Below are 56,542 nucleotides of genomic sequence, written 5' to 3'. Positions count from 1 at the left end.
CTCTCCAACAAGGCGCTGCTGGCCGTCCTCTGGGAGCTGTACCCGGGGCACCCCAACCTGCTGCCCGCCTACCTGGACGGCCCCCGCGAACTGGCCGCCCCGGGCGGCCCCGGCTACGCCGCCAAGCCGCTGCTCGGCCGCGAGGGCGCGGGCGTGCGGATCGTCGAACCGGACGGCCGGGAGACCCGCCTCGCCGAGTGGGCCGGCGATCCGGACCGCTACGGCGCCGAGGGCCACTGCTACCAGCAGCTGCACCCGCTGCCCGACTTCGACGGCAACCGCCCCGTCCTCGGCACCTGGGTGGTCGACGGCGAGGCCGCCGGCCTCGGCATCCGCGAGACCGACGACAGCCCGATCACCCACCAGGGCGCCCGCTTCCTCCCCCACCTCATCGTCTGAACCGGACCGGAAAGCCCCTCGGAACCACCCCTCGGAACACCCGTCGGAACACCCGTCGGAATGCCCACCGCCCCGGTGCTGTTTGATTGGCTCATGGCATCCCGTGCACGTGTACGCGCCCCCGAGCTGGTCGGGGCAGGCGGTTGGCTCAACACCGGCGGCAAGGAGCTCACGCTCGCCGACTTCCGGGGCAAGATCACCGTCCTGGACTTCTGGACCTTCTGCTGCATCAACTGTCTGCACGTCCTCGACGAGCTGCGCGAGCTGGAGGAGAAGCACCGCGACACCGTGGTGATCGTCGGTGTGCACTCCCCCAAGTTCGTGCACGAGGCCGACCACCAGGCGGTGATGGACGCCGTCGACCGGTACGAGGTGCACCACCCCGTGCTCGACGACCCGGCGCTCGCCACCTGGAAGCAGTACGCGGTGCGGGCCTGGCCGACGCTGGTGGTGATCGACCCCGAGGGGTACGTGGTCGCCCAGCACGCCGGTGAGGGGCACGCGCACGCGATCGCCCGGCTGGTCGAGGAGCTGGAGGCCGAGCACGCGGCGAAGGGCACGCTGCGGCGCGGCGACGGCCCGTACGTGGCGCCCGAGCCGACCGCCGGGGACCTCAAGTTCCCGGGCAAGGCGGTCCGGCTGCCGAACGGCCACTTCCTGGTGGCCGACTCCGGGCACCACTCGCTGGTCGAGCTGGAGGCGGACGGCGAGACCGTGGTCCGCCGGATCGGCGACGGCGTGCGCGGTCTGGTGGACGGCACCGCCCCCCGGTTCAGCGAGCCGCAGGGCCTGGTGCTGCTGCCGGAGGGCACCGGCGCCGGGTACGACGTGATCGTCGCCGACACCGTCAACCACGCGCTGCGCGGCGTCCGGCTCGCGGACGGCGAGGTGACCACCCTGGCCGGCACCGGCAGGCAGTGGTGGCAGGGCTCCGCGACCGAGGGCCCGGCCCGCGAGGTCGACCTGTCCTCGCCGTGGGACGTCGCCTGGTTCGACGGCCGGATCTGGATCGCGATGGCCGGCGTCCACCAGCTGTGGGCGTACGACCCGGCCGCCGGCACGGTCGGGGTCGCGGCCGGCACCACCAACGAGGGCCTGGTCGACGGCCCCGCCGCCGAGGCCTGGTTCGCCCAGCCGTCCGGCCTGGCCGTCTCGGCCGACGGGGAACGGCTCTGGGTCGCGGACTCCGAGACCTCGGCGCTCCGCTGGGTTTCACGTGAAACCAAGGAGGTGCGCAGCGCCGTCGGCACCGGCCTGTTCGACTTCGGGCACCGGGACGGCGCGGCCGACCAGGCGCTGCTCCAGCACCCGCTGGGCGTCACCGTGCTGCCGGACGGCTCGGTGGCCGTCAGCGACACCTACAACCACGCGCTGCGCCGCTTCGACCCGGCGAGCGGCGAGGTCAGCACGCTGGCCACCGATCTGCGCGAGCCCTCCGGCGCGGTGCTGGTCGACGGGGACATCGTGGTGATCGAGTCCGCCCGGCACCGGCTGACCCGGCTGCGGCTGCCCGAGGAGGCCGTCCGGGTGGACGCGGTGGCGCACCGCACCCGGCGCGCCGCCACCGAGGTCGCGCCGGGGGCGTTCCGGCTCGACGTGGTGTTCCAGGCGCCGACCGGCCAGAAGCTGGACGAGCGCTACGGCCCGTCCACCCGGCTGCTGGTCAGCGCCACCCCGCCCGAGCTGCTGGTCTCCGGCGCGGGCGCGGACTCCGCGCTCTCCCGCGAGCTGGTGCTCTCCGCCGAGGTGACCGAGGGCGTGCTGCACGTCTCGGCGATGGCGGCGTCCTGCGACGACGACCCGGCGATCGAGTACCCGGCCTGCCACGTCCACCAGCAGGACTGGGGCGTGCCGGTGCGGCTCACCGCCGACGGCGCGGGCCGGCTGCCGCTGGTGCTGGCGGGCATGGAGTAGGCCCCCGAGGACCAAGGCCTGTCCGGCCGAGACGGCGAAGGGGCCCGGCGCACGCGCCGGGCCCCTTCCGCGTCCGCGGGAGGTCAGCCCTCCAGGAACGCCTTGATCGCGCTCGCCAGCAGGTACGGGTCCTCCGCACCGCACAGCTCGCGCGCCGAGTGCATGGACAGCGCGGCGATGCCGCAGTCCACGGTCTGGATGCCGAGGCGGGCCGCGGTGATCGGGCCGATCGTCGTCCCGCAGGGCATGGCGTTGTTGGAGACGAAGGTCTGCCACGGCACGCCGGCCTTCTCGCAGGCCGCCGTGAAGACCGCCCGGCCGACGCCGTCGGTGGCGTACCGGTTGTTGACGTTGACCTTGAGGATCGGCCCGGCGTTCGGCAGCGGGTGGTGGCCCGGCTCGTGCCGCTCGCTGTAGTTCGGGTGGACGGCGTGGCCCATGTCGGAGGAGAGGCAGACGGTGCCGGCCAGCGCCCGGGCCCGGTCCTCCAGGCCGCCGCCGCGCGCGTACACGCTGCGCTCCAGGACGTTGCCGAGCAGCGGGCTCTGCGCGCCGGTGTCCGACTCGCTGCCGGTCTCCTCGTGGTCGAAGGCGGCCAGCACCGGGATGAACGGCAGCGCCGCGCCCTCGGTGTCGGCGGCGGTGGCCACGGCGGCGAGCGCGGCGGTGGCGGCGTGCACCGAGAGCAGGTTGTCCAGCCGCGGTCCGGCCAGCAGCTCGCGGTCCCGGCCCAGGTACGAGGCGGGCTGGACATCGTGGGTCATGAGGTCCCAGCCGGTCACGTCGTCCGCGTCGACCCCGGCGCGCTGGGCGACGTACTCGATCAGCGCGCCCTCGTCGACCGGCCCGAGGCCCCAGATCGGCGTGAGGTGGCGCTGCTTGTCCAGCTTCATGCCGTCGTTGACCTGGCGGTCCAGGTGGATCGCCAGCTGCGGCACGCGCAGCAGCGGCTCGTCCAGCTGGACCAGCCGGCGGCTGCCGTCGCGCAGCGTGAGCCGCCCGGAGAGGCCGAGGTCGCGGTCGAGCCAGGTGTTGAGCGGCACGCCGCCGTAGATCTCCACCGCGACCTGCCGCCAGCCCGCCGACCCGGTGTCGGGGATCGGCTTGACCCGCAGGTTGGGCGAGTCGGTATGGGTGCCGACGACGCGGAACGGTGTCTCCGGGCCCGCGCCGGCCGGCACGTACCAGGCGATCAGCGCGCCGCCGCGGACGACGTACCGGCCGCCGGCCACCCCGTCCCAGGCGTCCGTTTCCAGCACCTGCCGGAAGCCGGCTTTCTCCAGACGCTCGGCCGCGCTCGCGACCGCGTGGTAGGGCGACGGCGAGGTACCGAGGAACGCGATCAGGTCATCGGTGTGCGTCCGGTCGAAGAAAGCCTGGCGGGCGGCGGTCGACATGCTGCTCCTGGGTCGAGGGAGGGCCGAGGCCGAATGGGGGATCGGCTTCGCACCTTGAGCATATGCCCGTACACGGACATGACACTCGGAGCATCCCAACGGATGCAGAACGCAGACAGAAACGTGAACTGGCATCTGACGGAGCGCCGGATTTCGGCGGCCGCCCACCCCGAGGACCGCCCCCGGGCACACCGAAGGACCCGGTCCGGGGACCGGGCCCTTCGGTGTGAGGGTGGGGTCAGGCGGTCAGAGAGGTGTCACCTGCGGCGCGCGCCCGGGGCAGGGCGGCGGCGGGAGACGTGGCGGGCGGGAGACGGGTGGCGGCTAGAACGCCTCCTCCGCGAGCTCCATGATCTCGTTGTCGATGCCCTCGGCGATCAGGCGCTGCGAGGCGACGGTCGGCAGCACGTTCTTGGCGAAGAAGCGGGCGGCCGCGACCTTGCCCTGGTAGAACGGCACGTCCTTCTCGGAGGCGCCGGCCGCCAGCTTGGCCAGGGCCACCGCGGCCTGGCGCAGCAGCAGCCAGCCGACCACGACGTCGCCGGAGACCATCAGCAGGCGGGTGGTGTTGAGGCCCACCTTGTACATGTTCTTGACGTCCTGCTCAACCGAGGAGAGGTCGGCGAGCAGCTTGCCGACGACGGCCTCCAGGTCGCCCGCGGCCTTGGCGAGCAGCTCGCGCTCGGCGGCCAGGGCGTCGCCGCCCGCGGCGGAGCCGAGGAACTTCTGGATCTGCTCGGACAGGGCGGTGAGCGCCTGGCCGCCGTCCTTGACGATCTTGCGGAAGAAGAAGTCCTGGCCCTGGATGGCCGTGGTGCCCTCGTAGAGGGTGTCGATCTTGGCGTCCCGGATGTACTGCTCGATCGGGTACTCCTGCAGGTAGCCGGAGCCACCGAAGGTCTGCAGGGACTGCGCGAGCTGCTCGTAGGACTTCTCCGAGCCGTAGCCCTTGACGATCGGCAGGAGCAGGTCGTTCAGGCGCTCGGCGGCCTCGTCGCTCTCGCCGCGCAGCTTGGCGGCCATCATGTCGTCCTGGACGGACGCGGTGAAGAGCACCAGGGCGCGCATGCCCTCGGCGTACGCCTTCTGGGTCAGCAGCGAGCGGCGGACGTCCGGGTGGTGGGTGATGGTGACGCGCGGGGCGGTCTTGTCCAGGAACTGCGAGATGTCGGCGCCCTGCACGCGCTCCTTGGCGTACTCCAACGCGTTCAGGTAGCCGGTGGAGAGGGTGGCGATGGCCTTCGTGCCGACCATCATCCGGGCGAACTCGATGATCTTGAACATCTGGCGGATACCGTCGACCTTCTCGCCGAGCAGCCAGCCCTTGGCCGGGTGCTTGGCGCCGAAGGTCATCTCGCAGGTGTTCGAGGCCTTGAGGCCCATCTTGTGCTCGACGTTGGTGGCGTAGACGCCGTTGCGCTCGCCCAGCTCGCCGGTCTCCCAGTCGAAGTCGAACTTGGGGACGATGAACAGGCCCAGGCCCTTGGTGCCCGGCTTACCGCCCTCGGGGCGGGCCAGCACCATGTGGATGATGTTCTCGGACATGTCGTGCTCGCCCGAGGTGATGAAGCGCTTCACACCCTCGATGTGCCAGGAGCCGTCCTCCTGCTGGATCGCCTTGGTGCGGCCGGCGCCCACGTCCGAGCCGGCGTCCGGCTCGGTGAGCACCATGGTGGAGCCCCACAGGCGGTCGGTCATCCGCTTGGCGACCTCGAGCTGCTCCTCGGTGCCCTCCTCGGCGATGACGCCGGCGAAGGCCGGGCCGGAGGAGTACATCCAGACGGCCGGGTTGGAGCCGAGGACCTGCTCGGCGAAGGCCCAGATCAGCGAGTTCGGGGTGACCTGGCCGCCGATCGACTCCGGGATGCCCAGCCGCCACCACTCGGCGTCCATGTACGCCTGGTAGCTCTTCTTGAAGGTGTCCGGGATCGGCGCGGTGCTGGTCTCCGGGTCGAAGACCGGGGGGTTGCGGTCGGTGTCGGTGAACGACGCGGCGAGGTCGTTCTCGGCGAGGCGCGCGATCTCGCTCAGGATGTTCTTCGCGGTCTCGACGTCCATGTCCTCGAACGGTCCGGTGCCGTAGACCTGCTCGCGGCCGAACACCTCGAAGAGGTTGAACTCCACGTCCCGCAGGTTGGACTTGTAGTGACCCATGGCCGTTTTCTCCGGTTCGTCGCTTCCGGGAGACCGCCGCGTTCGGGCGCCCCGTACCCACCAGTAGGCCCCATGATGCTACCCAGCGGTAACTTGTTTCAAGCCCCCGCCCGTGAATCCCTTGTGGATTCCGCTATGAACGTGGTCACGTCTCTGAACGTGGTCACGTCCCACAAGCCGGGACGGCCACTCCTTGTCAGGATCGACGCCCGCACGGGAGGCCGCGCTCCCGATAGCCTGTCCGTGTGTACGGCTATGACCAGAACGCATACCCGGGCGACCCCTACCAGCAGGCGGGGCCGCAGCCGGGCATGAACGGCATGCCCGGCCCCGGCCCGTACGGCGAGCAGCCGCCGGGCGCGCAGCAGTCGCTCTACCCGGAGCCCTCCCCGCCGTCCCTGGCGGACGCCGTCCGGGCCTTCACCACCGGCTCGATGGCGGTGGAGGACTTCCAGGCCATCTTCATCACCTCCAAGGTGCACTGCCCGCGCGGCGAACGGCCGGGCTTCCTGGCCCTGCACAACACGCCGACGCCGGTGATCCCGATGTTCAGCTCGCTGAAGGAGCTGCGCCGGTACGCCGGCAAGGACTCCAAGTACTTCACCGTCACCGGCGCCGAGGTCCTCGACCTGCTGCCGACCGGCTACGGCTTCGCGCTGGACATGGAGGGCGAGCACCGGATGGTGTTCGACGCCAAGGCGGTCGAGCAGATGGTCGACTTCACCATGCGCCGGATGTACGGCTGACCGACCATGGGCCGGGGGGCCGCCCGCCCTCGATCGCCCATCCTCGGCCACCCGTCCCCATTTGGTTCAACATTCAACTTGCTTCTTGTTGAGAATTGAACTAATCTCGTGGACGTAGGCCAGAGGAACATCCCCCGAAGGAGGCCGACATGCCCGCCGTGACCGTCGACAACCCGCTGACCCTCCCGCGCGTCGCCACCCCCGACCCCGCCGTCACGAGCGCCCGGCCGGTCCTCACCGTGGTCACCGCCCCCGAGGGCTTCGAAGGCGAGGGCTTCCCGGTCCGCCGCGCCTTCGCCAAGGTCAACAGCAAGTACCTCGACCCGTTCATCATGATGGACCAGATGGGCGAGGTGGACTACGCGGCCGGCGAGCCCAAGGGGACCCCCTGGCACCCCCACCGCGGCTTCGAGACGGTGACGTACATCATCGACGGCACCTTCATCCACCAGGACTCGCACGGCGGCGGCGGCACCATCACCGACGGCGACACCCAGTGGATGACCGCCGGCTCCGGCCTCCTCCACATCGAGACCCCGCCGGAGTCGCTGGTGATGTCCGGCGGCCTCTTCCACGGCCTCCAGCTGTGGGTGAACCTGCCCGCCTCGGACAAGATGATCGCCCCCAAGTACCAGGACATCCGCGGCGGCAGCGTCAAGCTGCTCAGCACCGAGGACGGCGGCGCGCTGCTGCGCGTCATCGCCGGCGAGATGGACGGCCACCAGGGCCCCGGCACCACCCACACCCCGATCACCATGATCCACGCCTCGATCAGCCCCGGCGCCCAGCTCACCCTGCCCTGGCGCGCCGACTTCAACGCCCTCGCCTACGGCCTCGCCGGCAGCGGCTCGGCCGGCACCGAGCACCGCCCCTTCCACATGGGCCAGGCCGTCGTCTTCGGCGACGGCGACTCCATCACCCTGCGCGCCGACGAGAAGCAGGACTCCCGCACCCCCAACTTCGAGGTCGTCCTCCTCGGCGGCCTCCCGATCCGCGAGCCCGTCGCCTGGTACGGCCCGTTCGTGATGAACAGCCACCGCGAACTCCAGCAGGCCATGGCCGACTTCCAGGCCGGCCGCCTCGGCACCATCCCCGCCGACGGCCACTGAGACCCCCGGAGCCGCAACGGCGGAACGCCCGCAGGTACCACCTGCGGGCGTTCCGCCGTTCTGCTGTTCCACCGTTTCACCGCTCTGCCGTTCTGCCGTTCGGTCGCGATACGTTGGCCCTTCCGTCTTCAAGATCGGACAGGGTGGCCGCAGCGGCCTCGGAGTGGAAGGGCTGGGACAGCGACGTGGTCGAGGACCTGAGGCACTGGGTTCGCGTACCGGTGGGGCCCGAGGCGGACCGGTGGGCCACCCGCGGGCGGTGTCGACGCGTCCTGCTGGTCGTCCACAACGTGACGGCGGCGACGCGGCTGCTCGATGTGCTTCCGCTGTTCCGCGACGACCTGCGGCTCCAGGTGCTCGCGACCTGCACCGGATCCTCGCCCTTCCAGTCGGGGGTGGCGGACCTGCTGGCTTCGGTGGGAGTCCCGGTCCTGCCCTGGGAGCAGGCCCTCGCGATTCCCGTGGACCTGGCGATATCGGCGAGCTTCGGAGGCCAACTCGCTGATATCAAGGGCAAGTTGGCAGTCCTCTCGCATGGTGTCGGGTACAATAAGAAGCTGACCGCGCCGGACGCCGGACGCCGGACGCCGGACGCCGTGTTCGGGCTCGGGCCCGAGTGGATCCTCACCGCGGAGGGCGTCCCGATCGCGGACGCCATGGTCTTCTCCCACCCCGAGCAGATCGCCCGACTCGCCGAGTCCTGCCCCGAGGCCGTGCCGACCGCCGTCCTGGCCGGCGATCCCTGCTTCGACCGCATCCTCGCCGCCCGGCACCACCGCGAGCGGTACCGGCGGGCCCTGGGGGTGCGTCCCGGGCAGCGCCTCGTCCTGCTGAACTCCACCTGGAACCCGACCTCGCTCTTCGGTGACTCCGGCCCCGAGGACGTCCTCCCGTTCCTGCTGCCCCGGCTGACGTCCGAGCTTCCCGCCGACGAGTACCGCGTGGCAGCCGTCCTCCACCCGAACATCTGGCACGGCCACGGCCCCGGCCAGATCCGCCTCTGGCTGGACAGGGCCCGGCGGGCCGGGCTCGCCCTCGTCGACCCGCTCGAAGGCTGGCGCCAGGCGCTGATCGCCGCGGACGTGGTCCTGGGCGACTTCGGCTCGGTCAGCTACTACGCCGCCGCCCTCGGCACGCCCGTCCTGCTGGCCGCCGCCGGCCAGGGGGCTCTCGGCGCGGAGTCACCCGTCGCGGCGTTCGTCCGGGACGCGCCCCGCCTCGATCCGTACGGCGCGCTGCTGCCCCAGGTCGACAAGCTGCTGGCCGAGCACCGCCCGCTCAACGGGCCTGCCACGCTGACCAGTTCGGTTCCGGGACGATCCGCGGCCCTGCTGCGCGGCCTCTTCTACCGGCTGATCGGCATCACCGAACCGACCGACCCGGCGGTGCTCGACCCGCTGCCGCTGCCACCGTACGAGCCGCCGCTCCGCACCACGCCCCTGCGCGTCCTCACCCGCGCCCTCGCGGACGGCACGATCGCCGTCCAGCGCTTCGCCGAGCCCCGGTACGAACCCGACGACGCCGAAGGCGAGGGCCATCTCGCCGTGCACGAGGACACCCTCGACCCCGATGTGCTGGGGCAGGCCGACGTCATCCTCCGGTACGGCGCGGCCGACGATCCCCGGTTCGGCTCGCCGCTGGAGTGGGCGGCCGAGGTGCTCGACCGGTACCGGTCGGCCTCGCTCGCCGTCTACGTCACCGGCCCGCGCGAGTGCGAGGTGCTGCACCGCGGCGGGCTGCGGTGCAGGCTGACCTCCGACACCGCCGGAGACCCGGCCGCACACGCGTCGGCGCTGCTCGCGCGGCTGCACACCGGTCCGGCGCGCGTGGCACCGGCGACCCCGGCAGTGGCGCCCACCACGCTGACCGTCAGGACCGGCACCCAGCTCGCGCGGGTGCGCGTCACGGTTGTCCGGGAAGGCACTGGGCGCGCAGCCCGGCCAGATAGTTGAGGTGGATGGTGGCGTTCTCCTGGCTCAGCAGCGCGGCCGCCTCCTCGATCAGGGGCAGCGCTTTGGCCTGGTCGGCCGCGTCGAGGTGGAGCTCCGCGAGGTCGGTCAGCACCCGGGCGGTGTTGTAGCGCTCGCCGCTTGCGCGGAAGAACTCCCTTGCCGTGGTGAGCTGTTGCTCCGCCTCGTCGAAGCGGCCGAGGCCTCGTAGCGCCCGCCCCCGGTGCCGGTGCAGCAGCGCGCGGGCCCGCGGCACGTCGGCGGCGCCGTCCTCGGCCGGGCCGATCCCGTCCAGCAGCCCGGCCGCCTCCTCGAAGCACTCCAGGGCCGGCCGGAAGAGCCACTGGCGCAGCCGCAGCAGCCCCAGCGACTCGACCGCCGTCGCCCGGCCGCGCGCGTGCCCGGCCCGGGCCTCGTCGTCCGCGGCCGTCAGCAGCTCGCGCTCGGCCTCCTCGTCCTGCCGCAACTCCATCAGCGCGAAGGCCAGTTGGGTGTGCATCCGGCCCGCCGTCCGGGTGCCCGGGCAGTGCCGGCCGGCGGTACGGGCCCCGGCCCTCAAGGCGGGCAGCAGGGCATCGTGGCAGCCGGCCTTGAGCTGGACGGCCCAGAGCGCCTCGACACTCTGGCAGACCATATCGAAGCGGCCGAACTCCTCGGCGGCGAGCACGGCTTCCACCAGGTTGCCCGCCTCGGCGAGCAGCGCGGCGACCGCCGCGCCCTCGTCCTCGTACGGGCCAGGACCCAGCTCGGCGTACAGCGGGCCGAGGTGCCAACGCTCCTTCAGCGCCGCGTAGTCGGCCCGGACGGCGAAGCGCAGGTACCAGTCCACGGCCCGGGTCACGGCCGCGGCGCACCCCGCCAGGCCGTCCTCGCGGGCCGCGGCCTCCTCCGCGTGGGCCCGCACGGCCGGCCGGTACCGGTAGCGGCCGTCCCCGGTGGTCTCCAGCAGCTGGAGCTCCGCCAGTTCCGCCAGCGCCGACGCCGCCTCGGCCTCCGGCACCTCGGCCGTCGCCGCCACCACGGCCGCGTTCAGCGAGGGCCACGGCCGCAGCGACGCGAGCCGGTAGATCCTCGCCGCGTCCGCTCCGAGCCGCCGGTAGGCCTCCTCGGCGACGGCCCGCACCGGGGGCAGGGGAGGCGCCGGATCGCCGCCGCCGAACGGCGCCGTGGTCAGGTACGGCGCCATGGCGCGCAGCGCGAACGGGGAGCCGGCGCACCGCTCCAGCACCGAGGGAAGCGCGGCGCGGGACGTCGCCATGGCAGGCCGTCCCGCCAGGTCGGCCAGCAGCCGCTTGGCGTCCTTGTCGGACAACGGACCGACGGGGACGGTGACCGCGTCCAGGCCGGTGAGCGGACGACGGGCGACGACCAGGGTGAACACCCCGGGCGCCGCCGTGATCAGCGGTTCGACCTGGGCCGCCGACTGCGCGTGGTCGAGCACGACCAGCAGCCGTCGGTTGGCGAGCAGGGAGCGGAAGAGGTCGACCCGGTCCTCCAGGCCGAGCGGAACGTACTCCACCGGTACGCCCAGGCGCAGCAGGAAGTGCCGCAGAACCGTCGCAGCCGTCGGAGCGGTGCTCACCGAGCCGCCCCGCAGATCCGTGTACAGCGTCCCGTCCGGGAACCGGCCGGCCTCGCGGCCTCCCCAGTGGAAGGCGAGCGCGCTGGTACCGATCCCCGCCGGACCGTGCAGGACGGCCACCTTCGGCAGACCGTCGGGCTTGCGGTCCGCCTCCCGGTCCAGCAGCGCCAGCGGGCCCTTCCGGTCGGTGAAGAAGCGGGCCGAGGCCGGCAGCAGCCGCGGCACCCCGTGCGCGGCAGCCCCTCCGCCGCCCCTCCCGCCCATCACCGCGGCGAGCGCCCTCGCCTGCTCGGGGCTGCTCGCCGCCGCCGCCACGAGCAGTCCCGCCACCGACTCCCGCTCGGCCTGCCCGACCGGCGCCGGCACCTCCCGCCCCACCGCCCGGGCCGCCAGCCCGCCCACCGTCTCCCAGGCCCGCTTCCCCGCCTCGTTGGCCATCCCCGCACCGGCCGCGCCCAGGAAGGCCGTCACCATCGACAACGACAGCGGATCCACCGCCCCCACCCCCGGTCCTCCGTGGGGCAGAGGTTCACCAATGCCCCAGCCTCTTGCATCCGGCCCAACGGTAGCCTGCCGAAGCACGCAGTCGAAGGACCTTTGCCCGCCACGGCAACGGAGCGGATCCCAGCCCCGAGCCCCGACCGGAACCGCACCCGGTCTCCCTCCGACGGTGTCGGCCCCAGCCGACACGTGCCCACGGTCTGCGGAGGGCGGCCACCCCGCGTGTCAGGGGCGGTCGTCGGTGGTGGGCACGCGACCGGAGGCGAGGAACAGCTGGTAACTCACCACCGCAGGGACGGTGATGTTCAGTTTCCCGGGGTCGCTGGTCAGGATCTGCTCCGCGTCCAGCAGGGAACCGGTGGCCGGATCGAACACCAGGGTGTGGCGGCGGGGCAGGCCCGTGCCGGTCGTCGCGGAGATCGCGACGCCCGTTCGTCCCGCCCGGTCGGTGGTGGTGCCGTCCAGTTGGAGTTCGGGGCTTTCGGCCAGCACCCGCAGCAGCGCGGCCCGCAGCTGTGGGGCGATGTGCTGGGAGCGGTAGACGTCGGCGACCGCGACCAGACGCTCGCTGGGCCCGGCGGCCGCGGGGTGGCCCCGGTCGAGCTGGGTGGCGAGTACCGCAGGGTCCGTGGACCACTTCTGGTCGGGCACCGACAGGACGCCGGCGCCGAGGACGCTGTCCTCGCCCGCGGCGCGGTCCGACGCGGTGGGCGCCGACCCGTCCTCGACGGAGGCGGTCCGAAGGCGGCCGGAGCCGTCCGCGGCCAGCCAGACCTCGCGGTCCTGGACGACGATCGCCGACGTGGCGGTGCGCTCGCGTACCGCGGTCCACAGGTCCCAGGACCGGGTTCGCACGTAGTCGTAGCGGGCGTCGGCCGCAGAGGCGTCGGGCAGTTGCTCGACGCGGTCCGCGATGCCGGTCAGGACACCGGCGAGCGTGTTGTCGCTGGGCATGGGCGTGCTCTCCAACAGGTGAGGTGTGGCGCCGTACGACTGGCCGGCCGTCGTCCCGGGCAGCGGGAGCAGACCCGTGGCCACGGCGGTGCCCGCCAGCGCCAGGACGCCGGTGACCGCCACGGAGACGATCGTGCGCCGCCTCACCGGGCGGGCCGCGGCGCCCGGCTTCGCCGCCAGCCGGACGCGGGTACGGGATTTGGCGGCGTCGATGGCTTCATCGGTCAGCTGTGCGGCCGGGTCGTGCGGCGCCAGCTGCGCACGAACGTGCAGGATGTCTTCGTTCATGTCACACCTCGCTCGTGGCCTCATGGGACTGCGGCCGTTGCGCGCCGCGGGCGGGCGCTTCGGGTTCGTCCAACAGCCGCCGCAGACGCCCCCGGGCGCGGTGCAGGCGCACCGACGCGGTGGCGGCGGTGCAGCCCATGACCGCGGCCGTTTCGCTGACGCTCAGGCCCTCCCACGCGACCAGCCGCAGAACCTCGCGGTCGCGCTCGGGCAGTTGGCCGATCGCCCACCGCAGGTGCACGTTCGCGATGCCGGGTGCCTCCTGGGCATGCACCCGTCCCGCCGGCAGAAGCGCGGCGAGAAGCCTGCTGCCGCGCCTGCGCCCCCTCTCGTGATTGGCGATCGTCCGTCGCGCGATCGCGTACAACCACGGCAAGGGGGTCTCCGGCAGGTCCCGCCTTCGACGCCAGGCCACGACGAACGCCTCCGCCACGATGTCCTCCACGGCGTCAGCCGCCACCCGTCGCGCCGCATAGCGGAACACGGGTGCGTAGCAGGTGTCGTAGGCGACGTGGAACCGCTCCTCGTCCGTGCCCACCCGAGCCCCCCTCCCCTGTTCGGTTCGAACTCTCTATGTCCGGGAGGCGCGTACTTCTTGCAGCTCGTCCAAAGATGATTTCGCCGTGCTTCACCACAGCGCGCGGTCGCATGAGCCTGGCCTGCGCTACTCCGCTGGATCCCGGCACGGGGATCCAGCGCGGGGACGACTCGGTGCTCGGGTGCGACTACAGCCGTGCGTAGAGGGCCGAGGCGTCGTCGTGGGCCTTGCCGCGTGGCCAGCGTTCGCAGGTGGCGTCCGTCCGTTCCACCGCGCGTACCTGGGCGATCAGTTCGGCCGGTCCGGACTCGCCGAGCAGCCGTAGCGCGTCGCCCCAGCTGCCCAGGCCGAAGCGTTCGGTGAACCGTGCCGCGCCGTCGGACAGCGCGGCGACCGCGCGCAGGTCGGCCAGGGGGACGAAGCCGGTCTCGGCGTGCGCGGCCGCCCGGGGGCTGGCGGCGGCGATCCACGGGCCGTTGCCGGAGTTCCGGGCGGCCCGGACGGCCAGCGCGTACTCCAGGTGCAGCGCGGCCCGCTCGGCGGAGCCGGGCACCGTCGACCAGACCTGCCGGCGCAGTTCCTCCCCGCCGGGGAAGCGCTGGTTGTCGCCGATCACCCGCGGCGGGCCGTCGGCCGGTTCCAGCACCAGCAGCGAGTCGCCGAGCACCAGGTACTCCAGCGAGGCGCCGTGCCGGCGGGCGGCGACCACCATCGCGGCCGGGGTGTTGGGGTGGGCGAGGTCGCAGCGGCCGCCGTGCAGGGCGGCCGTCTCCGCGATCGCGTCGGCCAGGCACTCGGCGATCGACCGGTCGGCGCGGTCGGTGAGCCGGGCCAGCAGGTGCACCCCGAGTCTGCGGACGTACCAGGCGGTGCCGTGGCGGCACCCGGACTCCAGGCCGGTCGGTGAACTCGAACCGTCGAGCAGGACGAGTGCCTCGGACGTGGCCGCCGCGAAGTCCTCGCTCTCGCGGTCCGGCCGCCGTGCTTCCCCTGCGAGCTGTACCTGCATCCCGACAGTGTGCGCGCCGGGTGCGGTGCGCGCCCAGACCCGTGCACGCGCCGCGCCGCGCGCCCCCGGTGGCAGCGCGGGCGATCCGGCCATACCGTCGGACAACGAGTGGACATTTCGGCCATTCAGGGCCGCTCGGGTTTGGGATCACCTTCGGGGGACCCCTGCCCCCGGTGCTGACGAGGGCGAGGAGCGAGGGATGTTCTGGCAGTTCATCGTGCTGTTGGCCGCCTCGACCGGCTTTCCGACCGCCGCACTGCTCTTCCTGATCGGCGGACCGCGCTTCCCCGACGAGCGGCGCGACGACCGGTAGCGACGACCGTCAGGGGGCGAAGGGCCCGGCTCAGGCGCCGTCCAGGACCCGTTCCAGGACGGCCGCCCCGGCCAGCAGGCGCTCGTCCGCGCCGGCCTCGCCGATCACCTGGAGGCCGAGCGGAAGCCCCTCCGCCGTCACCCCGGCCGGCAGGCTGAGCGCCGGCAGGCCGGCGTAGCTCCACGGCAGCGACATCACCGCACTGCCCGTGCTGCTCAGCCCGAGCGGGGCCGGGCCGGTCGCCGCGGGCGCCAGCAGCAGGTCGACCCCGGCCCGCCGCCGCTGTTCGGCGAGCCGCTCGCGGAAGACCTCCCGGGCGCGCAGCGCGGCCGCGCGGTCGGCCGGGTCGATGGTCCGCCCGTACCGGACGGCCGCCGCCGTCTCCGGCCGGTAGAGGCCGCCGAAGCGGGTGAACCAGTCGGCGTGGGTGGCGGCCATCTCGAAGCGGTTGATCGTCTGCGCCTGCCGCTCCAGCTCGTCGAAGTCCGGCAGCAGGTCGACCCGGCGGACCGTCAGACCGCGGGCGGCCAGGACTTCCAGCTGCCGGGCGAAGGCCTGCCGCGCCTGCGGGCCCGCCCGGTCCAGGTACGGGCCCACCGGGACGCCGAGCACGGGCGCCTCGTCGGCCCACGGCCGGCCGGCCGCGCCGCCGCCCGGGGCGGCCGCCGGGTCCCAGGCCCCGAAGTCCCAGTCGTCGCAGAGCAGCGCGGCGGCCAGCGCGGCGCCCGCCAGATCGGCGGTGAACAGGCCCACGGTGTCGTAGCTCGGCGCGTTCGGGATCACGCCCGCCGCCGGGATCCGCCCGTACGTCGGCCGGAAGCCCACCACGCCGCAGTAGGCGGCCGGGCGGACCACCGAGCCGATCGTCTGGGTGCCGATCGCCAGCGGGACCAGCCCCGCCGCGACCGCCGCCGCCGAACCGCTGCTGGAGCCGCCCGGGGTGTGGTGGGGATGGTGCGGATTGCGGGTCGGACCGGGCGCGCCGCCCGCGAACTCGGCGGTCACCGTCTTGCCGGCGACCAGCGCGCCGGCCACCCGGAGCCGGTCCACCACGGTGGCCTGCGGACCGGCCAGGACGCCCGGGGGAAGCGCCGAACCACCGTGCGTGGGCAGGCCGTCGACGTGCACGATGTCCTTGATCCCGACGGCCACCCCGTACAGCGGCGGCGCCTGCGCCGGGTCGGGGTGGCGGGCGGCGAGCGCCCGGGCCTCGGCCTGCAGCCGGTCGGCGCGGCCGGGCTCGGACACGAAGGCGTGGATCAGCGGGTCCACCTGCTCGATCCGGGCGCAGAGCCGGTCGATGTGGACGGCCAGGGCGGGGGCACCCGCCCGCAGGGCGGCGGCCTCACGCACGAGCGAGCGCGGCCGGACCAGGGACTCCTCCATGGCGACCACGGTAGCCCCGGCCCGGGCGAGGCGGTCCACCGCACCACCGCGCCACCGCCCGGGGGCTCAGCCCGTCGGCACTACGCGTCGACACCCGCCCGGGAGCTCACCCCGTCGGCCAACCGCCCTCGGGCTGCTCGCCGGGCTGCCCCGGCCGGTGCTCGTCCGCCAGGTAGGGGGACTCGCGCAGGACGTACGCGCCGCAGGTGTGGCAGCAGAGTTCGGGGGTGCGCCCCCAGTCCGTCGCCGCCCGGGCGGGCGCCTGCGCGTCGATCTCGCGGCCGCACATCGCCACGCTCTCGGCGCCCCGGGCCATGTGCCACAGCCGGATCCCGGTGGACGCGCCGCCGGCGCCGTACTCGGCCCGCATCTGGTGCATCATTCCCCCATCGTCCGGCGGCCCGCCGGACCCGGCAAACGGAGCACGGGGCGGCCGGAGACCAGGGCCCGGCCCGCTCAGACCAGCCCGCCGTACAGCCGCAGCCGGGCGATCCCGCCGTCCGGGAAGACGTCCAGCCGGACGTGGGTGGCCGGGCGGGGCGCGTCGAGCACCAGGCGGTGCACGGCGTCCGGCTGCAGCCGGGTGCGCGGCACCAGCTCGAACCACTCCTCGGGATCGGCGCCGCGCTCGTCCCGCCCGGACAGCGCCGCCCAGCCGGCCGCGTTGCCGACGTAGTAGCCGGTGTCGATCTCCACCGCCCGGATCGCGCCGCGCCCGGCCAACCGCAGCCGGACCCAGTCGTGACCGGTGTCCCGGCGCCGACGGTTCTCCCAACCGTCGCCCATCGCCCCGGACTTGCCGGGCAGGGCGAGGTTGACCGGGGCGGAGAAGAAGCGGTCCGAGGCGTCCTCGACGGCGCCGCCGTTCTCGACCGCGGCCAGGTCGAAGGTGCCGAGCGCGGCCAGCCAGGTCGGATCCGGGCGGGCCTCGCCGTGCACCCGGAAGCGCGCGATGCCGCCGTCCGGGTACTGGCTGAGCCGTAGGTGCGTGAAGCGGCGGCGCTCGGTGACGGCGAAGCCGTTGGCGGCGTGGCCGCGCACCGGTGAACGGGGGACCAGCGGGTGCCAGACGGTCTCCGGGGCCAGCAACTCCTCCGGGCCCGGGGTGCCCGGGAGTTCGGCGCCCTCGACGCCGATCTGCCGCGGGTAGTTGCCACGGAAGTGCGCGGTGTCGACGACCACGCCGTGCACGATCCCCGGCACGCCCAGGCGGATCAGCGCCCAGTCGCGGTCCTCGGCGGTCGGGTGCGGCCGGTCGGGCCCGGCGCCGCGCCGCCGCCGGGTCTCCCAACCGTCCATGATCTGGCCCTTGTTGCCGAAGGTGTGCGGGCGGAACTCGGCCGCCCGGGGCAGCAGCAGGTTCTCCCGCTCGGCGAACAGCTCGTCGTTGGCGGCGACCACCGCGCCGCCCAGTCGGCGGTCGGCGAGGTCGACCAGCCCGGTGAACGGGAACTCGGCGGCGCGGTAGTCGGCGTAGGGGTTGCCGCCGCCGTAGGGCGGGGCGTCGGCGTCGGCGTCGGCGTCGGACGACTGGGCGTCGGAGAGCTGGTCGGGACGGGGCGCGGGGTTCCGTTCGGTGGTCATGCGTCCACCATCACTCCGGGAAACCGATCAGGTCCATCACAAAGAACTGAGCACATCGTTCAATCTGACTGAACAGTCCGCGCGACCGCCGCCAGCTCCGCCAGCACCCGGCGCAGCGGCGGCGTCCCCTCCGTCCCGGCCCGGACCGCCGCCACCACCCGGCGGGTCGGCAGGTCCGCCGGCAGCGCCCGGACCACCGCCCCGCCGCCACGCCCGGCCGAGGCCAGCCGGGGCACCAGCGCCACCCCCAGCCCCGCCGCCACCATCGCCAGGATCGCCGCCCAGTCCGCGGCGGTGTGCGCCCGTTCCGGGGCGAACCCGGCCTGGGCGCAGGCCTCCCGGGTGATCTCCCGCCAGGGCCCGGCCGCGCCGTAGATCCACGGCTCCGCCGCGAGGTCCGCCAGCCGTAGCCCCGGCGCCCCGGCCAACGGGTGCCCGGGCGGCAGCGCGACGTCCAACGGGTCGCTGAGCAGCGCCGTTTCGACGAACCCGGGGCCGCGGCCGACCGGTCCGACGGCCAGCGACAGCGCCAGGTCGACGTCCCCCGCGCCCAGCAGCCGGACCGCCTCGTCCGCCTCCGCCTCCACCAGCCGCACGGTCAGCCGCGGCGCCGCCTCGCGCAGCCGGGCCACCGCCGGGACGAGCAGCCCGGTGATCGCGGTGGCGAAGGCCCCCACCCTGACCTCACCCGCCTCGCCGTGCAGATAGCCCGCCAACTCGGCCTCGGCGCGCTCCAGTTGTCCGAAAACCACCGCCGCGTGACGCAGCACCAGCCGGGCCGCCGGCGTCAGCCGCACCCGTCGGCCGTACGGCTCCAGCATCGGCGCGCCCACCTGCCGGGCCAGCGCCGAGATCTGCTGCGAGACCGCCGAGGGCGACAGGTGGAGCCGCTCGGCCGCCGCCGTCACCGTCCCGCACTCGTCGACCGCCCGCAGCACCCGCAGTCGCCTCAGGTCCCACTCGCCCACCGCACCCATCGCGCCAGGGTAGGACGTCGACAGTCGCCTTCCGGCCACCCCGCCGGAAACCCTTCGCCCACGCCCCGCTATGGTGCCGCTCCTGCGACGCGTCGGCGATCATTGCCAGACGCCAAGTCGCCCATATTCGGACAGACTTCATCAAAAGCTGGAGCCAAGACCGTGCGCACTTCCCGCCTCCTGGCCGCGTCCACGCTGCTCGCGCTCTCCCTGGGCGCGACGGTCGGCACGGCCACCGCCGGCGCCGCCGCCGTCTCGCCCGCCCCGACGACGGCCGCGCCGTCCACGGCCGCCCCCACCGGCACCCCGAGCGCCACTGGCACGCCCTCGGCGACCACCTCCCCGGGCGGCACCACCTCGCCGACGGCGAGCGCCTCCCCGTCAGCGTCCCCGTCGACCTCCCCGTCGGCCACCGCGACGAAGCCGCCGACCACCCCGACCCAGCACCCCACCGTCCCGCCGACCCTGATCCCCACGACCGCGCCGGGATTCGCCTGCTCGGGCGGCGTGTACCAGGGCGTCGACTGGCTCAAGGCCACCGGCACCGGCCTGTGGGGCGCCACGGGCGCGCCGGGCGCGACCCAGGACGTGACCGTCACCTGGGAGAACCTCAGCGGCGTCGACCTGCCGAACTTCATGACCTACCTCTACCTGACCGACACCCACCCGGAGGACGACCGCGGTCCGGTCGCGTGGAGCAAGGACTTCTTCACGGTCCAGTACCGCGTGCCCGGTCAGGACTGGAAGCCCGGCGTCCTGAACGACCGCGTCGTCTACACCGGCGACTTCAAGCTCGCCAAGGGCGCGAAGCTCACCCTCCAGTTCCGCGTCACGCCCACCGACAAGGCGCCGCTCGGCAGCTACTGGGGCAACTTCGGCGGTGGCGACACACCCATGGACAACAGCGTGCTGCCCCACCCGGCGAGGGACGACAAGAAGGGCTGCACCCAGTACATGAACTACTACGAGGGCACCTTCAAACTCACCACGGCCACCACCGCCGCGTCCGCCACCGCCAAGCCCTCCGCCTCGCCGTCCGCGGCGAGCGGGCCGCACCTGGCCGACACCGGCTCCAGCTCCAACACCCTGCCGATCGCCGTCGGCGGTGCCGCCGTGCTCGCGGCCGGCGCCGGGACGCTGCTCGTGCTGCGCCGCCGCAAGGCCGGCTCGCACAGCTGAGTCGGACCGGGAACGACAGCCGAGGCGGGCGTACAACCGTTCGCGCGCCTCGGCTGTCAATCGAACGAACATCCTGCCGACCGACACTCCCACCACCGGAGCCCTGATCGTGCGCACTTCCCGTCTCACCACTGCGGCGGCCCTGCTCGCGCTGACCACCGCGGCCACCGTCGCCGGCACCACGGGCGCGTTCGCCGCCGCAACGACCGGCCCCTCGGCCGCCGCGACGACCAGCCCCTCGGCCGCCGCGACGGAAACGCCGTCCGCCGCGGCGACCACGCCCACGGCCACGGTCTCGGCCTCGGCCACTGGGACCCCGTCGGCCACGCCGACCCTGCCCGACGGCTGCCAGTACCAGCGCGACGTCAAGATGCCGGTGCACACCACCGCCTCCTCGATCACGCTCACCCGGGACGGCGCGTCGCAGGACATCGCCGTCTCGTTCCAGAACACCAGCTCGACCACGCTGACCAAGTTCCGGATCGACTACCTGGTGGACGGCATCAAGGGCCTCGGGCTGCCCAAGTCGCTCGTCAAGGTCCAGGACGGCGCCTGGACCGCACCGGCCCTGCCGCCCGGCGCCCACACCCCGATCTCCCTCGGCTCCTTCCAGGTCAAGCCGAACGAAATGATCACCGTGACGATCAGGCTCACCGCCGACGCGACGACGATCAACTCGCAGTACGACCTCTCCGTCACCGGCAACTCCGAGGTCCTGCCGTGGGGCGCCGGCCCGGAGAACGTCAAGTACACCTGCAACCGGCTGACCGGGTCGTTCAAGGGCCCGATCAACGTCGTCAACAAGGCCCCGGCCACGTCGACCCCGTCGCCGTCGACCACCGCCACGCCGACCACGAGCGCCTCGCCCTCGCCGAGCGCCACCCGCACGGCGACCGCGCCCCCCGCAGGCACCACCGGCTCGACCGGCTCCACGGGCGGCCACCTGGCCGAGACCGGCGCGAGCTCCAGCACCGTGCCGCTCGCCGTCACCGGCGGCATCGCGATCGCCCTCGGCGCCGGCGCCGTCCTCGTCGCCCGCCGCCGCAAGGCCGCCCGCGGCTGACCACCCCTCCGACAACGGTGACGTCCCGTCCGCGCACACCCGCGCGGACGGGACGCCGTCGTCAGGCCACCGGCCGACGGCGGTGCCCGCTCAGGACACGGCGCGCAGCAGGGCGCCGTCCTGCCACTTGAGGATCTTTTGACCCCGCAAGCCCGTGACCTGTGGGTTCGATCGTAAAAGTGCCACTGACCAGGCGAAACTACCTTCAGTAGCTCGCACTGGTCAGCGGCACTTTGGGCCCTCGTGTGCCACAGATGTGCCCTGCCGATGCTGCAAGATCCACCACCCCGGAGCACCCGACCTCGGGTACGGGGCCGAAAAGGCCCCCAGCATCGTTCTTGTCTCGGTCGTCGGCTATGCAAGAGTGGGCTGGAACTCATCGATTGGTCGGCACTTCACTGGGTTGTCAACCATCAGGCGACGACCGATGCCAACTAGTACCTCCCCTTCCACGATTACAGCTCTCTGTGTCTGGTGCCATGACACAGCCTCCTGATAGTGGGCGAATGGCAATCGAACGCGGATCTCGGACAGACGTCCGCGACGGACCGTGGAGATCGTCACGTAGCCGAAGGGGTCTTTCGTCAGCCGCCGTAGCTCGATGATGTTTCCCGAGAAGCTCGACCTTGCGTCGATGCGGGTCCTTTTGAGCATGGCCGCAGCCTCTTCGATCTTCCGGTGAGCATCACCGTCGATGGAAATGGAGTCAGGCATAGTGGCTGGGCCAGGCAGAGACTCGGCCCAGTCGAAGGTCGTTTCGAACTCCCCGATTGCCGGCTCGGCCAGGATCTGAGCCAGGGCCGAACAAAATTCCCTGCTGACACCTCGTTCAACGACGGTATGGAGGTCGCCGACAGAGGGAGTTCCTTCCGGGTCGACAATGATCTCCTTTACGGCCATGATCGACTGAGCGAACGTCCTGGTGACCCGTCGTTCGAACGGTTCGGGAGCCGCAGTGTAGAGCTCCATGTCCGGCAAGGGCATCTGCCCCTCTGAGACCGCTGGCGGGTCGGGGAGCGGAACCAGCACAGGAATGATGAAGGAGCCCTCCTGGGTGTGATCCATACGGGCCCTCTTGAGGACCTCGTCACCACGGCGTGCGTAGTTCCCTGCGATGTCTCCCCGCTCGTGCCAGGCGGTGGTTCCTGCGGCCCGCAACAGCTTTCGGGCCGAGCCGATTACAGTCGCTGCTGCTTCAAACGGGATGGTGTCTGTGATCCGGTGGTCGTTCGCGGCCCGCAGGAGAGTCACATCCATGCGGTGATAGCGAATCTTGGGTGCGAGGGCAGCCACGGAGATGCGCTCGTGTTGGGCAAGACGTTCCAGGATGCCTCTCGCGATCACGGGATCATTCTTGGAGACAGCCGGGACCCCAATCTTGGCCTCCCCCTTGATCCAGATCGCGCCTCCGGTCCCGGGCGGCTGGCTCGACCACCCGGTGTGCTTCATATAGGCACGCAACTGGGGCATCGTTGGAATCCGCACCGGAGGGCTTCCTATGCCGCTGGCGAGAAGCATGCCTCAACCTCCTCGTGCCAGAGCCTGAGTACATCAGCGGTAAACCGCTGCGACTTCGGGATCCGGATCTTGTCCCCTGCCTCCGTCTGGTTCACCCTTACCCAGAACGCCGCTGCTCTATGGTCGGTGCCAGTCTCGTGGTGTTTGATCCACTGCGGGCGATCGTCGACGTCCAAGATCACAAGAACGAAGTAGACGGGCAGCAGGCTCTGCGACCACTGCTCCCGCCAGTAGAGTTCCGATTGCCATGTGGCACTCTTGCCTGCGATCGAGAACCCACCTGTGCACTTGATCTGAAGCCGTGCCGGCGCGAGCGCAAAGTCGACAGTGGCGTCGACCGCGAGGACGTCCTCGTCGGGCGAGGTTTCGGTGAAGCCGACGCCCGCCTGACTCACTATCGAACGCACATACGAGACGCCATAGCGTCCTTTGGCGCCGTTCTGACTTAGAGTCACTACGCTGGAGAGGTCTGGTTCCACGCGCGGCAGCGGCACAGTCATGCCGGATATCTTGATCCTTGCTGTCCGCTTCTGTCAGCGACTTGTTAATAATCGGTTCGCGGACCGCCGCTTTTCCGTCACACGGCTCCAGCTTTCAAGAGGTCAGCGAGCTGGCAGGCTCATGTTTGGCCGCGCCGACGCAGCTCGGGCTGAGCATCCTGCTGGTGCCGCCCGAACTGCTGCAGTCCAAGCCACCTGAGGTAGGGCCGGATGTCTTCCGGGGCACCGCGGTGGTGTGCCCTGTCAGCTCGTGCGGGGCGCGTCCGTCAGCGGCGTCAGGTAACCGATGCCGGCGTCCGTGATCCACTCGGCGGTGTCGCTGTCCAGTTCCCATGGCGCCTTCAGGAGCGTCGCATGCAGGGTGCTGTGGTCCTGCAGGGTGGGCGGCTCGGGCAGCAGTCGCTCGCGGTACTCCGCGTCGGGACCCCAGTTGGCATCTTCCGGGTTGTCGAGCATCGCCATGAACTGGTCCACGCGTGCCGGCCAGGTTGGGTGGCCCCACCACTGCTGGCAGGCCAGGGCACCGTGGCAAGCCGTGCGGAGCAGGCCGAAGCGGACACCCTTGTCCTCCATCTGCGCGACGAAGCCTCGCAGGCTCTGGTCAGCGTGCTCCATGTACTCGTCGAGGTCCGCCTCGGTCCGTGCGAGATCGCCGAGCATGGCACCGGTCGCGAGCTTCCGCGCGGGATTGGTCAGCCAACGGAAGAGCCGATAGCCGAGCGCATCGGCATCGTCCACGGTGAGCCCTGTAAATCCGTCACTGGTGATGACGCCGAACTCCCTCGTCCATCCCCGGAGCCGCTGGCGCACACCGTGGGTGGTGTGGCTGTTGACCCGCATCATGTCACCGTCGGACAGGCGCCCCTCGGCGTGCCAGTTCTCGACGCAGCTGTTGCGCCAGGCGCCATTGGTGATGCCGATCGCAAGGACGTCCAGCAGCGCGGCCAGATCGGCGGGGTCGACCCCTGCCTTCGCGAGCATCCCCTCGAAGACCTCTTCGGTCATCCGGGCCTGGACCTCGTCGATGCGACGCTGGATGTCATCCGGGACGCTGCTCGCGTCAGCCATCGGGTTTCCTCTCGGACTCTGTGCTCTGCCCGGCCGATCCTAGGTGGCATTGGGGCGACTCGGCGGCCGGATCCGCAGCGCGGGCCGGCTTGCCTGGCGCCCGCCGCGGCAGGCTGCCCCGCGCCTACGGTCGACCTGGCAGCGAGCATGGTCGCCCCGCAGCCAACCTGGACCGTTCGCGTGCCACGGCCACGGACGGCTCGTCCCGTTGACGTTGTTGGTGAACCTCGCGCGTTGGGAGGTCCACGCCGCTAGCCTCACTTGGGTGGTGGAAGCGACTGGCGATGTCCCGGGAGGCTCGCGGTATAGCGAGATCACCCAGGATCTGGCCGTACTCGGCGAGGCATTCGGGCTCGGCGAGGTTCGGGAGTACCGCTTTCTGTCTGCTGGTTTGATGAACGGGAACTGGCGGCTGGACACGGTCGGAGGCCGGTTCGCGCTGAAGCGGATCATGGATGTGCCGCTGCCACTCGCCCGTCGGAACCTGGCGGTCCTCCCGGAGCTAGTCGACGCTGGCGTCCCGGTCGGGCGGCCCTCGACGACCTCCGCCGGGGAGACGGTGGTGGAGATCGCAGGGCGCGGATACTGCCTGATTCCTTGGACGGAGGGCGGCCACCGGCCCGGTATCTCGCTCACGCTGGACCAGGCGACCGACCTCGGCGTCCTACTCGGCCAAATCCACCAGAACCTGAACTGCGCGCGGACCGCTCGCCTGCTGCCGCCAGGGCTGGAGCAGGTGAAAACGTCGGTGACCACTGCGGAGGCAGCCCGCGCTGAGGCGGACCGGTTCCTCGCACTGATCTCGACTCTGGAGAGCCCGACTGCCTTTGACGCCGAGGCGGCCGTGGTCCTGGGCGAACGCAAGCTGTTGCTCGACAAGTACGGCAGAGAGCGCCCCGACACCGAGATTGCGGTCGGTCCAGTGGGGTGGACGCACGGTGACGTGCAGCACCGCAACGTGCTGTGGCGCGACGGCAGGATCGCCGGGGTGATCGACTGGGATCGCATCCGGGTCCGGCCGTTCGGCGAGGAGGTCGCCCGCACCGCCACGGTGCAGTTCGGCGGTGAGGACGGCTTCCTCGACTTGGAGCGGACCTCGGCGTTCGTGGCCGGCTACCGGTCGATGATCTCGCTCCCGGTGTCGGCGCTGGCGGACGCGGTGGATCGGCTGTGGTGGAAGCGTATGTCGGAGTACTGGCAGTTGGTCTTTCACTACGACCGTGACGACCACTCCTGCGATCACCTCTTCCTGCCCGCCGAGCGTTTCCTGGCCTGGTGGACGGAGCGGCGCGAGGCCGTGCAGGAGGCGTTCGCGGCTTTGCCGTGAGCACCCTCCGGGACAGGATGGTGGCGAGGGACTCGGCCACCTGCTCCAAGTAGTCCGAAGCGGGGATCTGCGGCACCTTGAGGACGATCATCTGGCGCAGGGCTTTGCAGTAGTTCGGCAGCATTCCCCTGTCCGGCGGCAACATCGGCAACGGCCCTATCGGGTCGCCCGGGCGGCGCGCGCCCAGCTTCGGCCGCCCGTCGGCGCGGACCGCGACCCGAGGTCTGCACCACGTATCGAACGTGACGGCAACCTCAGCCCTTGCCGCGTCGTGCGGCAAAGAGGATGTGTGTGCCACCGTCTCGGCTACCAAGGCTTGAACAGGCGGCAGTCTCGTAGGCGAGGAACCGCGCCCAAAGCTCCGGGTCGTCTTCGATTTTCTCAAGGACAGTGGGGTCTTCGAGGCTTGCCCAGTTGCTGGCGGATCCCGCCAGAATCTCGCCGCCGCATTCGGGGATGAGGATGGTTAGCTGTTCCCAAGTGAACATGCGGCAGACGTGGACCATGCCGGGTACGTGGCGCAGGTCGCCAGTCCGGATGACGGCGTCGGTGACGTCGGTGCCGTAGCGGATGGCGAGGTGGGTGGCTCCGGGGAGGCGGGCCCGCCAGCTGCCCCAGAGGGACATGACCGAGGCGACCAGGATGCCACCGGGCTTCAGGACGCGGAGGAGGCCGGCGAGGGCTTGGCGTTCCTGTTCGAAGGCGTAGGAGAGCGGGCCGCCGTAGGCGAGGACGAGATCGAACGAGGCATCCGGGAAGCGGCTGGTGTCCCGGACGTCGAGGGTGTGGCGCGCCTCGACGGCGGGCTCGGCCCCCGCGGCGGTGACGTTGGCCTCGTTCAGCTGGAGTTGAACGGGGGAGATGTCGGTGACGACGATGCGGGCACCGTGCTCGGCCAGCACGGTGGTGAAGCGGCCGGGGCCGGCGCCGACCTCAAGAACTAGCTGACCTTCTTTCAGGTATCTCTCCACGAAGCGACGGTGGATCTCGAAGGACACTCGGCCCGCTACATCCTTGGCGAGCCGGTCCTGCTCCTGCTCGGCGAAATCGTCGTAGTAGCGGCGGATGGCGTCGACGGAACGGTCACTGCTGGGCGTGCCGTCCGCGGTGCCTGCCAACATGCCTCCGTCCGTTCGCCGAACGCGGATGCGACCTGTCCACGTGCTCTGGCCTGGGCTTCTCAAAACGGAGCGTTTCGGGCGTGGCTCCGCCACTAGAATGCGTCTCCCGTCGTGCTGTCGGCGTGAGCGCCGCCGCGACACTCCGCAGTTCCACCGAGAGGACGGTCTCCGGTCCCATGCGTTGGTCCCAGCTGTACGTGCCCACACTCCGGGAAGACCCGGCGGACGCGGATGCGGTGAGCCACCGCCTGCTGGTGAGAGGGGGGTTCGTCCGGCAGCTCATGGCCGGCCACTACTCCCTGCTGCCGCTGGCCGTGCGCGTCCGCTCCAAGGTCGTGGACATCATCCGCGAGGAGATGGCCGCGATCGGCGCCCAGGAGTTTGTCCTGCCCGCCATGCACCCGGCCGAGATCTGGCAGCGCAGCGGTCGCTGGGAGGTAATGGGCGAGGAGATGTTCCGACTCAAGGACCGCAAGGGCGCGGACCTTGCGCTCGGCATGACGCACGAGGAGATCTTCACCGTCCTGTCCCAGGAGCTGAAGTCGTACCGGGACCTGCCGCAGATGTGGTACCAGTTCCAGACCAAGTTCCGCGACGAGGCCCGCCCGAAGAGTGGCCTGCTGCGGGTGCGCGAGTTCACCATGAAGGACTCGTACAGCTTCGACATCGAGTCGGCCGGACTCGACCGCTCCTTCGACCTGCACAAGGCCGCTTACGAGCGGATCTTCGCCCGCCTGGGCCTGCCCGCGATCCCGGTACAGGCGTCCAGCGGCAGCATGGGCGGCAGCGCGTCGGTGGAGTTCATGAGCCCCTCGAACGCCGGTGAGGACCTGGTGGTCCGCTGCCCCGGCTGCGACTACGCGGCGAACACCGAGAAGGCGACTTCCGCCCTGCCCGCTGTGGTGGACGGCCCCGGCCTGGACACCCCGGAGCGGTTCGACACTCCGAACGCGCGCACCATCGAGGAGCTGTCCGTCCAGCACGATGTACCGGCCGAGCGGCAGATCAAGACGCTGGTGTACGTGGTTGACGAGCAGCTGACCCTCGTCCTGGTCCGCGGTGACCATGCCCTGGTCGAGCAGAAGCTCATCGACACACTCGCCGCCAATGCGGTGCGGCCCGCGACCGCTGAGGAGATCCAGGCCGCACTCGGCGCCTCCCCGGGCAGCCTCGGCGCGGTCGGTGTTGCCGAACTGCCCATCCTCGCGGACGAGGCCCTGCGCGGGCGGACCGACATGGCCACCGGCGCCAACAGCAACGGCGTCCACCTGCGCGGTGTTTCAGTCGAGCGGGACATCGCCGTACAGCGGTGGGCGGACCTGCGCGAGGTGAACGCCGGAGAGCCCTGCCCGCAGTGCGATGCGCCGCTGGAGGTCGTGGTCACGATCGAGGTGGGCCACATCTTCAAGCTCGGCCGCAAGTACACCGAGACCCTCGGCGTGACCGTCCTCGGGCGGGACGGCGAGCGCGTCGTCCCGATCATGGGCAGCTACGGGATCGGCGTGGAACGGGCGCTCGCCTCCATCGTGGAGACGCACCACGACGACAAGGGCATCGTCTGGCCCGTCGCGGTCGCCCCGTTCGAGGTGGCCGTCGTCGTCCTCGGAGCCAAGGACGAGAAGGTGGTCGAGGGCGCCGAGGGCCTGTACCGGCAGCTGAAGAGCGAGCGGGTAGACGTGCTGCTGGACGACCGCGACGAGCGGCCCGGCGTGAAGTTCCGCGACGTCGAGCTGATCGGCATCCCCTACCGGATCACGGTCGGCTCCCGCGGCTTGGCCGACGGTACGGTCGAGGTCACCACCCGGGCCACCGGCGAGACCCAGTCGGTGCCGGTGGCCGCGGCGGTGGAACACGTCCGTAAGCTGCTGACGTCCGCTGCGTAAGAGGTCGGCTTGTCAGCCGGCCACCCGGTGGAACACCTCGGTGAGAAGTGTCTCTGGGTAACAGCGGAGGATCTTTGCGGTGCTGCGCGCCTGGGTCTCGTAGTGACCCATGGCGCGCAGCTTTGCTTCCAGGCTGTCGCCCACCCGGGTACGGAGGGTGGCTGGTAGGCGCATCGCCTCGACCTGCGCGGGGTCCAGGAAGCCTGGTCTGGCCGGTTCGGTGTACGGAGTCGTACTGGTCACCAGCAGTACCTCCGGGGTCGGGTCGTAGCGGTCGAGCGCGGCGAGGGCGATCCGGTGGGCGGAACGGTGGTCCGGGTGGCCGTTCATCCCGTTGGGAGGGAAGGCCACCACCCGGTGCGGTGTCCAGCGCCGGAGCGAGTCCAGGACCAGGCTCGTTGCCTCCGTCTCGTGGTCCACGAGACGGCCGTCGGGCAGGTCGTGAACCTCGGCCTGGGAAACGCCCAGGGACTCGACCGCCCGACGCAGTTCCCGCTCGCGAACAGCTGGCAGCTCGGCTTCGGTGCACATGCCGAGGGTTCTGCCGGCGCCGCCACGTGTGAGGGTGACAGTGACCACGGTGCCGCTGTTCCGGGCGGTGTGGTGGATGAGCCCCCCGCAGTGCAGCGTCTCGTCGTCGGGATGCGCGAGGACGACGAGCAGGTCGGCTCTGGTCATCCCCCGACCTCTGTGTCGACGTCATCCAGGGCGGCCAGCCGGTCGAGGATGTCGGCATCGCTGATGTTGCCGATCATGTGCCGTCGATCGTTGGTGTCCTCGCTCTGCCATGAGGCGGCGGGCGATTGCTCGGGGGTCCATACCAGTCCGGCGGAGTCGATCAGCAGGTATCGGTGCTTGCGGCCGTGTGCCCTCTTGGCCACGACCGTCAGTCCGCCGGGGGCATTCTCCCTGGCGATTGTGGCGGCCTGCTCGAAGTCGGTGCCGTTGACGAGGTAGCGGTTGCGGTTGTGGTGGCCGAGCGGTCCGATGGGCATGAACTGGAAGAGCTGCCACTCCCGGACGCAGGTATATCCACGGAGCAGTTCGGCCATGGCCGCGAGGTCGTCGGTGTTGCCGGCGTGAACGACCGTGTTGATACAGGTCGCTGCGCCGATTTCCTCCAACTGCGCGAGGATCGCCAACTGGGAGGAGACGGTGGCGTGTCGGCGGAACTGTTGCTGAATGGCGTCGGTACTTCCGTCGAGGGGGATGCCGATCAGATCGGTCACGGCGGCCACCTCTGCCGCTGACACGTGGTCGGCCGTTCCGGTGCCCATGAAGCGGATGCGGGCAGGGCCAAGGAAGTTGGTGCCCACGGTGTCCAGCCGGATGCCGTAGCCCAGGCCGTAAAGGCCCTTGAGCAGGGGGAGGATGTCCGGTCGGGTGAGTGGATCACCACCTCCGACGGTGATCTTCTCCATGCCGAACCGATCGCGTAGGCCGGCCGCGAAGAGCAGGACGTGGGAGGTGTCGCTGATGGTTCGGCCGAAGTAGTTGTAGCAGCCGGGACAGGCGACGAAGCAGCTCTTGCCCGCGCTGAGGATGACACTGCGCATGGTGCCTCACTGGGTTGGTGGAGACGGGTGCTGGGCAGTGCGGTGTCTGGTGGATCAGGTGTACAGAGCTGTCCGGTAGGCGGTGTCGTAGCCGTCGGCCATCCGGCGGATCGAGAACTCGGAGGCCACGTGCGCGCGGCAGGCGGCGCGGTCGATCGCTTCGAGTTGGTGGATGGCGTTGGCCAGTTCCTGGGCGGTGTCGGCCAGGTAGCCGGTGATGCCGTGTCGGACGAGTTCGGGGGCTGCCCCTGTGCGCAGGGACACAACGGGCGTCCCGCAGGCCATGGACTCGATGGGGACGAGTCCGAACGGCTCGGGGATGAGCGAGGTCATCAGGGTGCCAGCGGCGCCTGCGAGCAGGTCGGTCTTGCTCGCGAAGTCGAGCTCTCCGAGGAAGGAGACCTGTTCGCCGTCCACGTGCGGTCGTACCTGCTGCTCGAAGTACACCTGGTCGCGAGGCTTGATCCGTCCCGCGATCTTGAGCGGCACTCCAGCGAGCCTCGCTGCGGTGATGGCGAGGTGGACGCCCTTCTCGGGCCTGATCCTCCCCAGGAACACCACGTACGGGCACGGGTCGGCCCCTGCGCCGAAGGGGAACGCCTGCAGGTCGACGCCGTGGTGGATCGTGCCGAGGTAGTTGAGCTCGGGCAGGCGGGAGCGCTGGTCATGGCTGATCGCCACGTACCGCTCGTCGGCGAACCGGCGGAAGAGCGGTGCGTTGTCGTCGTTGAAGAAGCAGTGCACGGTGTGGACCACCGGAGTCCGTAGGCCGTGGAGCACAGGGATCGCCAGGCAGCCGGTGTTGGAGTGCACGTGGGAGTGGATGACGTCGAACTCGTCGGCGCGGTCGCGGACCTCTGCCAGTTGCAGCATGCGGTAGACCTCCGGCTCGTGGATCCGCGGGTCCGCAAGCAGTGCCGTTGTCCCGATGCCGTGGAGGTTGCCGGCCACCTTGGAGTCGCCGGAGGCGAAGACCGTGATTTCGTGACCGTCGAGGACCTGGGCGGCGGTGAGCTCCGCGACCAGCGTCTCGACGGCTCCATAGCCCTTGGGCGGGACGCTTTCCCACAGCGGCGCCACGTGTGCGATGCGCATGTTCGTCTCCTCGGGAACGAGGTGATTCGTCGTGCCGGCGGACCGCGTCAGGCTGATGTGCCGACCTGCAGTTCGGGAGTCCTGGTAAGGAAGTCGCGCACCTCGTCCGTGCACCTGCGGATGGCTGCCTCGTGGGATTCGAGGGTGAAGAGGGTGAGGTACCGGGCGATGTTCGATTCGTAGATCCGCGGGTTGATGATGTGGGCGGCCATCGTGTCCGGCCACAGGGGCAGCATCCACACGTGAAAGTGCGGGCGGTCGAGCTTCTCCTCCTGGTACGTCTGCACTGCGGCCAGGCCCAGCCGTTCCCGCATGGCCCGGCGGACGAAGTGCGTGATGCGGGCGATCCTCTCGGCGAGGGCGAGGTCCATCTCGTCGAGGGCGCCGATGTGCGGTCGGACGCCGACGACCATGAATCCCGGCACGGCCCATTCGGCGTCCTGTCGAACAGTGACGGTGCCGTCGTCGTAGACGGGAGCGAGGATGTCCGGCAGGTGGGATTCCGTCTGGTTCATGAAGCAGCCCCGGCAGGTGCCCTCGTCGACGAGGTGGCTGGGGCCGCCGAGGAAGTCCAGGTAGCGGTGTCCGGGAGGTGGTGTCCCGGGCTGGCGGGGTGTGGGGACGGACTTGTGCACGTTCTCTCCCATCGCGGTTGCATCGGTATAGGTGCGGGGCCGGAAGCGGCCGGGATCGGGCTGCCTCTGCTGGTGAGCGCCTCCGGCAGCAATCACACAAGGAACTCGCTGACCGTCGAATTGGCGCGGGCTGCGGGAACGCTCTGAGAAGCCGTCGCTGCTGGAGATTCCAGTGCCGGCCACTCGCCCTTGGGCCCACCAGGGTGGGCATGGGTATGGTCCGCCTCAGAGCTCCCGAAGGCCGACGAGAGTGCGGGCCATCAGAAGCGGCGGGGCTTGCCCGCGCTTCTGATCCTCGACCAGGTGGCAGGACGCGGGCGGATCGGAAGGGTTCGGGGGACGCTCGGCTCCGACCCTGAGGTCCGGCGCGACCAACGTCAGCTCCGACCAGACGATCTTCCCTGCCGCCGCCGGGAGGTGGTAGTAGCCCCAACGCTCGCTCAGGGCTTCCACGAGGAAGATCCCTCGGCCGCTCTCCGCGTCTTCGCCCACCGACTTGACCACCGGCGGCCGACGGTCGCTGTCCCGCACCGAGAGGACGAGCCGGCCACGGCCGACCATCAATACCAAGGTGATCGTCTGTACCGGGCATGCCTCCGAGAACAGCGAACCGACCGTATCGCTCTTCGAGTGCCGGACGGCGTTGGTGGCGAGCTCGGAGACCAGCAGACGAGCGGTCTCGATGACGTCGGGCGAGACCTGCCAGCGGCCCAGGATGTCGACCGTGTGGCGGCGAGCCCAGGCAACCGGGCTCGGTCTGTCCGCCAGTTCCAACTGACTGAAGCCATGGCGTGCTTGTGACACGGTTCCTCCCAGGTCGGGAGCCGGGTAAGGGCTGCAGGCCGCCTGCAAGCCGCGCGCTTCCCCGATGACAGCAGGGAGAGTGGACAGTCTTGCCAGGGGCGCCAACTTTGAGTGACCAGGTTGACGCTTTAGGTGATCGGCCTGGTATGTCCTGCCTCTGCCTCGGCACCGAACTTCCACTGAACTTCGACCACCGCGCTTGAGAGAAGCCAGGTCCGACGGCTCGCCCGGGTGCCATGCTGAGCGCATGGCGGAACTGAACGGCACCCCGATCGCCCTGGACTCTCTCCAGGCGCTTGCCCTGACCAACTACGGCCACTTCACCTCGATGCGCGTCGAGCACGGTCGCGTTCGCGGCCTCGCCCTGCACATGGCCCGGCTGGCCCGTGACTGCCAGGCCGTGTTCGACACGGAACTCGACTTGGACCGCGTCCGCGAGCTCGCCCGCCGCCTGTCGCCGACCGACGGTGCCGGCGTGGTGCGTGTGACGATCTTCGATCCCGCGCTGGATCTCGGGCACGTCGGATCGGACGCACAGCCCCATGTCCTCGTGACGACTCGACCCGCCGGGCCGCTTCCCCTTCCCCCCATGCGAGTTCAGTCCGCCGTCTACACGCGCGACATGCCGTCGGTGAAGAGCGTCGGCCTGTTCGGCTCGCTCCGCCACCGACGCACCGCCCAGCGCGCCGGCTTCGACGACGCGCTGTTCGTCGACACCGAGTCGGTCATCTCCGAGGGTGGGACCTGGAACGTCGGCTTCGTGAAGGACGGCGAGGTCACCTGGCCCGATGCCGACTGCCTGGTCGGCACCACCATGGAGCTCCTGCGCGAAGCCCACCCGTCCACCACCCGCACCGTCCGTCTGGCCGACGTCGCCGGCTTCGACGCCGCGTTCGCCACCAACATCGGCATCGGAGTGCGCGCCATCGGCGCCATCGACGAGCACACCCTGCCCAGCAGCCACCCGGTCATCGAGCAGCTTCGCAAGGAGTACGACGAACTGCCCGGTGATCTGCTGTAGTTGTCCCTCCGAACACGCACGCGTGGGGGCGCGACGACGGTGGGGGCGGGAGAGCTGCGGTGGCAACCGTGGAAACATGGACCGGTGCCGAGGTCAGGGCGCTGCGTCAAGCGAAGCGGATGAGCATCGAATCGTTCGCCGCTCACCTGGGCATCAGCGCCAGGATGGTGTCCAAGTGGGAAGCTCGGGGTGCGGGCATCACACCGCGGCCGGTGAACCAGGCAGCCCTGGACACGTCTCTGGCCTCATCGGACACCGAGGTCCACGAGCGCTTCGCCCGACTCACCGCCGGATCGCCCTCGGTGCTACCCAATCCGGGTGGAGACGACAGCCTGCCCTTTCCTCGCCAGCACCAGCTCCGACACCCGGGCGACGGCCGGCGGATGGCGCTCGTCGAGGCAGGGGTGTTCCTTGCCGGACCCGGCAAGGAACCGGTCTGGCTGCCCGACTACTACATCGACGTCTTCCCGGTGACGAACGGGGACTACTCGCGCTTCGTCGCGGCCACCTCACACCGCGCGCCCCAGCACTGGCCCGGCGGGAGCTGCCCGGACGAACTGCTCGACCACCCGGTGGTCTTCGTCACCTGGGACGACGCGGCAGCGTATGCGCAATGGGCCGGCAAGACCCTGCCCACGAGCCACCAGTGGGAGAAGGCCGCTCGCGGACCGCGAGGCCACATCTACCCGTGGGGCAACCAGCCGACGCCGGCGAAGTGCAACAGCCGCGAGAGCGGCCTCGCCTCCACCACCCCCGTCAGCTGCTACCACAGCGGTGTCAGCCCGTATGGGGTCTAGGACCTGTGCGGGAACACCTGGGAGTGGTGCCAGGACCAGCCCTCCCCAGGACGCCACGAGCTCAAGGCCGGCGCCTTCACCAGCCCGTTCGCCCGCGCCGTACCGTCCGCCTTCAACGACGCAGCGTCCACCATGCTGGACGACGACACAGGCTTCCGCTGCTGCGCGGTGGACCTCCCCGTCCCGCCCGACATGTCGTAGCACCCTGAGGGTGCAGCGGGCATCCAAAGGCACCTACCCTGTGGTGGCCAGGCCCCCCAAGCCCAACCCGACCACCTTTGCCGAGCGCAGGGCTGCCCTGGCGCGGGCCGCACCGATGCGGGTGGAAGCCTCGCCGCCGCCGACCCCGGGCGTTCGGGGCGCCAGGCCCGCGCAGGGGCCGCAGATGCCCGGCTGGGGCACCGGGTCGTGGCACTTGGCGCACTCGGCGTACCGGGCCGCTGCGGGCCTCACGGCAGGCTGGGCGGGTGGCATCTTGCGCTCCAGGCGGTAGCGGAGCACCGCCACCGCCGAGTGCACCAGGGTGGGCAGGCCCGGCAGCAGGGCGTGAGCGAGGTCGGCCTGGGTCGCGCCTCGCTCCAGCCACCGCGCGACGAGGGGCGCGAGGTCCTCGGCTTCGGCCTGGCCGAGCCGCAGGCGCGGCTCGGGCCGGATCACCCGGAACAGCGTTGCGACCGCCTCGCGGACCTGCTCGTCCGGCACCACCACCGGCTGCTCGCCGGTCTCCTCCTCGGAGTCTTCCGCCCGCCCTCCCGTCCTCGCCTTCGGCTCGTCGGCGAGCACCGGCTCGTCGGCCTGCTCTGCGGGGAGGGAGGGTTCTTTCACCAGGTCCTTTACTACAAGGGCGCCAGCGCCACCGGTGGTCCCTTCACCGGGGACTGGACGGGTGACACCCGGCAACGTCGGCTGCGGGGTGTCGTAGACGTGGGTCTCGGTGCGGATGGTGCCGTCGGGCATGCGGATCTTCTCGACGCGGTAGTACCCGGCGTCGGTCAGCTCCTTCAGAGCCTTGCGGATCGCCCCACGCCCCTGCGGGCTGGAGTCGGCCATGTGCCGGCCGTCCTCGCGCCAACCGTCAGGGCGGGAGAGGAGGTCCGCGAGCAGTCCGCGGGCGGTGAAGGACAGCCGTCGATCCTGCAACAGGCTGTTGGGCAGCACGGTGAAGTTGCGCATGTGGGCGCTACGATGGACACGCATCGGGAGGTTGGACTCCTGTTGCCGGACCCCGGGGTGTTAGCGCACCGCCGGGGTCTCCTATTTTCGGTTTGGCGACGGAACGTACCACAACGACCAGACACACAAGCCGCGTTGACATCAGCGGTCTTGATCAGGTCCAAGGTCTGTCGTTTTTCGACGGATCCGTGTGCGGTTGCCGTCGTGGGTTGCGCGTGGATGTCGGGTGACCGAGCTCCCGCCACTCTGACGCTCAACGGGCGGCAAGGAGTTCTCCGCGCTCGACGGCCTCGCGGAGAACCACGGCGATCTCCTGGGACAGGAGGTTGATCGCGCCGAGAGCAGCGGCCAGAGGGACCTCGACGAGCGGGCAGCCGCCTTCCCTGGTCTGACCAGCGGCCACGGTGCTTGCAAGGCAGGCCCGCCAGCCAAGCTGCGGGCGGGGCTGGTGAGCTCGGACGCCGTTCCAGGTCGCCCCGGCAAAGAGACCGTCGAAGGGGTACCGGCGCTACGAGGCCCGGCGGAGCAAAGCGCCGTCCTGCCACTTGAGGATCTTGTCGAAGCTGACGATCGCGCCGCGGAGGGGGTGGTTGCGGAGTTGGACGTGGTCGGTGAGGGCGTGGATGAGGAAGAGGCCGCGGCCGGACTCGGCGGTGAGGTCGGGGAGGGTGTCGAGGTCGAGCGGGCGGAGGGTGGGCAGCGGGTCGGTGGGCGGGGGGAGGACGTGGGTGTCGTACGGGCGGCCGTCGCGGCGCGGGCGGTGGGTGGTGAGCAGCGGGCCGGGGACGGTGACGCGGCCGCGGCGCGAGCGGTGGCGGGGCTGCGGACGGCCGGCGGGGCGGGCGGGCGCCGCCGCGGGGGCCGGGCGGCGGGCCGGCTGGGCGGGGCCGGGGAGGCCGGGGCCCGAGTCGGTCACCTCGATCCGCAGCAGGTCGCCGCTGATCGACGCGGTGACCTGGTAGCCGTCGTCGGGCCGGCCGCAGGCGCCGTGCTCGACGGCGTTGGCGCAGGCCTCGCTGAGGGCGACGCCGAGATCGTGGGCGATCTGCGGGTCGACGCCCGCGGTCGCCATCGCGCCGAGCAGTATGCGGCGCGCGAGCGGCACGCTGGCCGGGTCGCGCTTGAGGTGCAGAGTCCACCAGATGTCCACGGGAGGTCCCTCCTGGCTGCGGCTCCACATATAACGAGGTATCTCCGGGCGGTGCGGAGGTGAACCGTGCCGGAGGCCCGCTGCCGCCCGTTCGGCGGATGGACGGGGGGACGGGCATGTGCCGAGCAGCGCACACGGAGGGCCGTGCGCGGGGCCGAACGGGGCATTCGTAGGGATTTCCCACCCTGCCGATCCGGTCGCTGTGGGCGATGAGATGATGGCCCGGCCATGACTGCCCCAGCCGCCGCCCCGCACCCGGGCGCCCCCGTACCGGACGCGCCGGTGGGGGCCGCCGCCTGGGACCTGCGGCTTGCCCGGGCGGTCCCGTTCGCCCTGGTGTGCACGCTGATCGCGGCGGCCGGGCACGCCCTGGCGGCCGGCGGGGACGTCACCCCGCCCGCGCTCGCGGCCGGGTTCGCCGCCGTCCTGGTGTTCGCCACCGCCCTCGGCGGCCGGGAGCGCTCGCTCGGCGCGATCGCCGGGGCGCTGGGTGCGGGCCAGTTCGCGCTGCACTGCCTCTTCCACTCCTTCGGCGGCCACGGGGCGGCCGGCGCGGCGGCCGGTGCGATGGCCGGCGCGCACCACCACGGCGGTCCGCTGGGCTCCGGCCCGCTGACGCTTCCGCAGGTGGCCAGTCGGCTGGTCTGCAACGAGGCCCGGCCCGGCACCCTGATCGGGCTGCCCGGAGGGCCGACGGCCGAGCAGGTGGTGGCCGGTGCGGGTCTGGACCCGCAGGCGTACGCGGCCACGCCGTGGTGGCAGGGCGGGCTGTTCGGGATGACGCCGTCGATGCTGGCGGCCCACCTCTGCGCGGCCCTGGTGGCCGGCTGGTGGCTGCGGCGCGGCGAGGCCGCGCTCTGGCGGCTGGTGCGGATCACCGCGGCGGCGGCCGCGCGGGCCGGGGCGGCGGAGCCGCTGCGGACGGCGTGCGCGCTGGCCGCGGTGCTGCTGCGCGGCCTGTTCGGCCTGCCCGGCGGACCGGTCGGCCGGTCCGGTGGCCGCGGTGGGGACGACCCGCTGCCGGCCGGTGCCGCGCTGCGGCACAGCGTGGTGCGGCGCGGCCCGCCGCGCGGGGCGTTCGCGTACTGACCCGCGCCCCCACGCCCCCCGTGTCTCCGGTGTCCCCCACCGGTACCGGTCCGGCGGCGGACGGGAGTACGCGGCAGTCGAGCCGTATCCGCCGGACCCGTGCGGTCCCGCGGCCTCCCCCCACTTCCTCCCCACGCCGCGCGGCCCCGCCGTGGCACGGACCTTCCCGTGCCCGGGAGCGGGCCTGCCGAGCCTCCGATCGGAGACACGAACCCCATGCGTTCCCTTCCCGCCCGTCGTACCGCCGCCGTCGCCCTCGCCGCAGCCGCCTCCGTGGTGGCACTGGCCGGCCCCGCGTTCGCGCACGTCACCGTGAACCCGGGCAGTGCCGAGCAGGGCGGCTACGCCGCCGTCGACTTCCGGGTCCCGAACGAGAACGACGCCGCCGGCACCGTGAAGCTGGAGGTCAACCTCCCGCTGGACCACCCGCTGGCCTCCGTCCGGACCCAGCCGCTGCCGGGCTGGACCGCCACCGTCGAGAAGGCCAAGCTGGACAAGCCGCTCAAGGTGCACGGCAGCGACGTCAACGAGGCCGTCTCCAAGATCACCTGGACCGCCGACGCCGGGGTGAAGATCGCCCCCGGCCAGTTCCAGGAGTTCCGCGTCTCGCTCGGCCCGCTGCCGACCGACACCGACAAGCTGGTCTTCAAGGCGCTGCAGAGCTACGACAACGGCGACGTCGTCCGCTGGATCGACGAGGCCAAGGACGGCCAGCCGGAGCCGGCCAAGCCCGCCCCGGTGCTGAAGCTGACCGCCAAGGCCGGCTCCGGCGACGCCCACGGCGTGACCGCCACCGCCACCCCCGCGGCCGACGGCCACGGGCACGGCGACGCCGCCAAGAACGACGCCGCCTCCTCGGACGACACGGCGAGCGACTCCACCGCCCGGGTGCTCGGCGTCGTCGGCATCGTGGTCGGTGTGATCGGCACCGCCGTCGGCGTCCTCGGCCTGCGCCGCCGGAGCGGCGGTTCGGCCTCCTGACCCCCGCACCGGCGGGGCCGCGCCCGGCACCCGTCGCGGTCGCGCCCGCGCCCCGGGCGCGGCCCCGCCGGTGATCCACCGCACACGATCGGACCTTCCCATGCCCCGCACCGCCAGCACCGCCAGCACCGCCAGCACCGCCCGCTCCGCCCGTACCGCCCGCCTGGTCGGCGCCGCCGCCGTCGCCCTGGCCGCCGCCCTCACCCTGACCGCCTGCGGCTCCTCCGACTCCGCCACCGGCCCCGCCAAGGTCGTCCAGCAGAAGTCCGACTCGCCCTACGAGGGCACCGTGCTCGGCAAGAACTTCGAGAAGCCGGACCTCCAGCTGACCGACACCTCCGGTCAGCCGTACGACCTGCGGCAGAAGACCACCGGCCGGACGACGCTGCTGTTCTTCGGCTACACCAGCTGCCCGGACGTCTGCCCGACCACCATGGGCGACATCGGCGTGGCGATGAAGAAGCTCTCCCCGGAGGAGCGGCAGAAGGTCGACGTCGTGTTCATCTCCACCGACCCGCAGCGCGACACCCCGCAGGTGCTGCGCAGCTGGCTGGACTCGATGGGCAGCGACTTCATAGGCCTGACCGGGGACCTCGCCAAGGTGAAGGCGGCGGCCAAGTCGCTCGGCATCCTGATCGAGGACCCGGTGGTCAACGCCGACGGCACCGTCACCTCCACCCACGGCGCCCAGGTGCTGGCCTTCCTGCCCTCGGACGACAAGGCGCACGTGCTCTACCTGAGCGGCACCGAGGTGAAGACCTTCGAGCACGACCTGCCGCTGCTCGCCAAGGGGGTCGCCGCGTGAAGAGCACCCTCCGCTTCCGCCGGACGGCGCTGGCAGGGGCGGTGCTGGCGACGGCACTGGGCGGCGGCGCCTTCCTGGTGGCCTGCGGGGCGGGCGGCCAGGACGGTGCCGGCGGCGCCCCGGCCAGTGGCGGAGCGGCCCGGCTCAGCGTCGCCGACTCCTACATCCCGCTGCCGCCGGCCGGCGGCATGGCGGCCGGCTACCTGACGGTGCGCAACGAGGGCGGCGAGGGCGACGAGCTGCTCAAGGTCTCCAGCCCCGGCGCCTCCTCGGTCACCCTGCACCGCTCCACGGCCAGCACCATGGAGCAGGTCGAGAAGCTGGACGTCCCGGCGCACGGCGCGTTGCAGCTCGCCCGGGGCGGCACCCATCTGATGATCATGGGGTGGCAGAAGGCCCCGGCCCTCGGTGACGAACTCGAACTCGACCTGACCTTCGCCCGCACCGGCACCATCGCCGTCAAGGTGCCGGTCAAGGAGCTCACCTACCGGCCCGGCCAGCAGTAAGGGATCGCACGATGCTGATGGGACGGACGCCGACAAGACGTCGGACCGCAACGGCACACGCTCTGGTGGCCCGGCGGATCACCGGGCTGCTCGGCGTGCTCGGCGTGCTCGGCGCGGTCCTCGCACTGCTGCTCGCGGGCGCCGGACCGGCCGCCGCGCACGCCGCCCTGCAGTCCACCGACCCCGCGCAGAACACCGTCCTGCCCACCGCGCCGCAGGCCGTCACGCTGACCTTCAGCGAGGCCGTCTCGCTCTCCTCGGACTCGGTGCGGGTGCTCGACCCGTCCGGCCGGGCGGTGGACACGGGCAACCCGGCGCACGCCGACGGCAAGGACGACACCGCCCGGGTCGGGCTCGGCTCCGGGCTCGGCAACGGCACCTACACCGTCGCCTGGCGGGCCGTGTCGGAGGACTCGCACCCGATCGGCGGCGCCTTCACCTTCTCGATCGGCGCGCCCTCGGCCACCACCGTCTCCACCACCGCGCTGGGGAACGCCGAGGCGGACGGCCTGGTCGCCGCGCTCTACGGCACCGGCCGGACGGTCGCGTACGCGGCGTTCGCGCTGCTCGCCGGCGTGGCCGGCTTCGTCCTGCTCTGCTGGCCGGCCGGGGCGGCCCGGCGCCCGGTCCAGCGGCTGCTGATGACCGGCTGGGTGGCCCTGCTGGTGTCCACCGTCGCGGTGCTGATGCTGCGCGGCCCGTACGAGCGGGGCTCCGGGGTCGGCAAGGCCTTCGACCTGTCGCTGATCCGCGCCACGCTGGACGAGCGGATCGGCACGGCGCTGGCGGCCCGGCTGCTGATGCTCGCGGCGGGCGGGGTGTTCCTGTCCCTGCTGGTCGGCCAGCTCGGGCAGTACCCGGCCCGCGCCGCCGGGGCCGCGCCGGAGCGCGCGGGCCTCGCCGGGTCGGCCGGATCCGGCGGGGCGGCCGGGACCGGCGGGGACCGGGAGGAGGCCGAGCTGCGGGAGCTGGAGCGGCGCGCCGCCGAACGGCCGCTGCGCGAGGCCAGGCTCGGCCTCGGGGTGGCCGGACTCGTGCTGACCGTCGCGCTCTCCGCGACCTGGGTCGGCGCCGACCACGCCTCGGTGGGCATCCAGGTCTGGCTGGCGCTGCCGCTCGGCATGCTCCACCTGGTCGCCATGGCGCTCTGGCTGGGCGGTCTGGCCGCGATGCTGGTCGGGCTGCGCGAGGGGATCGGCGCGGAGGTCGCCGACCGCTTCTCGAAGATCGCCTTCGGCGCCGTCCTGGTGCTGGTCGGCACCGGCGTCTACCAGTCCTGGCGCGGACTCGGCAGTTGGGGCGCGCTGACCGGCACCCACTACGGGCGGCTGCTGCTGGTGAAGACCGGCTGCGTGCTCGCCATGCTGGGCGCCGCCTGGATGTCCCGCAGCCGACTGGCCCGGCTGCGGGCCGCCCCGGAGGAGGCGGCCGAGGTCGTCCCGGCGGCGGTCACCCTCGCGGCCGTCGCGGCCGGCGGCAGCACGGACGGGAGCGGCGACGACGACCCGGTCCGGCGGGCCCAGCTGGACCGTCAGCGGGCCGCCCGGGCCAACGCCGACCGGGACCGCGGGCTCACCCCGACCCGGGCCGGGCTGCGCCGCTCGGTGCTGGCCGAGGCGGCGGTCGCGGTGGCCGTCCTGGTGGTCACCACCCTGCTCACCAACTCCCCGCCCGGACGGGTGGCGGGCGAGATCGCGGCCGGCTCGGCGAACGGCGCCCCCGCGACGGCCGGCGGCACCGCCGGCGGCACGACCGGCGCGGCGACCGGTGGCACGACCGGTGGGGCGCCCGCCCCGCAGACGGTGCCCGGCCGGACCGTGGAGCTCAAGCTCCCGTACGACACCAAGGGCCGGACGCCGAACGCCAAGGGCACCGCGACCGTCACCCTCAACCCGGCGGCCACCGGGTCGAACGAGGTGCACCTGAAGCTGGACGGCACGGACGGCTCACCGGTCGAGGTACCGGAGGTCGAACTCGCCTTCACCCTGCCGGACCGCGACCTCGGCCCGCTCACCGTGCCGCTCACCCCCGAGGGCACCGGGCGCTGGACCGGGACGGCACAGCTGCCGCTCGCCGGCAACTGGGTGGTGTCGGTGGTGGTCAGATCCTCCGACATCGACCAGACCACGGAGATCAAGCAGCTGAAGATCGGATAGGGCGGACCATCCTCATGGAGACCAGCACCGACAGCGCCGTCGAACCCGGCGCCCCCTCGACGGACAGCACCCCCGCCGGCACCCCCGGCTTCACCCGGCGGGCCCTGCTCGGCACCGCCGGGGCCGGCCTGGTGATCGGCGCCGGCGCCGGGGCCGCCACGGCCCTGGCCGTGGAGCGGCGCGACCGGCGGGCTCCGGCCGGCGCCGATCACCAGGCCGGCACGGCCCCCGGCCTCGGGCCCGCCCGGGTGGCGTTCCACGGCGAGCACCAGGCCGGGATCCTCGACCCGCAGCAGGCCCGCGTCCAGCTGGCCGCCTTCGACCTGGCCGGCGGGGTCGGCCGGGACGGCGTGCGCGCCCTGCTGCAGCGCTGGTCGCGCACGGTCGCCCGGCTGGCGGTGGGCGAGCCGGCCGACGAGTTCGAGAACCAGATCGCGCTGGACGCCGGCCCCTGCTCGCTCGCCGTCACCTTCGGCTTCGGCGCGGGCCTGTTCGAGAAGACCGGGCTGACCGAGCAGCGCCCGGCCGGACTTGAGCCGCTGCCCGCCTTCCCGGCCGACGCGCTGGACCCGGCCCGCGGCGACGGCGACCTGTTCGTGCAGATCGGCGCCGACGACGCCCTGGTCGCCGTGCACGCCCTGCGGGTGCTGCAGCGCCAGGCGGCCGGCACCGCGGCGCTGCGCTGGCAGATGTCCGGCTTCGGCCGGACGCCCGGCGCCACCGCCACGCCGATGACCGGGCGCAACCTGATGGGCCAGGTCGACGGCACCAACAACCCCCGGCCGGACGAGGAGGGCTTCGCGGCCAAGGTGTTCGTCGCCGCCGGGGGCGGGCAGCCGGCCTGGCTGGCGGGCGGCTCGTTCCTGGTGTTCCGGCGGATCCGGATGCTGCTGGACAGCTGGGAGGCGCTGCCGGTGGACCGCCAGGAGCGGGTGATCGGGCGGCGCAAGGCGGACGGCGCGCCGCTCGGCACGCCGGCCGACGCGGGCGAGCGGGCGCCGGTGGACCTCAACGCCCGGCTGGCGGACGGTTCGCTGGCCGTCCCGGCGGACGCGCACATCCGGGTCGCGGCGCCGGCCGCCAACGGCGGGGCGGCCATGCTGCGGCGCGGGTTCTCGTACCACGACGGCCTGCTGGGCGACGGCTCGCCGGACGCCGGGCTGCTCTTCCTGGCCTTCCAGGCCGATCCGCGCACGGGGTTCACCCCGGTGCAGCGCAAGCTGTCCCGGGGCGACGGGCTCTCCCGGTTCCTGCGGCACGAGGCGAGCGGGCTGTACGCCGTCCCGCCGGGCGCGCCGCAGGGCGGGTACGTCGGGCAGACCCTGTTCGACTGACCGGTCCCGTCCGTCCCCCGTCCCCCTCTGTCCACCGGTCGTCCGTCCCGCTCCCACGGAGCGGACGGCGATCGTGGCGGGGGGAAGGAGTGACTATGGTGTCCTTTCGGCAGTCCGCCGATCCCCTCGTCGGTCCCGTTCCCCCTGGAGGCGTCATGTCGGCCACCCGCTACACGTACCTCGGGCCGGCGGGCACCTTTACCGAGGCGGCCCTGCGCACCCTGCCGGAGGCGGCGACCCGGGAGCTGGTGCCGATGTCCTCGGTGCAGCTGGTGCTGGACGCCGTCCGGGCGGGCGAGGCCTCGGGCGCGTTCGTGCCGATCGAGAACTCGGTCGAGGGCGCCGTCACGGCCACCAACGACGAGCTCGCGGCCGGCGCACCGCTGATGATCTACCGCGAGGTGCTGCTGCCGATCACCTTCGCGCTGCTGGTGCGGCCGGGCACCGAACTGCCGGACGTCAAGACGGTCACCAGCCACCCGGTGGCCCAGGCGCAGGTCCGCCGCTGGATCGCCGCCAACCTGCCGGACGCGCACTGGGAGTCCGCCGCCTCGAACGCCGACGGCGCCCGGCTGGTCGCCGAGGGCCGGTACGACGGGGCGTTCGCGGGCGAGTTCGCGGCGCCGATCTACGGGCTGGACCCGCTGGTCAAGGACATCGTGGACGCGCAGACCGCGACCACCCGGTTCGTGCTGGTCGGCCGACCGGGGCGGGTCTCCTCGCCCACCGGGGCGGACAAGACCTCGATGGTGGTGTGGCTGCCGGACGACCACCCGGGCGCGCTGCTGGAGCTGCTCCAGGAGTTCGCGGTGCGCGGGGTCAACCTGATGCGGATCGAGTCGCGGCCGACCGGGGAGGGGCTCGGCAACTACTGCTTCCTCATCGACTGCGAGGGGCACCTCAGCGACCGCCGGGTGGGCGAGGCGATGATGGGCCTCAAGCGGATCAGCCCGCAGGTGCGGTTCCTCGGCTCCTATCCGCGCGCCGACGAGCAGGCGTCCAAGCACCGGCGGCCGGGCACCTCGGACGCGGATTTCGGCGCGGCCGCGGACTGGCTCTCCCGTTGCCTCGACGGGCGCGGGGACATCTGAGTCCAGGGGACATCCGCGTCCATCCGGGGGACATTCCCCGGCCACGCGTCCTTTTCGAACCGTTTTCTGCCGTGCCGGGCGGCCGTCCACAGGGCGGTCGCCCCGCCCCCGGGCTTGTCCACAGGGACTCCCGCTGTCCACAGGCCCGAGTTATCCACAGGCCTGGGGATGAGTCGACAAACCGGTATAGCCACTGCACGTATCGGTCGGATCATCGGTTTGCGTCGCAGAGATGACTAATCGGACCAGAGTCACCCGGGTGTCGGCAAATCACCCGTGCGAGTGCTTCAATTCGCTCACCCGGGAAGGTCAAATGAGGTTTGAAACCTGAATTCCATGGTCGGTTCCACTGTCCACCGGTGCCGTCCCGCGATCCACAGCCCGACCGGGGAGCCTGTGGATAACCGGCCTCCGGAGCGCTTCCCACCACGGTTATCCACAGGTTGGGGCGAGTTATCCCCAGGGGAAATCCCGTACCGGTGGACGGGCGCCCGCCCGGTAGGCTTGGGCGCGTGATTGACCTTCGCCTGCTCCGTGAGGACCCTGACCGAGTGCGCGCCTCGCAGCGCGTCCGTGGCGAGGACGTCGACCTGGTCGACGCCCTCCTCTCCGCCGACGAACGCCGCCGGTCCTCGGGCACGCGCTTCGACGAACTGCGCAACGAGCAGAAGTCGCTCGGCAAGCTCGTCTCCAAGGCCCAGGGCGAGGAGAAGACCGCCCTGCTCCAGCGCACCAAGGAGCTGGCCGCCGAGGTCAAGGCCGCCGACGCCGAGCAGGGCGAGGCCAAGGACGAGGCCGAGCGCCTGCTCCGCTCGCTGGCGAACCTCATCGACCCGGCCGCCCCGGTCGGCGGCGAGGAGGACTTCGTCACGCTGGAGGAGATCGGCACCCCGCGCGACTTCGCCGCCGAGGGCTTCGAGCCCCGCGACCACGTCGAGCTGGGCCGGCTGCTCGGCGCGATCGACACCGAGCGCGGCGCCAAGGTCGCCGGTGCCCGGTCGTACTACCTGACCGGTGTCGGCGCGCTGCTGGAGCTCGCCCTGGTCAACATGGCGATCGCCCAGGCCACCGCCGCCGGCTTCATCCCGATGATCACCCCGGCCCTGGTCCGCCCGGCGGCCATGGACGGCACCGGCTTCCTCGGCCAGGCCGCGGAGAACGTGTACTTCCTGGAGGACGACGAGCGCTACCTCGTCGGCACCAGCGAGGTCCCGCTCGCGGCGTACCACATGGACGAGATCATCGACGCCGACAAGCTGCCGCTGCGCTACGCCGGCTACTCGTCCTGCTTCCGCCGCGAGGCCGGCACCTACGGCAAGGACACCCGCGGCATCATCCGCGTCCACCAGTTCGAGAAGGTGGAGATGTTCGTCTTCACCACCCCCGAGGACGCCGAGAACGAGCACCGCCGCCTGCTCCAGTGGGAGAAGGACTTCCTCAACGCGCTCGAACTGCCCTACCGGGTCATCGACGTCGCCTCCGGCGACCTCGGCTCCTCGGCCGCGCGCAAGTTCGACATCGAGGCCTGGGTCCCCACCCAGGGCAAGTACCGCGAGGTCACCTCGACCTCGAACACCACCGAGTACCAGTCGCGCCGCCTCGCCATCCGGATGCGCGAGGAGGGCAAGGTCCGCCCGCTGGCCACGCTGAACGGCACCCTGGTCGCCGTCCCGCGCACCATCGTGGCGATCCTGGAGAACCACCAGCAGGCCGACGGCTCGGTCGTCGTCCCGGAGGCGCTCCGCCCGTACCTGGGCGGCCGGGCCGTCCTGGAGCCGGTCAAGTAGCACCGCCCGGTCCGGCCGCACCGCGGCCGGCCGGACCCACCGCGACGCGGACCGCAGTGACGCGGACCGCAGTGACGCGGACCGCAGTGATGAAGCAACTCCCGGGAGACGCACGGCCATGAGCACCACCAGCCCCAGCCCCGTCTCCCCCGCGGACGGTGGCGGCCTGCCCTTCAAGCTGGTCGCCACCGACCTCGACGGCACGCTGCTGAACAGCACCGAGAACGTCTCCGCGCGCACCCGCGCCGCGCTGGCCACCGCCACCGCGGCCGGGGCGCTGCACATCATCGTCACCGGCCGCTCGGCCGCCTGGGCCCGCCCGGTCTTCGACGAGATCGGCTACCGGGGCATAGCGGTCTGCGGCCAGGGCGCCCAGGTCTACGACGCCGGCGCGCACAAGCTCCTCACCTCGCTCACCCTGGACCGCCGGGTGGCCGCGCTCGCGATCGCGAAGATCGAGGCCGAGACCGGCCCGCTGGCGGTCGCCGCCAACCAGGACGGCCTGGAGGGCGACGTCCTGGCCGGCCCCGGCTACGAGCAGCTGATCGGCTCCGACCTGCCGGTCGTCCGGGCCACCGCGGACGAACTGCTCGCCGCCCCGATCAGCAAGCTGTACATCCAGCAGCGCGGGCGCACCGACGACGAGCTCGCCGAGGCCGCCCGCCGGGTGGCCGGCGACCTGGTCGGCGTGGTGATGGCCGGCCCCGGGGTGGTCGAGCTGCTGCCGCTCGGGCTCTCCAAGGCCACCGGACTCGCGGTCGCCGCCCGCCGGCTCGGCGTGACGGCCGCCGACACCATCGCCTTCGGCGACATGCCCAACGACGTGCCGATGTTCGGCTGGGCCCGGTACGGCGTCGCGATGGCCAACGCGCACCGGGAGCTGCTCGCGGTGGCCGACGAGGTCACCCTGAGCAACGACGAGGACGGCGTCGCGGCCGTCCTGGAGCGCCTCTACCCCGCACTCTGAGCCCCACCGCCGGCCGCCCCGCGCCGCCGGTGCGCCCTTCGGCGTGCCCTTCGGCGTGCCCACGCGCCGTCCGGGCCCGCCGGGGGTGAACTCCCCCGCGCGGCCCGCCGGTTCAGCCGTTGGAGTGATGGTCCGACGGGCCGGTGCGGTGAACGCGCGGGTGGGCGGGGGTGCGGCCGGGTTCGACGGCCGGGCGGCACCGGAAGAGTTTGTATGCTCCCAGGGTTGCCCGCTTCCGTCGCTGAGAGGTGCGCGCCATGTCAGTCCAGTGGGACGGGAGCCCGCCGGATCGGGCCGGGCGGCGGCGCGCCGACGGCGGCGTCCGGACCGACGACGCTCCCCGCACCGACGACGGTCTCCGCACCGAGCGGCCCGAGGACGGCACCGGCCGGCTCCCGGCACCGCGCCCCGGCGGCCGGATCGAGGCCCGGCGGGCCGCCCAGAGCCGCGGTGCCCCGGGCCGCACCGGGGCGGCCGAGGGCGGACGGGCGGCCGGCCGAGGCGGACGCCGGGACGCCGACCGGAGCCCCGCGCGGGACGGTCGGCGCGGCGCCCGGCGGCTGATCGCCTGGTCGGTGGCCGGGGTGCTGGTGGTCCTGGCCGGTGCCGGCGGCGCGGTGTACTACAAGCTGAACGGCAATCTCCGGTCCTTCGACGCGGACGCCGTCGCCCCGGACCGCCCGCCCGAACCGACCGCCGACGCGCACGGCCACCGGCCCGTCAACCTGCTGCTGATCGGCTCCGACTCACGCGCCGGGAACAACAGCGACCTCGGCGGCGGCGACGAGGCCGGCGCCCGCTCCGACACCACGATCCTGCTGCACGTGTACGCCGACCACCGGCACGCGGTGGGCATCTCGATCCCGCGCGACGCCCTGGTGACCGTCCCCCGGTGCAAGCTGCCGAACGGCAAGTGGACCAGGGAGCAGTCCGGACAGATGTTCAACTCGGCCTTCTCGGTGGGCAATTCCGAGACCGGCAACCCGGCCTGCACGCAGAACACGGTGGAGCGGCTGACCGGGATCCGGGTGGACCACACCATCGAGGTCAACTTCGAGGGCTTCGCCGCGATGACCGGCGCGGTCGGCGGGGTCGACGTCTGCCTGCCGAACGACATCCACGAGGGGCACATCAACCCCAATCTGGGCCGGAAGGGCAAGGTGGTGCTCGCCAAGGGCCGCCAGCGGGTCGCCGGCCAGCAGGCGCTCGACTACGTCCGGCTGCGGCACGGCATCGGCGACGACTCCGACGTCGGCCGGATGAAACGTCAGCAGGCCTTCCTCGCCTCACTGCTGGCGAAGATCAAGAGCAAGGGCCTGAGCCCCGGCACCCTGCTGCCGCTGGCCGACGCCGCGACCCGTTCGATGACCGTCGACCCCGGCCTCGACTCGGCCGCCAAGCTGATGGACTTCGCGCTGACGCTCAAGGGCATCGACCTGCACGAGGTCAAGTTCCTGACCACGCCCTGGCGTTACAGCGGCGCGCGGATCGATCTGGTGCACCCGGCGGTCGACACCCTGTGGCGGACCCTGCAGGCCGACCGGACCATCGACGGCCAGGACGCCACCGGCCACCAGGCGGACGCGCCCGCGCCGTCGGCCGAACCGACGCCGACCCCGACCACGGCCGCCGAGCCCTCGCCGATCGCCACCGACGGCGCGCCGATCCGGGTCACCGTCTACAACGGCACCAGCGCAGCCGGTCTGGCCGCCCGGGCCGCCGAGACGCTGAGGGCGGCCCGGGTCACCGTCGCCGGGACGGCCACCTCGCGCGGCACCGCGCGGGCGACCACCACCGTCGAGTACGGCGCCGGGCAGCGGGCCGCCGCGGAGAAGGTCGCCACGCTGTTCCCGGGCGCCGCGGTGGCCCCGGGGCAGGGGGCCGGCATCAGCCTGCTGCTCGGCCGCGACTACGCGGCCGGGGGCGCCGCGAGCGGCACCCCCTCGCCGGCCGCCACCGGGCCGTCCGGCGCCCCGACCCAGCTGCCCACCGAGGTGGTCAACGAGGCCAGGTCCGCCGACGACGACATCTGCAGCAACGTCTCCTACGGCTGACAGACCGGGGGAGCCGGGGCCGGGCCGTCACCCGGCTCCCGGCCCCAAACAGGCCTCAGAGCGCGGCGCGGATCCAGCCGTCGACCAGCGCGGTGAGGTCCTCGCCGGCCTGGCCGTGGCCGACCACATGGGTGCGGATGACGTCCCCGCCGCCACCGAACAGCCCGCCGCGGCGGTCCGCCTCCAGGACCACCTCGACCCGGTCCGGGGTGGTCACGAAGCTGACCTCCAGCGAGTTGCAGGCGTGCGCGTACTGCGGCGCCGAGGAGAACTCGATCTCCTGGTAGAACGGCAGCGTCTGCCCGGTGCCGCGGATGTGCCCGGCCTCCAGGTCCGCCGAGCGGAACCGGAAGCCCAGCTGGAGCAGGGTCTCCAGGATCCGGTGCTGCACCGGCAGCGGCTCGACCTCCAGCGGGTCGGAGTCGCCCTTGTCGAGCGCGCCGGCGATGTCGACCTCGGTGCGCACGCCGAGCTGCATGCCGTGCAGGCGCTGCCCGGCGATGGCGGTGACCGGGGTCTCCCAGGGCACCTGGACGGAGAACGGGATCGAGCTCTTCTCGCCCGGCGCCAGCTTCAGCGGCGCGGTGACCGAGAAGCGCGCGAACGGGTAGAGGCTGGTGCTCTCGCCGTCCTCGTGCTCGATCTCCACCCGGGCGACCAGGGTCAGCGTGATCCCCCGGATGTCCGCCTCCACCGTCCCCCCGGTCAGCTCGACCGTGCCGGCCATCGTCCCGCCGGGCTGCACGACCGGCGTGCTCAGGACGGTGTCGACGCCGGGACCGCCGACGCCCAGGGCACCGAGCAGCTTCTTGAACACCATGCGGACGCTCTCCTCGTATCAGGCGGGTGTGGACCGGGCTCCGGCCTTCCGGATCGCCGGTCGTCCGAAGGAACGCCAGGCCGCCGCGGACGGTTCCCGAGCCGTTCACCCCCGGTTGTAGGATGACCGGGCAATCAGTTGTAGGATGACCGATGACAGAGGCTCCGAACACCGAGACCTCGCGCCCAGACCTCGCACCGGGAGGAGCCCGCCATGAGCAGCCCGCACAGCGGCAACGACACGCTGCAGACCGCCGGACGGCGCTCCCTGGTGGACACCGCGATCGACCAGCTGCGGGAGCAGCTGAGCTCCGGCGCCTGGCCGGTCGGCTCGCGGATCCCCACCGAGCACGAGCTCGCCGAACGCCTCGGGATCGGGCGGAACACCGTCCGCGAGGCGATCCGGGTGCTGGTGCACGCGGGGATGCTGGTCTCCCGGCAGGGCGAGGGCACCTTCGTCCGCTCCACCAGCGACCCGGCCGCCGTGCTGCGCGGTGTGCAGCGCTCCGGGGTGCGGGACGTCCTGGAGGTCCGGGCCGCGCTGGAGGCCGAGGCCGCCCGGCTGGCGGCGCTGCGGCACACCCCCGAGGACATCGACCGGATGCGGGCCGCGCTGGCCCGCGAGGCCGCGGTGATGGCGGCCCACCCCGAGCGGGCCGGCCGTGAGGCCACCGTCGAGCACGACCTGGAGTTCCACACCGCCGTCGTCGAGGCCGCGCACAACCCGGCGCTGACCGAGGTGTACCGCTACTTCGGCGCCTCGGTGCGCGAGTCGATGCGGACGGCGTTCGGCGACCACGAGATGCCCGAGGTGGTCGTGGCGACCCACGCGGCGCTCGTCGACGCGATCGAGAGCGGGGACCCGGACCGGGCCGAGCGGGCCTGTCGCGCGCTGCTCGCCGAGCCGACCGCGGCCGTCGAGCAGCTCCTCGCCGCCATCGCCGCCCGGAAGTGAGCGGGCCGAGGCCCCCGTTCCGCACCGCCCGCGCATCCGTCCGCGTCTCCGTCCGCGCCCCCTTCCACGTCTCCGTCCACGCCTTCGTCCACGCCCTCGGACGCACTCCGCATCCCACGAAAGACGAGCACCACCCATGGCCGCCACCCGTGCCCAGCAGCCGGTTGTCACCACCTCCGTCCCGCGCCCCGTCCGCTCCCGGCTGGCCCACCCCGCGCTGCTGCTGACCGGCATCGTGCTGGTCGCCCTGAACATGCGGGCCTGCCTGGCGGCGATCTCGCCGATGGTCGGCGAGATCCAGCGCACCTTCGGGCTCTCCGCCACCGCGAGCGGACTGATCACCACCGTGCCGGTGCTCTTCCAGGGCGTCGGCGCCCCGCTCACCCCCCGGCTGACCCGGCGCTTCGGCACCGAGCGGGTGGTGCTGGGCGCGGTGCTGGTGCTCGGCGCGGGCGTGCTGCTGCGGGTGCTGCCCTCGGTGGCGGCCCTGTACGCCGGCTGCATGGTGATCGGTGTCGCGATCGCGGTGCTGAACGTCTCGATGCCCGGCCTGGTCAAGCGCGAGTTCCCGGACCGGGCCGCCGCGATGACCGGCGTCTACTCGACCACCATGCTGGTCGGCGCGACCCTGGCGGCCGGTCTGTCGGTGCCGTTGGAGCACGCGCTCGGCGGCGGCTGGGAGGCCTCGCTCGGTGCCTGGTCGCTGCTCGCGCTGGTCGCGGCGGTGGCCTGGCTGCCGCAGGTGCTGCGGGCGCGGGCCGCTGGGGGGAAGGCCGTCGCGGGTGCCGCCGCCGGTCCGGCCGCGCCGGCCGCCCGGCCGATCGAGGGGATCTGGCGCTCGCCGCTGGCCTGGCAGATCAGCCTGTTCATGGGCATCTCGTCGCTGCTGGTCTACACGCTGGTCGCGTGGATGCCGACCATCCTGGCCGACCAGGGGATGGACCGCGGCGAGGCCGGCCTGGTCTTCGCCTTCTCCAACCTGGTCCAGGTGGCCGGCGCCTTCCTGGTGCCGCTGTTCGCCGGCCGGATGACCAGCCAGCGGGCGCTCGCCGTCTCGATGGCCGTGCTCAACGGGGTCGGCATCGCCGTCCTGCTGATCGCCCCGGTGCCCGGCGCCTGGGTGGCGGCCACCATCCTCGGCGTCGCGCAGGGCGGTTCACTCGGCCTCGGGCTGGCCTTCATCGTGCTGCGGACCGACAGCGCCGCCGGCGCCGCCCAGCTGGGCGGGATGTCGCAGGCGGTCGGCTATCTGGTCGCGGCGGCCGGCCCGGTCGGGGCCGGGGCCCTGCACCAGGCGACCGGCGGCTGGACCACGCCGCTGGCGCTGCTGCTGGCGCTGGTCGCGGTGGTCGGCGTCGCGGGCTGGGGCGCCGGGCGCAACCGCACGCTCTGACGCTCGCGGAGGCCGGGCGCGCGCCGCCCGGCCTCCGCGAGGTCCTACTCCTCCGAGGCCAGGGTCAGCCCGGCCAGCTTCACCGAGGCGAGCACCGTCGCCGCCACGGCGACCAGCAGCAGCAGCGGAACGGCCGCGCCGAGCGAGACCACCGAGGTGATCGAGCCGTCCGCGGCCACCGACTCGGCCACCGCCAGACCCCACTGCTGGATGCTCAGCTTGCGGGCGCCCTCGACGAAGTTGCCGATCACCGCCTCCCACACCAGCGCGTACGCCAGCCCGGCCACCACCGCGTGCCGGGTCACCACGCCCAGCAGCAGGAACAGCGCGCTGTAGGCGGCGCCGGCGACCAGCGCGGCCACCGTGTAGGCGAGCGCCAGGCCCTCCTTCGAGCCGTACAGCAGCAGCCCGGAGACCAGCACCGGCACCGCCGAGAAGGCCCAGGTGATGCCGATCGCCACGGTCAGCTTGGTGGTGATGATCTTCCAGCGCGGCAGCGGCTTGGCCAGCAGGTAGACGATCGAGCCGTCGTCGATCTCGGTGGCGATGGCCCCGGTGCCGACGACCAGGCCGAGGATCGGCAGCAGGGTGCCCAGCGCGAGCTTGCCGAGGATGTTCACGACCAGGTCGTGCTTGTTCCCGTCGGACCCGGCGGCGAGCGCCGAGACGAGCAGCAGCAGGACGGGGACCACCAGCAGCAGCAAGCCGCGGCGGCGGCCGAGCAGGCCGCGCAGCGTCAGCCTGGCGACGGTCGGGTTCATGGTGGGTCGGCCTTCCTGAGGTCCTGGTCCTGGTGGTGGGTGATCACGGCGGCCGGCGGCCGGCAGCCGGCGGCCCGCGCGGGGCCGGTGCCGGGTTACGCGGAGACGAGGTAGGAGAACACGCTCTCCAGCGACTCGTCCGCCGGGGCCACGGTGTACAGCCGGATGCCGGCCCGCTGGGCGACCTTCGGCAGCAGCGTGGTGAACGCCTGGAAGTTCACCGCCTGGACGCGCAGGGCCTTCTCCTGCCAGTCCAGCTCGATGCCGGCCGTCGAGGGGTCGGCGATCAGCGCCGCCGCGAGCTGCCGGTCGTCGCTGGAGCGGACCAGGTAGCGGTGCGGGCGGTCGGTCATCAGCCGGCGGATCTTCCGGAAGTCGCCGGAGGCGGCGTGCCGGCCGGCGACCACCACCTCGATGTGCCGGGCCAGCTGCTCGACCTCCTCCAGGATGTGCGAGGAGAACAGCACCGTCCGGCCGTCCGAGCCGAACCGCCGCAGCAGGTCCATCAGCTGGAGCCGCTGCCGCGGGTCCATGCCGTTGAACGGCTCGTCGAGCAGCAGCACGGCCGGGTCGTGGACCAGCGCCGAGGCCATCTTGACCCGCTGCTTCATGCCCTTGGAGTAGGTGCCGGTGCGCCGGTCCTTGGCGTAGTCCATCTCGACCAGGTCGAGTGCCTTGCGGGCGGCGGCGCCCGGGTCGGGCAGGCCGTGCAGCTCGGCGTTGGCGAGGACGAACTCCCAGCCGGTCAGGTAGTCGTACATCGATTCCCGCTCGGGGACCAGGCCGATCTGCCGGTACACCTCCTGGTTGCGCCAGATCGGCGCGCCGTCCAGGGTGACCGACCCGGTGGACGGCGCCAGGAAGCCGCTCATCATGTGGATGAGGGTCGACTTGCCGGCCCCGTTCGGCCCGAGCAGGCCCGTGATGCCGGGGCCGATCGCCATGCTGACGTCGTTGACGGCGACCACGTTCCCGAACCAGCGGGAGACCTTGTCGATGGTGATGGTGGCCATGACGCCCTCTCAAACGTTCCGATAGCGCTGCAGCAGCAGCCGGTACGAGCCGGCCACCATCGCGACGGCGACGGCGGTGAACACCAGCAGGCCGAACCCGCCCGGCGCGTGCATCCGCTGCGCGCCGGAGCCGAGGTCGAACAGCTCGTTGGTCAGGCTCTCCACCAGCCCGCCCGGCGACAGCAGCGCGGCCCACTGGGCGGAGTCCGGGAGCTTCTCGTCGAAGCCGGTGCTGCTCGTGGCCATCCCGACCACGACGCCGACCACCGCGGTGCTGACCGCGAGGTAGCCCATGATCGCGGCCACCCCGAAGCCGCGCCGCGGCGTGGTCGCGGCGATCACCACCGCGGCCGAGGTCGGCACCAGCGCGTACAGCACCGCGGCCACCAGGCCGTAGAGGAAGTGCTCGGTCTGTTCGCCGAACTTCAGCCCGACGAGCAGCGAGCCGCCGTAGAGCACCAGCAGCGGCGCGAGCATCAGCAGCAGTTGGGCGCAGGCCATCGCCCCGAACTTGGCCCGGACGTAGTCGGTGCGGGTGATCGGGCGGGAGAAGTACAGCGGGACGGTGTGGTGGCGCAGGTCCCGGGAGAACAGCACCGGCGCCTGCGAGGCGAGGAAGATCGAGACCACCAGCCCGATCGCGCTCAGGTACTGCGCGTAGTCGACCGGCAGCCGGTCGGCGCCGGTCATCACGGCGACCGAGACGATGATCAGGGCCGGCACGGTGGCCGTGCCCAGCACGATCATCGGCAGCACCTTCGACTTGCCGGAGCGCCCGAGGCCGTACGCGGCGCGCAGGCTCTGGGTGAACAGCGAGTGCGTGGCGTAGCCCCGGCCCAGCCGCGGGCCGGTGTAGCCGCGGTAGCCGATGTCATGGATGACACCGGTGTCGGCCGTCCGGGACTCAGGAGGCAGCGACATCTGCGGTACCTCCCCCGATCTCCGAGTGTTCGATGTCTCCGGTCCCGCCGGTCTCGCCGGTCCCGCCGGCGCTTCCCGCGCTGACCGCGTTCTCCGTGAACAGCTCGGCGACCCGGTGCCGCCGCTGCTCCAGCCGGACCAGCCCGAGCCCGAGGTCGGCGACCGCGTCCCGGATCGTGTCGTAGGTGTCGTCGCCCGCCAGCCGGACCAGCAGGATCCGCGGCCCCTCCGTCTCCACCGCGAGGCCCGCCGCCGCCAGCCGGGTGCGCACCGCGGCGCTCGCGTCCAGGGCGTGGTCCTCCGGGTGGTCCGTCACCTCGACCGCCAGGGTGGCGGTCGCACCGGTGAAGGAGGCGGTGGACGAGGAGCGCAGCAGCTTGCCGCCGTCGATGACGACCAGGTGGTCGCAGGTGCGCTCCAGCTCGCCCAGCAGGTGGGTGGTGACCAGCACCGAGATGCCGAAGTCGCTGTACACGCGGCGGATCAGCGCCAGCATGTCGTCCCGGCCGACCGGGTCGAGACCGTTGGTGGGCTCGTCCAGCAGCACCAGCTTCGGGTCGTGCACCAGCGCCTGCGCCAGCTTCACCCGCTGCTTCATGCCGGTCGAGTACCCGCCCATCGGGCGGTACCGCTCCTCGTACAGGCCGACGTGCCGCAGCGTGTCCGCCGTCCGCTCGCGGGCGGCGGCGGCCGGCAGCCCGGCCATCCGCGCCATGTGGACGACGAACTCGGTGGCCGAGACGTCCGGCGGCAGGCAGTCGTGCTCCGGCATGTAGCCGACCTGCTCGCGGATCTCCGACCCCTGGGTGGCGATGTCCAGCCCGAGCACCCGCCCGGTCCCGGAGGTCGCCGGGGACAGCCCTAGCAGGATCTTGATGAGTGTGGACTTGCCGGCGCCGTTCGCTCCCACCAGGCCGACCACCCCGGGCTCGACCTCAACGGTCAGCTGATCGAGGGCGGTCACCCGGGGGAACCTCTTGGTGAGGCCGTCCGTCTTGATGACAGTGGACACGGGCCTCAACGTAGTGCGCGCGGGCCCCGGTGAACATGAGCTGCGATGACGACCCCGTCTGCTGCTGCGGTATGACGCCGCCCCGCCCGTCCCCTAAGGGATCACGGCACGCGGGCGGACCGGGGCCCGCCCGCGCCGTGGTCGCTTCAGCCCAGCTGGGCGAGGCCCTCGGTGGCGATCTTCTCGAAGACGGCGAGGTCGTTCGCGA

At 72.3% G+C, this 56,542-nt stretch carries 50 protein-coding genes (1 of these 50 cut by a window edge); 23 read left to right on the top strand and 27 right to left on the bottom strand.

What is annotated here, in order from left to right:
* Both ACFP3U_RS08200 and ACFP3U_RS08195 read left to right on the top strand, forming a co-directional pair.
* A protein-coding gene (locus ACFP3U_RS08200) for a glutathionylspermidine synthase family protein (RefSeq protein WP_380224607.1) crosses the window boundary here: on the top strand, nucleotides 1–399 show its final stretch. Its footprint begins 831 nt before the window's first position; only the last 399 of its 1,230 coding nucleotides appear in the window; its start codon lies off the left edge, out of view; the stop codon is at nucleotides 397–399.
* 93 nt (nucleotides 400–492) lie between these two features.
* The gene (locus ACFP3U_RS08195; RefSeq protein WP_380224606.1) at nucleotides 493–2,313 is read left to right on the top strand and encodes an NHL domain-containing thioredoxin family protein; all 1,821 of its coding nucleotides are present in this window, start codon (nucleotides 493–495) and stop codon (nucleotides 2,311–2,313) included.
* Between the two features lie 83 nt (nucleotides 2,314–2,396).
* Here the strand turns inward: ACFP3U_RS08195 and ACFP3U_RS08190 are convergent, their stop codons facing one another.
* Entirely contained in the window at nucleotides 2,397–3,710 is a 1,314-nt protein-coding gene (locus tag ACFP3U_RS08190; protein ID WP_380224605.1) for a M18 family aminopeptidase, read from the bottom strand.
* A 324-nt stretch (nucleotides 3,711–4,034) separates the two neighbouring features.
* Nucleotides 4,035–5,864: an acyl-CoA dehydrogenase gene (locus tag ACFP3U_RS08185; protein WP_380224604.1), complete on the bottom strand. Its 1,830-nt coding sequence runs from the start codon at nucleotides 5,862–5,864 to the stop codon at nucleotides 4,035–4,037.
* Between the two features lie 245 nt (nucleotides 5,865–6,109).
* Between ACFP3U_RS08185 and ACFP3U_RS08180 the strand changes: the two genes are divergently transcribed.
* The 3 genes from ACFP3U_RS08180 (at nucleotide 6,110) to ACFP3U_RS08170 (ending at nucleotide 9,671) form a co-directional block, all read left to right on the top strand.
* Nucleotides 6,110–6,610 carry an SseB family protein gene (locus ACFP3U_RS08180; protein ID WP_380224603.1) on the top strand — a complete coding sequence of 167 codons (501 nt, stop codon included), beginning with the start codon at nucleotides 6,110–6,112 and terminating at the stop codon, nucleotides 6,608–6,610.
* 149 nt (nucleotides 6,611–6,759) lie between these two features.
* Entirely contained in the window at nucleotides 6,760–7,719 is a 960-nt protein-coding gene (locus tag ACFP3U_RS08175) for a pirin family protein (RefSeq protein ID WP_380224602.1), read from the top strand.
* Nucleotides 7,720–7,904: 185 nt separating this feature from the next.
* Nucleotides 7,905–9,671, top strand: coding sequence for a hypothetical protein (locus tag ACFP3U_RS08170; protein WP_380224746.1), 1,767 nt, complete (start codon nucleotides 7,905–7,907; stop codon nucleotides 9,669–9,671).
* Here the strand turns inward: ACFP3U_RS08170 and ACFP3U_RS08165 are convergent.
* The 8 genes from ACFP3U_RS08165 to ACFP3U_RS08130 all read right to left on the bottom strand — a co-directional run bounded on the left by ACFP3U_RS08165 (nucleotide 9,622) and on the right by ACFP3U_RS08130 (nucleotide 18,800).
* Nucleotides 9,622–11,745: a tetratricopeptide repeat protein gene (locus ACFP3U_RS08165; protein WP_380224601.1), complete on the bottom strand. Its 2,124-nt coding sequence runs from the start codon at nucleotides 11,743–11,745 to the stop codon at nucleotides 9,622–9,624. The genes ACFP3U_RS08170 and ACFP3U_RS08165 overlap by 50 nt on opposite strands.
* Before the next feature lie 231 nt (nucleotides 11,746–11,976).
* Nucleotides 11,977–12,993: a CU044_5270 family protein gene (locus ACFP3U_RS08160; protein WP_380224600.1), complete on the bottom strand. Its 1,017-nt coding sequence runs from the start codon at nucleotides 12,991–12,993 to the stop codon at nucleotides 11,977–11,979.
* A 1-nt stretch (nucleotide 12,994) separates the two neighbouring features.
* Entirely contained in the window at nucleotides 12,995–13,531 is a 537-nt protein-coding gene (locus ACFP3U_RS08155; RefSeq protein ID WP_380224599.1) for an RNA polymerase sigma factor, read from the bottom strand.
* Between the two features lie 187 nt (nucleotides 13,532–13,718).
* Complete coding sequence (locus ACFP3U_RS08150; protein WP_380224598.1) at nucleotides 13,719–14,540, bottom strand: integrase; 822 nt, start codon at nucleotides 14,538–14,540, stop codon at nucleotides 13,719–13,721.
* A gap of 343 nt (nucleotides 14,541–14,883) precedes the next feature.
* Nucleotides 14,884–16,239 (bottom strand): amidase, encoded by a 1,356-nt coding sequence (locus tag ACFP3U_RS08145; RefSeq protein WP_380224597.1) that lies wholly within the window; start codon nucleotides 16,237–16,239, stop codon nucleotides 14,884–14,886.
* 106 nt (nucleotides 16,240–16,345) lie between these two features.
* Nucleotides 16,346–16,621, bottom strand: coding sequence for a hypothetical protein (locus ACFP3U_RS08140; protein ID WP_380224596.1), 276 nt, complete (start codon nucleotides 16,619–16,621; stop codon nucleotides 16,346–16,348).
* 74 nt (nucleotides 16,622–16,695) lie between these two features.
* Nucleotides 16,696–17,823, bottom strand: a complete 1,128-nt coding sequence (gene alc, locus ACFP3U_RS08135; RefSeq protein WP_380224595.1) for an allantoicase — start codon at nucleotides 17,821–17,823, stop codon at nucleotides 16,696–16,698.
* Between the two features lie 59 nt (nucleotides 17,824–17,882).
* Complete coding sequence (locus ACFP3U_RS08130) at nucleotides 17,883–18,800, bottom strand: LysR family transcriptional regulator (protein WP_380224594.1); 918 nt, start codon at nucleotides 18,798–18,800, stop codon at nucleotides 17,883–17,885.
* A gap of 162 nt (nucleotides 18,801–18,962) precedes the next feature.
* Here ACFP3U_RS08130 and ACFP3U_RS08125 point away from each other — a divergent pair, with 162 nt between their 5' ends.
* Nucleotides 18,963–19,979, top strand: a complete 1,017-nt coding sequence (locus ACFP3U_RS08125) for an LAETG motif-containing sortase-dependent surface protein (RefSeq protein ID WP_380224593.1) — start codon at nucleotides 18,963–18,965, stop codon at nucleotides 19,977–19,979.
* Nucleotides 19,980–20,088: 109 nt separating this feature from the next.
* The gene (locus ACFP3U_RS08120) at nucleotides 20,089–21,042 is read left to right on the top strand and encodes an LPXTG cell wall anchor domain-containing protein (RefSeq protein WP_380224592.1); all 954 of its coding nucleotides are present in this window, start codon (nucleotides 20,089–20,091) and stop codon (nucleotides 21,040–21,042) included.
* Between the two features lie 354 nt (nucleotides 21,043–21,396).
* On the opposite strand, the gene ACFP3U_RS08115 is transcribed toward ACFP3U_RS08120, so the two are convergent.
* From ACFP3U_RS08115 to ACFP3U_RS08105, 3 genes are all read right to left on the bottom strand, one after another.
* Entirely contained in the window at nucleotides 21,397–22,560 is a 1,164-nt protein-coding gene (locus tag ACFP3U_RS08115) for a hypothetical protein (RefSeq protein WP_380224590.1), read from the bottom strand.
* Nucleotides 22,539–23,060 carry a DUF4365 domain-containing protein gene (locus ACFP3U_RS08110; protein ID WP_380224588.1) on the bottom strand — a complete coding sequence of 174 codons (522 nt, stop codon included), beginning with the start codon at nucleotides 23,058–23,060 and terminating at the stop codon, nucleotides 22,539–22,541. Before ACFP3U_RS08110 ends, ACFP3U_RS08115 begins: the two co-directional genes overlap by 22 nt.
* 243 nt (nucleotides 23,061–23,303) lie before the next feature.
* Complete coding sequence (locus ACFP3U_RS08105; RefSeq protein WP_380224587.1) at nucleotides 23,304–24,128, bottom strand: hypothetical protein; 825 nt, start codon at nucleotides 24,126–24,128, stop codon at nucleotides 23,304–23,306.
* Nucleotides 24,129–24,393: 265 nt separating this feature from the next.
* Between ACFP3U_RS08105 and ACFP3U_RS08100 the strand changes: the two genes are divergently transcribed.
* Complete coding sequence (locus ACFP3U_RS08100; protein ID WP_380224586.1) at nucleotides 24,394–25,455, top strand: phosphotransferase; 1,062 nt, start codon at nucleotides 24,394–24,396, stop codon at nucleotides 25,453–25,455.
* Between the two features lie 254 nt (nucleotides 25,456–25,709).
* Here the strand turns inward: ACFP3U_RS08100 and ACFP3U_RS08095 are convergent, their stop codons facing one another.
* On the bottom strand, nucleotides 25,710–26,576 hold the full coding sequence (locus ACFP3U_RS08095) for a class I SAM-dependent methyltransferase (RefSeq protein WP_380224584.1): 867 nt from the start codon (nucleotides 26,574–26,576) through the stop codon (nucleotides 25,710–25,712).
* A gap of 176 nt (nucleotides 26,577–26,752) precedes the next feature.
* Here ACFP3U_RS08095 and ACFP3U_RS08090 point away from each other — a divergent pair, with 176 nt between their 5' ends.
* Nucleotides 26,753–28,459, top strand: a complete 1,707-nt coding sequence (locus ACFP3U_RS08090) for a proline--tRNA ligase (protein WP_380224583.1) — start codon at nucleotides 26,753–26,755, stop codon at nucleotides 28,457–28,459.
* Between the two features lie 12 nt (nucleotides 28,460–28,471).
* Here the strand turns inward: ACFP3U_RS08090 and ACFP3U_RS08085 are convergent, their stop codons facing one another.
* From ACFP3U_RS08085 to ACFP3U_RS08065, 5 genes are all read right to left on the bottom strand, one after another.
* Complete coding sequence (locus ACFP3U_RS08085; RefSeq protein WP_380224582.1) at nucleotides 28,472–29,137, bottom strand: PIG-L deacetylase family protein; 666 nt, start codon at nucleotides 29,135–29,137, stop codon at nucleotides 28,472–28,474.
* Entirely contained in the window at nucleotides 29,134–30,015 is an 882-nt protein-coding gene (locus ACFP3U_RS08080; protein WP_380224581.1) for a radical SAM family protein, read from the bottom strand. Before ACFP3U_RS08080 ends, ACFP3U_RS08085 begins: the two co-directional genes overlap by 4 nt.
* Before the next feature lie 54 nt (nucleotides 30,016–30,069).
* Nucleotides 30,070–31,110: a glycosyltransferase family 4 protein gene (locus ACFP3U_RS08075; RefSeq protein ID WP_380224580.1), complete on the bottom strand. Its 1,041-nt coding sequence runs from the start codon at nucleotides 31,108–31,110 to the stop codon at nucleotides 30,070–30,072.
* Between the two features lie 47 nt (nucleotides 31,111–31,157).
* Entirely contained in the window at nucleotides 31,158–31,757 is a 600-nt protein-coding gene (locus ACFP3U_RS08070) for a hypothetical protein (RefSeq protein WP_380224579.1), read from the bottom strand.
* Between the two features lie 213 nt (nucleotides 31,758–31,970).
* Nucleotides 31,971–32,549, bottom strand: coding sequence for an ATP-binding protein (locus tag ACFP3U_RS08065; protein ID WP_380224578.1), 579 nt, complete (start codon nucleotides 32,547–32,549; stop codon nucleotides 31,971–31,973).
* Nucleotides 32,550–32,796: 247 nt separating this feature from the next.
* Between ACFP3U_RS08065 and ACFP3U_RS08060 the strand changes: the two genes are divergently transcribed.
* Both ACFP3U_RS08060 and ACFP3U_RS08055 read left to right on the top strand, forming a co-directional pair.
* A complete protein-coding gene (locus ACFP3U_RS08060; RefSeq protein WP_380224577.1) occupies nucleotides 32,797–33,570 on the top strand; it encodes an aminotransferase class IV family protein in 774 nt (257 codons plus the stop codon).
* Between the two features lie 59 nt (nucleotides 33,571–33,629).
* Nucleotides 33,630–34,367, top strand: coding sequence for an SUMF1/EgtB/PvdO family nonheme iron enzyme (locus tag ACFP3U_RS08055; protein WP_380224576.1), 738 nt, complete (start codon nucleotides 33,630–33,632; stop codon nucleotides 34,365–34,367).
* 234 nt (nucleotides 34,368–34,601) lie between these two features.
* Here the strand turns inward: ACFP3U_RS08055 and ACFP3U_RS08050 are convergent, their stop codons facing one another.
* The 3 genes from ACFP3U_RS08050 to ACFP3U_RS08040 form a co-directional block, all read right to left on the bottom strand.
* Nucleotides 34,602–35,564 (bottom strand): hypothetical protein, encoded by a 963-nt coding sequence (locus ACFP3U_RS08050; RefSeq protein WP_380224575.1) that lies wholly within the window; start codon nucleotides 35,562–35,564, stop codon nucleotides 34,602–34,604.
* A gap of 229 nt (nucleotides 35,565–35,793) precedes the next feature.
* Nucleotides 35,794–35,943, bottom strand: a complete 150-nt coding sequence (locus ACFP3U_RS08045; RefSeq protein ID WP_380224574.1) for a hypothetical protein — start codon at nucleotides 35,941–35,943, stop codon at nucleotides 35,794–35,796.
* Nucleotides 35,944–36,048: 105 nt separating this feature from the next.
* Nucleotides 36,049–36,690, bottom strand: coding sequence for an ATP-binding protein (locus ACFP3U_RS08040; protein WP_380224573.1), 642 nt, complete (start codon nucleotides 36,688–36,690; stop codon nucleotides 36,049–36,051).
* Between the two features lie 228 nt (nucleotides 36,691–36,918).
* Between ACFP3U_RS08040 and ACFP3U_RS08035 the strand changes: the two genes are divergently transcribed.
* The 10 genes from ACFP3U_RS08035 (at nucleotide 36,919) to ACFP3U_RS07990 (ending at nucleotide 49,460) form a co-directional block, all read left to right on the top strand.
* Entirely contained in the window at nucleotides 36,919–37,779 is an 861-nt protein-coding gene (locus ACFP3U_RS08035) for a hypothetical protein (protein WP_380224572.1), read from the top strand.
* Nucleotides 37,780–37,995: 216 nt separating this feature from the next.
* Nucleotides 37,996–38,760 (top strand): YcnI family copper-binding membrane protein, encoded by a 765-nt coding sequence (locus ACFP3U_RS08030; protein ID WP_380224571.1) that lies wholly within the window; start codon nucleotides 37,996–37,998, stop codon nucleotides 38,758–38,760.
* A gap of 100 nt (nucleotides 38,761–38,860) precedes the next feature.
* Nucleotides 38,861–39,565, top strand: coding sequence for an SCO family protein (locus tag ACFP3U_RS08025; RefSeq protein WP_380224570.1), 705 nt, complete (start codon nucleotides 38,861–38,863; stop codon nucleotides 39,563–39,565).
* Nucleotides 39,562–40,071, top strand: coding sequence for a copper chaperone PCu(A)C (locus ACFP3U_RS08020; protein WP_380224569.1), 510 nt, complete (start codon nucleotides 39,562–39,564; stop codon nucleotides 40,069–40,071). Before ACFP3U_RS08025 ends, ACFP3U_RS08020 begins: the two co-directional genes overlap by 4 nt.
* 65 nt (nucleotides 40,072–40,136) lie before the next feature.
* Nucleotides 40,137–42,227, top strand: coding sequence for a FixH family protein (locus ACFP3U_RS08015; RefSeq protein WP_380224568.1), 2,091 nt, complete (start codon nucleotides 40,137–40,139; stop codon nucleotides 42,225–42,227).
* 14 nt (nucleotides 42,228–42,241) lie between these two features.
* Entirely contained in the window at nucleotides 42,242–43,561 is a 1,320-nt protein-coding gene (gene efeB / locus ACFP3U_RS08010; RefSeq protein WP_380224566.1) for an iron uptake transporter deferrochelatase/peroxidase subunit, read from the top strand.
* Between the two features lie 155 nt (nucleotides 43,562–43,716).
* Nucleotides 43,717–44,652, top strand: coding sequence for a prephenate dehydratase (pheA, locus tag ACFP3U_RS08005; RefSeq protein WP_380224565.1), 936 nt, complete (start codon nucleotides 43,717–43,719; stop codon nucleotides 44,650–44,652).
* Between the two features lie 512 nt (nucleotides 44,653–45,164).
* Nucleotides 45,165–46,439, top strand: a complete 1,275-nt coding sequence (gene serS / locus ACFP3U_RS08000) for a serine--tRNA ligase (RefSeq protein ID WP_380224564.1) — start codon at nucleotides 45,165–45,167, stop codon at nucleotides 46,437–46,439.
* Between the two features lie 118 nt (nucleotides 46,440–46,557).
* A complete protein-coding gene (locus ACFP3U_RS07995; RefSeq protein WP_380224562.1) occupies nucleotides 46,558–47,406 on the top strand; it encodes an HAD family hydrolase in 849 nt (282 codons plus the stop codon).
* A gap of 257 nt (nucleotides 47,407–47,663) precedes the next feature.
* Nucleotides 47,664–49,460 carry an LCP family protein gene (locus ACFP3U_RS07990; protein ID WP_380224561.1) on the top strand — a complete coding sequence of 599 codons (1,797 nt, stop codon included), beginning with the start codon at nucleotides 47,664–47,666 and terminating at the stop codon, nucleotides 49,458–49,460.
* A 55-nt stretch (nucleotides 49,461–49,515) separates the two neighbouring features.
* On the opposite strand, the gene ACFP3U_RS07985 is transcribed toward ACFP3U_RS07990, so the two are convergent.
* A complete protein-coding gene (locus ACFP3U_RS07985; RefSeq protein WP_380224560.1) occupies nucleotides 49,516–50,280 on the bottom strand; it encodes a sporulation protein in 765 nt (254 codons plus the stop codon).
* Between the two features lie 213 nt (nucleotides 50,281–50,493).
* Between ACFP3U_RS07985 and ACFP3U_RS07980 the strand changes: the two genes are divergently transcribed.
* Together ACFP3U_RS07980 and ACFP3U_RS07975 are read left to right on the top strand one after the other, a co-directional pair.
* Entirely contained in the window at nucleotides 50,494–51,234 is a 741-nt protein-coding gene (locus tag ACFP3U_RS07980; protein ID WP_380224559.1) for a FadR/GntR family transcriptional regulator, read from the top strand.
* 136 nt (nucleotides 51,235–51,370) lie between these two features.
* On the top strand, nucleotides 51,371–52,627 hold the full coding sequence (locus ACFP3U_RS07975; RefSeq protein WP_380224558.1) for a CynX/NimT family MFS transporter: 1,257 nt from the start codon (nucleotides 51,371–51,373) through the stop codon (nucleotides 52,625–52,627).
* 44 nt (nucleotides 52,628–52,671) lie between these two features.
* On the opposite strand, the gene ACFP3U_RS07970 is transcribed toward ACFP3U_RS07975, so the two are convergent.
* From ACFP3U_RS07970 to ACFP3U_RS07955, 4 genes are all read right to left on the bottom strand, one after another.
* Nucleotides 52,672–53,388: an ABC transporter permease gene (locus ACFP3U_RS07970; RefSeq protein ID WP_380224557.1), complete on the bottom strand. Its 717-nt coding sequence runs from the start codon at nucleotides 53,386–53,388 to the stop codon at nucleotides 52,672–52,674.
* A gap of 95 nt (nucleotides 53,389–53,483) precedes the next feature.
* The gene (locus ACFP3U_RS07965) at nucleotides 53,484–54,401 is read right to left on the bottom strand and encodes an ABC transporter ATP-binding protein (protein ID WP_380224556.1); all 918 of its coding nucleotides are present in this window, start codon (nucleotides 54,399–54,401) and stop codon (nucleotides 53,484–53,486) included.
* Nucleotides 54,402–54,410: 9 nt separating this feature from the next.
* Nucleotides 54,411–55,322 (bottom strand): ABC transporter permease subunit, encoded by a 912-nt coding sequence (locus ACFP3U_RS07960; protein ID WP_380224555.1) that lies wholly within the window; start codon nucleotides 55,320–55,322, stop codon nucleotides 54,411–54,413.
* Nucleotides 55,306–56,334 carry an ABC transporter ATP-binding protein gene (locus tag ACFP3U_RS07955; protein ID WP_380224554.1) on the bottom strand — a complete coding sequence of 343 codons (1,029 nt, stop codon included), beginning with the start codon at nucleotides 56,332–56,334 and terminating at the stop codon, nucleotides 55,306–55,308. The genes ACFP3U_RS07960 and ACFP3U_RS07955 overlap by 17 nt, the downstream gene beginning before the upstream one ends.
* Nucleotides 56,335–56,542 lie beyond the last annotated feature (208 nt).

It is taken from the genome of Kitasatospora misakiensis, assembly GCF_042656005.1.
Taxonomy (GTDB): Bacteria; Actinomycetota; Actinomycetes; order Streptomycetales; family Streptomycetaceae; genus Kitasatospora; species Kitasatospora misakiensis.
This window is presented reverse-complemented; position numbering and strand designations above follow the sequence as displayed.

Coding starts and splice junctions, on each gene's coding strand:
- ACFP3U_RS08195 (WP_380224606.1), top strand. CDS start 493: ATGGCATCCCGTGCACGTGTACGCGCCCCCGAGCTGGTCGGGGCAGGC.
- ACFP3U_RS08190 (WP_380224605.1), bottom strand. CDS start 3,710: ATGTCGACCGCCGCCCGCCAGGCTTTCTTCGACCGGACGCACACCGAT.
- ACFP3U_RS08185 (WP_380224604.1), bottom strand. CDS start 5,864: ATGGGTCACTACAAGTCCAACCTGCGGGACGTGGAGTTCAACCTCTTC.
- ACFP3U_RS08175 (WP_380224602.1), top strand. CDS start 6,760: ATGCCCGCCGTGACCGTCGACAACCCGCTGACCCTCCCGCGCGTCGCC.
- ACFP3U_RS08160 (WP_380224600.1), bottom strand. CDS start 12,993: ATGAACGAAGACATCCTGCACGTTCGTGCGCAGCTGGCGCCGCACGAC.
- ACFP3U_RS08150 (WP_380224598.1), bottom strand. CDS start 14,540: ATGCAGGTACAGCTCGCAGGGGAAGCACGGCGGCCGGACCGCGAGAGC.
- ACFP3U_RS08145 (WP_380224597.1), bottom strand. CDS start 16,239: ATGGAGGAGTCCCTGGTCCGGCCGCGCTCGCTCGTGCGTGAGGCCGCC.
- ACFP3U_RS08140 (WP_380224596.1), bottom strand. CDS start 16,621: ATGATGCACCAGATGCGGGCCGAGTACGGCGCCGGCGGCGCGTCCACC.
- alc (WP_380224595.1), bottom strand. CDS start 17,823: ATGACCACCGAACGGAACCCCGCGCCCCGTCCCGACCAGCTCTCCGAC.
- ACFP3U_RS08130 (WP_380224594.1), bottom strand. CDS start 18,800: ATGGGTGCGGTGGGCGAGTGGGACCTGAGGCGACTGCGGGTGCTGCGG.
- ACFP3U_RS08115 (WP_380224590.1), bottom strand. CDS start 22,560: ATGCTTCTCGCCAGCGGCATAGGAAGCCCTCCGGTGCGGATTCCAACG.
- ACFP3U_RS08110 (WP_380224588.1), bottom strand. CDS start 23,060: ATGACTGTGCCGCTGCCGCGCGTGGAACCAGACCTCTCCAGCGTAGTG.
- ACFP3U_RS08105 (WP_380224587.1), bottom strand. CDS start 24,128: ATGGCTGACGCGAGCAGCGTCCCGGATGACATCCAGCGTCGCATCGAC.
- ACFP3U_RS08095 (WP_380224584.1), bottom strand. CDS start 26,576: ATGTTGGCAGGCACCGCGGACGGCACGCCCAGCAGTGACCGTTCCGTC.
- ACFP3U_RS08090 (WP_380224583.1), top strand. CDS start 26,753: ATGCGTTGGTCCCAGCTGTACGTGCCCACACTCCGGGAAGACCCGGCG.
- ACFP3U_RS08085 (WP_380224582.1), bottom strand. CDS start 29,137: ATGACCAGAGCCGACCTGCTCGTCGTCCTCGCGCATCCCGACGACGAG.
- ACFP3U_RS08080 (WP_380224581.1), bottom strand. CDS start 30,015: ATGCGCAGTGTCATCCTCAGCGCGGGCAAGAGCTGCTTCGTCGCCTGT.
- ACFP3U_RS08075 (WP_380224580.1), bottom strand. CDS start 31,110: ATGCGCATCGCACACGTGGCGCCGCTGTGGGAAAGCGTCCCGCCCAAG.
- ACFP3U_RS08070 (WP_380224579.1), bottom strand. CDS start 31,757: ATGGGAGAGAACGTGCACAAGTCCGTCCCCACACCCCGCCAGCCCGGG.
- ACFP3U_RS08060 (WP_380224577.1), top strand. CDS start 32,797: ATGGCGGAACTGAACGGCACCCCGATCGCCCTGGACTCTCTCCAGGCG.
- ACFP3U_RS08050 (WP_380224575.1), bottom strand. CDS start 35,564: ATGCGTGTCCATCGTAGCGCCCACATGCGCAACTTCACCGTGCTGCCC.
- ACFP3U_RS08035 (WP_380224572.1), top strand. CDS start 36,919: ATGACTGCCCCAGCCGCCGCCCCGCACCCGGGCGCCCCCGTACCGGAC.
- ACFP3U_RS08030 (WP_380224571.1), top strand. CDS start 37,996: ATGCGTTCCCTTCCCGCCCGTCGTACCGCCGCCGTCGCCCTCGCCGCA.
- ACFP3U_RS08025 (WP_380224570.1), top strand. CDS start 38,861: ATGCCCCGCACCGCCAGCACCGCCAGCACCGCCAGCACCGCCCGCTCC.
- efeB (WP_380224566.1), top strand. CDS start 42,242: ATGGAGACCAGCACCGACAGCGCCGTCGAACCCGGCGCCCCCTCGACG.
- pheA (WP_380224565.1), top strand. CDS start 43,717: ATGTCGGCCACCCGCTACACGTACCTCGGGCCGGCGGGCACCTTTACC.
- ACFP3U_RS07995 (WP_380224562.1), top strand. CDS start 46,558: ATGAGCACCACCAGCCCCAGCCCCGTCTCCCCCGCGGACGGTGGCGGC.
- ACFP3U_RS07990 (WP_380224561.1), top strand. CDS start 47,664: ATGTCAGTCCAGTGGGACGGGAGCCCGCCGGATCGGGCCGGGCGGCGG.
- ACFP3U_RS07985 (WP_380224560.1), bottom strand. CDS start 50,280: ATGGTGTTCAAGAAGCTGCTCGGTGCCCTGGGCGTCGGCGGTCCCGGC.
- ACFP3U_RS07980 (WP_380224559.1), top strand. CDS start 50,494: ATGAGCAGCCCGCACAGCGGCAACGACACGCTGCAGACCGCCGGACGG.
- ACFP3U_RS07975 (WP_380224558.1), top strand. CDS start 51,371: ATGGCCGCCACCCGTGCCCAGCAGCCGGTTGTCACCACCTCCGTCCCG.
- ACFP3U_RS07970 (WP_380224557.1), bottom strand. CDS start 53,388: ATGAACCCGACCGTCGCCAGGCTGACGCTGCGCGGCCTGCTCGGCCGC.
- ACFP3U_RS07965 (WP_380224556.1), bottom strand. CDS start 54,401: ATGGCCACCATCACCATCGACAAGGTCTCCCGCTGGTTCGGGAACGTG.
- ACFP3U_RS07960 (WP_380224555.1), bottom strand. CDS start 55,322: ATGTCGCTGCCTCCTGAGTCCCGGACGGCCGACACCGGTGTCATCCAT.